Source organism: Eggerthella sp. BIOML-A1, assembly GCF_009875595.1.
GTDB lineage: Bacteria > Actinomycetota > Coriobacteriia > Coriobacteriales > Eggerthellaceae > Eggerthella > Eggerthella lenta.
On record NZ_WWRZ01000006.1, the window covers coordinates 1 to 57,671 of the forward strand.

At 66.1% G+C, this 57,671-nt stretch carries 48 protein-coding genes (1 of these 48 running past the window's edge); 39 read left to right on the forward strand and 9 right to left on the reverse strand.

Going from position 1 to position 57,671, the window contains the following annotated elements; genetic code table 11:
• The 3 genes from GT590_RS07935 to GT590_RS07945 form a co-directional block, all read left to right on the forward strand.
• Positions 1-1,224: glucosaminidase domain-containing protein (locus tag GT590_RS07935; RefSeq protein ID WP_192925322.1), on the forward strand; the 1,224-nt coding region annotated here is incomplete at its 5' end.
• Between the two features lie 194 nt (positions 1,225-1,418).
• On the forward strand, positions 1,419-3,194 hold the full coding sequence (locus tag GT590_RS07940) for an NTP transferase domain-containing protein (RefSeq protein WP_009304109.1): 1,776 nt from the start codon (positions 1,419-1,421) through the stop codon (positions 3,192-3,194).
• A 10-nt stretch (positions 3,195-3,204) separates the two neighbouring features.
• On the forward strand, positions 3,205-4,170 hold the full coding sequence (locus GT590_RS07945; protein WP_009608788.1) for a DMT family transporter: 966 nt from the start codon (positions 3,205-3,207) through the stop codon (positions 4,168-4,170).
• A gap of 45 nt (positions 4,171-4,215) precedes the next feature.
• On the opposite strand, the gene GT590_RS07950 is transcribed toward GT590_RS07945, so the two are convergent.
• The 5 genes from GT590_RS07950 to GT590_RS07970 all read right to left on the reverse strand — a co-directional run bounded on the left by GT590_RS07950 (position 4,216) and on the right by GT590_RS07970 (position 8,515).
• Positions 4,216-4,575 carry an Hpt domain-containing protein gene (locus GT590_RS07950; RefSeq protein ID WP_009304111.1) on the reverse strand — a complete coding sequence of 120 codons (360 nt, stop codon included), beginning with the start codon at positions 4,573-4,575 and terminating at the stop codon, positions 4,216-4,218.
• Between the two features lie 113 nt (positions 4,576-4,688).
• Complete coding sequence (locus GT590_RS07955; RefSeq protein ID WP_009304112.1) at positions 4,689-5,291, reverse strand: sugar transferase; 603 nt, start codon at positions 5,289-5,291, stop codon at positions 4,689-4,691.
• Positions 5,291-6,517: a DegT/DnrJ/EryC1/StrS aminotransferase family protein gene (locus GT590_RS07960; protein ID WP_009304113.1), complete on the reverse strand. Its 1,227-nt coding sequence runs from the start codon at positions 6,515-6,517 to the stop codon at positions 5,291-5,293. The genes GT590_RS07955 and GT590_RS07960 overlap by 1 nt, the downstream gene beginning before the upstream one ends.
• A 117-nt stretch (positions 6,518-6,634) precedes the next feature.
• Positions 6,635-7,924, reverse strand: coding sequence for a glycosyltransferase family 4 protein (locus GT590_RS07965; RefSeq protein ID WP_009304114.1), 1,290 nt, complete (start codon positions 7,922-7,924; stop codon positions 6,635-6,637).
• A 96-nt stretch (positions 7,925-8,020) separates the two neighbouring features.
• A complete protein-coding gene (locus tag GT590_RS07970) occupies positions 8,021-8,515 on the reverse strand; it encodes a universal stress protein (protein WP_009304115.1) in 495 nt (164 codons plus the stop codon).
• A 169-nt stretch (positions 8,516-8,684) separates the two neighbouring features.
• Between GT590_RS07970 and GT590_RS07975 the strand changes: the two genes are divergently transcribed.
• From GT590_RS07975 to rsfS, 11 genes are all read left to right on the forward strand, one after another.
• On the forward strand, positions 8,685-10,028 hold the full coding sequence (locus GT590_RS07975) for a glutamine synthetase family protein (RefSeq protein ID WP_009304116.1): 1,344 nt from the start codon (positions 8,685-8,687) through the stop codon (positions 10,026-10,028).
• Positions 10,029-10,046: 18 nt separating this feature from the next.
• Entirely contained in the window at positions 10,047-10,721 is a 675-nt protein-coding gene (locus GT590_RS07980) for a response regulator transcription factor (protein ID WP_009304117.1), read from the forward strand.
• 314 nt (positions 10,722-11,035) lie between these two features.
• Complete coding sequence (polA, locus tag GT590_RS07985) at positions 11,036-13,663, forward strand: DNA polymerase I (RefSeq protein WP_009608783.1); 2,628 nt, start codon at positions 11,036-11,038, stop codon at positions 13,661-13,663.
• A gap of 261 nt (positions 13,664-13,924) precedes the next feature.
• Entirely contained in the window at positions 13,925-14,341 is a 417-nt protein-coding gene (rplU, locus tag GT590_RS07990; RefSeq protein WP_009304119.1) for a 50S ribosomal protein L21, read from the forward strand.
• Between the two features lie 18 nt (positions 14,342-14,359).
• A complete protein-coding gene (rpmA, locus tag GT590_RS07995) occupies positions 14,360-14,611 on the forward strand; it encodes a 50S ribosomal protein L27 (RefSeq protein ID WP_009304120.1) in 252 nt (83 codons plus the stop codon).
• Between the two features lie 152 nt (positions 14,612-14,763).
• Positions 14,764-16,158: a GTPase ObgE gene (gene obgE, locus GT590_RS08000; protein ID WP_009304121.1), complete on the forward strand. Its 1,395-nt coding sequence runs from the start codon at positions 14,764-14,766 to the stop codon at positions 16,156-16,158.
• Positions 16,158-17,306: a glutamate 5-kinase gene (gene proB / locus GT590_RS08005; RefSeq protein WP_009304122.1), complete on the forward strand. Its 1,149-nt coding sequence runs from the start codon at positions 16,158-16,160 to the stop codon at positions 17,304-17,306. Before obgE ends, proB begins: the two co-directional genes overlap by 1 nt.
• Positions 17,307-17,315: 9 nt before the next feature.
• Entirely contained in the window at positions 17,316-18,593 is a 1,278-nt protein-coding gene (locus tag GT590_RS08010) for a glutamate-5-semialdehyde dehydrogenase (protein WP_009608781.1), read from the forward strand.
• Positions 18,593-19,270, forward strand: coding sequence for a nicotinate-nucleotide adenylyltransferase (gene nadD / locus GT590_RS08015; RefSeq protein WP_009304127.1), 678 nt, complete (start codon positions 18,593-18,595; stop codon positions 19,268-19,270). Before GT590_RS08010 ends, nadD begins: the two co-directional genes overlap by 1 nt.
• Positions 19,267-19,890 carry a bis(5'-nucleosyl)-tetraphosphatase (symmetrical) YqeK gene (gene yqeK, locus GT590_RS08020; protein WP_009304128.1) on the forward strand — a complete coding sequence of 208 codons (624 nt, stop codon included), beginning with the start codon at positions 19,267-19,269 and terminating at the stop codon, positions 19,888-19,890. The genes nadD and yqeK overlap by 4 nt, the downstream gene beginning before the upstream one ends.
• Entirely contained in the window at positions 19,887-20,315 is a 429-nt protein-coding gene (gene rsfS / locus GT590_RS08025; RefSeq protein ID WP_009304129.1) for a ribosome silencing factor, read from the forward strand. Before yqeK ends, rsfS begins: the two co-directional genes overlap by 4 nt.
• A gap of 67 nt (positions 20,316-20,382) precedes the next feature.
• Here the strand turns inward: rsfS and GT590_RS08030 are convergent, their stop codons facing one another.
• A complete protein-coding gene (locus GT590_RS08030) occupies positions 20,383-21,636 on the reverse strand; it encodes a chloride channel protein (RefSeq protein WP_009304130.1) in 1,254 nt (417 codons plus the stop codon).
• A gap of 12 nt (positions 21,637-21,648) precedes the next feature.
• Positions 21,649-22,653, reverse strand: coding sequence for a P1 family peptidase (locus GT590_RS08035; protein WP_009304131.1), 1,005 nt, complete (start codon positions 22,651-22,653; stop codon positions 21,649-21,651).
• Between the two features lie 156 nt (positions 22,654-22,809).
• Here GT590_RS08035 and GT590_RS08040 point away from each other — a divergent pair, with 156 nt between their 5' ends.
• The 21 genes from GT590_RS08040 (at position 22,810) to GT590_RS14520 (ending at position 49,231) form a co-directional block, all read left to right on the forward strand.
• On the forward strand, positions 22,810-25,413 hold the full coding sequence (locus tag GT590_RS08040; RefSeq protein WP_009304132.1) for a BTAD domain-containing putative transcriptional regulator: 2,604 nt from the start codon (positions 22,810-22,812) through the stop codon (positions 25,411-25,413).
• A gap of 47 nt (positions 25,414-25,460) precedes the next feature.
• A complete protein-coding gene (locus GT590_RS08045) occupies positions 25,461-25,766 on the forward strand; it encodes a BrnT family toxin (RefSeq protein WP_009304133.1) in 306 nt (101 codons plus the stop codon).
• A complete protein-coding gene (locus tag GT590_RS08050; protein ID WP_009304134.1) occupies positions 25,741-25,998 on the forward strand; it encodes a CopG family antitoxin in 258 nt (85 codons plus the stop codon). The genes GT590_RS08045 and GT590_RS08050 overlap by 26 nt, the downstream gene beginning before the upstream one ends.
• A 195-nt stretch (positions 25,999-26,193) precedes the next feature.
• Positions 26,194-28,977 carry a preprotein translocase subunit SecA gene (gene secA, locus GT590_RS08055; protein ID WP_009304135.1) on the forward strand — a complete coding sequence of 928 codons (2,784 nt, stop codon included), beginning with the start codon at positions 26,194-26,196 and terminating at the stop codon, positions 28,975-28,977.
• Positions 28,978-28,983: 6 nt separating this feature from the next.
• Positions 28,984-30,078, forward strand: a complete 1,095-nt coding sequence (gene prfB, locus GT590_RS08060; RefSeq protein WP_009304136.1) for a peptide chain release factor 2 — start codon at positions 28,984-28,986, stop codon at positions 30,076-30,078.
• A gap of 172 nt (positions 30,079-30,250) precedes the next feature.
• A complete protein-coding gene (locus GT590_RS08065; RefSeq protein ID WP_009304137.1) occupies positions 30,251-31,090 on the forward strand; it encodes a transketolase in 840 nt (279 codons plus the stop codon).
• On the forward strand, positions 31,083-32,048 hold the full coding sequence (locus GT590_RS08070) for a transketolase family protein (RefSeq protein ID WP_009304138.1): 966 nt from the start codon (positions 31,083-31,085) through the stop codon (positions 32,046-32,048). The genes GT590_RS08065 and GT590_RS08070 overlap by 8 nt, the downstream gene beginning before the upstream one ends.
• Positions 32,049-32,229: 181 nt before the next feature.
• On the forward strand, positions 32,230-32,946 hold the full coding sequence (gene ftsE, locus GT590_RS08075; protein WP_342746825.1) for a cell division ATP-binding protein FtsE: 717 nt from the start codon (positions 32,230-32,232) through the stop codon (positions 32,944-32,946).
• Positions 32,939-33,844 carry a permease-like cell division protein FtsX gene (gene ftsX / locus GT590_RS08080; protein WP_009304140.1) on the forward strand — a complete coding sequence of 302 codons (906 nt, stop codon included), beginning with the start codon at positions 32,939-32,941 and terminating at the stop codon, positions 33,842-33,844. The genes ftsE and ftsX overlap by 8 nt, the downstream gene beginning before the upstream one ends.
• A gap of 14 nt (positions 33,845-33,858) precedes the next feature.
• Entirely contained in the window at positions 33,859-35,136 is a 1,278-nt protein-coding gene (locus GT590_RS08085; RefSeq protein WP_009304141.1) for a S41 family peptidase, read from the forward strand.
• A 2-nt stretch (positions 35,137-35,138) separates the two neighbouring features.
• Complete coding sequence (locus tag GT590_RS08090; RefSeq protein ID WP_009304142.1) at positions 35,139-37,244, forward strand: ribonuclease R family protein; 2,106 nt, start codon at positions 35,139-35,141, stop codon at positions 37,242-37,244.
• Positions 37,245-37,253: 9 nt separating this feature from the next.
• The gene (locus GT590_RS08095) at positions 37,254-38,069 is read left to right on the forward strand and encodes a hypothetical protein (protein WP_161170995.1); all 816 of its coding nucleotides are present in this window, start codon (positions 37,254-37,256) and stop codon (positions 38,067-38,069) included.
• Positions 38,070-38,123: 54 nt separating this feature from the next.
• Complete coding sequence (locus GT590_RS08100; RefSeq protein ID WP_009304144.1) at positions 38,124-38,594, forward strand: MarR family winged helix-turn-helix transcriptional regulator; 471 nt, start codon at positions 38,124-38,126, stop codon at positions 38,592-38,594.
• A gap of 302 nt (positions 38,595-38,896) precedes the next feature.
• On the forward strand, positions 38,897-39,115 hold the full coding sequence (locus tag GT590_RS08105; protein ID WP_009304145.1) for an acyl carrier protein: 219 nt from the start codon (positions 38,897-38,899) through the stop codon (positions 39,113-39,115).
• Between the two features lie 80 nt (positions 39,116-39,195).
• Positions 39,196-40,173, forward strand: a complete 978-nt coding sequence (locus GT590_RS08110; protein ID WP_009608782.1) for a nitronate monooxygenase — start codon at positions 39,196-39,198, stop codon at positions 40,171-40,173.
• A gap of 10 nt (positions 40,174-40,183) precedes the next feature.
• On the forward strand, positions 40,184-41,248 hold the full coding sequence (locus GT590_RS08115; protein ID WP_009608784.1) for an ACP S-malonyltransferase: 1,065 nt from the start codon (positions 40,184-40,186) through the stop codon (positions 41,246-41,248).
• 14 nt (positions 41,249-41,262) lie between these two features.
• A complete protein-coding gene (gene fabG / locus GT590_RS08120) occupies positions 41,263-42,027 on the forward strand; it encodes a 3-oxoacyl-[acyl-carrier-protein] reductase (protein WP_009304148.1) in 765 nt (254 codons plus the stop codon).
• On the forward strand, positions 42,024-43,313 hold the full coding sequence (gene fabF / locus GT590_RS08125) for a beta-ketoacyl-ACP synthase II (RefSeq protein WP_161170996.1): 1,290 nt from the start codon (positions 42,024-42,026) through the stop codon (positions 43,311-43,313). Before fabG ends, fabF begins: the two co-directional genes overlap by 4 nt.
• Before the next feature lie 18 nt (positions 43,314-43,331).
• Complete coding sequence (gene fabZ / locus GT590_RS08130) at positions 43,332-43,781, forward strand: 3-hydroxyacyl-ACP dehydratase FabZ (protein ID WP_009304150.1); 450 nt, start codon at positions 43,332-43,334, stop codon at positions 43,779-43,781.
• A 19-nt stretch (positions 43,782-43,800) separates the two neighbouring features.
• On the forward strand, positions 43,801-46,353 hold the full coding sequence (locus tag GT590_RS08135; RefSeq protein WP_161170997.1) for an acetyl-CoA carboxylase carboxyltransferase subunit alpha: 2,553 nt from the start codon (positions 43,801-43,803) through the stop codon (positions 46,351-46,353).
• A 175-nt stretch (positions 46,354-46,528) separates the two neighbouring features.
• On the forward strand, positions 46,529-49,231 hold the full coding sequence (locus GT590_RS14520) for an NTP transferase domain-containing protein (RefSeq protein ID WP_114513140.1): 2,703 nt from the start codon (positions 46,529-46,531) through the stop codon (positions 49,229-49,231).
• Between the two features lie 51 nt (positions 49,232-49,282).
• Here the strand turns inward: GT590_RS14520 and GT590_RS08145 are convergent, their stop codons facing one another.
• Positions 49,283-52,552 (reverse strand): DEAD/DEAH box helicase, encoded by a 3,270-nt coding sequence (locus GT590_RS08145; protein WP_021409363.1) that lies wholly within the window; start codon positions 52,550-52,552, stop codon positions 49,283-49,285.
• Positions 52,553-52,743: 191 nt separating this feature from the next.
• On the opposite strand from GT590_RS08145, the gene GT590_RS08150 reads away from it, so the two are divergent.
• Positions 52,744-53,937 carry an MFS transporter gene (locus GT590_RS08150; protein ID WP_021409366.1) on the forward strand — a complete coding sequence of 398 codons (1,194 nt, stop codon included), beginning with the start codon at positions 52,744-52,746 and terminating at the stop codon, positions 53,935-53,937.
• A gap of 57 nt (positions 53,938-53,994) precedes the next feature.
• Positions 53,995-55,059, forward strand: a complete 1,065-nt coding sequence (locus GT590_RS08155) for a GNAT family N-acetyltransferase (protein WP_021409375.1) — start codon at positions 53,995-53,997, stop codon at positions 55,057-55,059.
• Here GT590_RS08155 and GT590_RS08160 read toward each other — a convergent pair.
• Positions 55,056-55,640, reverse strand: coding sequence for an NUDIX hydrolase (locus tag GT590_RS08160; protein WP_021409368.1), 585 nt, complete (start codon positions 55,638-55,640; stop codon positions 55,056-55,058). The two genes, GT590_RS08155 and GT590_RS08160, sit on opposite strands and share 4 nt — an antisense overlap.
• Before the next feature lie 243 nt (positions 55,641-55,883).
• Between GT590_RS08160 and GT590_RS14525 the strand changes: the two genes are divergently transcribed.
• Positions 55,884-56,660 (forward strand): CRISPR-associated endonuclease Cas3'', encoded by a 777-nt coding sequence (locus GT590_RS14525; RefSeq protein ID WP_227110515.1) that lies wholly within the window; start codon positions 55,884-55,886, stop codon positions 56,658-56,660.
• Positions 56,548-57,671, forward strand: the 5' portion of a protein-coding gene (cas3, locus tag GT590_RS08165; protein ID WP_021409372.1) for a CRISPR-associated helicase Cas3'. The gene runs 412 nt beyond the window's last position; only the first 1,124 of its 1,536 coding nucleotides appear in the window; its start codon is at positions 56,548-56,550; its stop codon lies off the right edge, out of view. The genes GT590_RS14525 and cas3 overlap by 113 nt, the downstream gene beginning before the upstream one ends.

Below are 57,671 nucleotides of genomic sequence, written 5' to 3' on the forward strand. Positions count from 1 at the left end.
GCGATGCAGACCGGCTGGCTGAGCAAGGGCGGCTCCTGGTACTGGCTCGACCCCGAGAGCGGGAGGATGGCCACCGGCTGGGCGAAGGCGGCCGACGGCAAGTGGTACTACTTCGAAGGCTCCGGCGCCATGCGCTCCGGCGGCTGGATGAAGCAGGGATCTTCCTGGTACTACCTGTCCGGCTCCGGCGCGATGCAGACCGGCTGGCTGAGCAAGGGCGGCTCCTGGTACTGGCTCGACCCCGAGAGCGGGAGGATGGCCACCGGCTGGGCGAAGGCGGCCGACGGCAAGTGGTACTACTTCGAAGGCTCCGGCGCCATGCGCTCCGGCGGCTGGATGAAGCAGGGATCTTCCTGGTACTACCTGTCCGGCTCCGGCGCGATGCAGACCGGCTGGCTGAGCAAGGGCGGCTCCTGGTACTGGCTCGACCCCGAGAGCGGGAGGATGGCCACCGGCTGGGCGAAGGCGGCCGACGGCAAGTGGTACTACTTCGAAGGTTCCGGAGCCATGCGCTCCGGCGGCTGGATGAAGCAGGGTGGCACGTGGTACTACCTGAACGGATCGGGAGCCATGCACACCGGTTGGCTCGATTTGGACGGTAAGCGCTACTATCTTGGGGAGTCGGGAGCGATGGTCACGGGAAAGGCCACTATAGAAGGCGAGACCTACCGCTTCGATTCGTCGGGTGCGCTGCTGCCGTCCGACTCCATCATGGGCCCTTCGCTTGCGACGGTGGAGCAGATGGTGACGCTCTTCAACGCGCAGGGCGTTCCTTATCCTGTTGATAAGTACGCGTCGCGAGGGGCTGCCACCATCAAGGACTTTTGCCAGGTGCTGCTGGATCAGGCTCGATCCGAGGATGTCCGCGCCGAGGTGCTGTTCGCTCAGGCCATGGTGGAGACCGGATGGCTGCAGTTCGGCGGAGACGTGGACAGGAACGGCAAAGTGCAGTGCAATTTCGGAGGTCTGGGCGCAACGGGCAACGGCGTTGCTGGTGAAGAGTTCCCAGATGTGAAAACGGGCCTTCTGGCGCAAGCTCAGCACTTGAAAGGCTATGCTTCAACGGCACCGCTCAATCAGTCTTGTGTCGACACGCGATTCGGTCTTCTTGCCGGCAAGCGTGGCTCGGCACCCACGGTCGACAAGCTTTCCGGTACCTGGGCGGCTGACAAGACCTATGGCACGAAAGTCATGAACGTTGTAGACAAGCTTTTGGGTTATTGATTCGGCGGCGACGGGCATCTCCTGCAAAATTCGGCGCGCTCTCCGAGAACGGGGAGCGCGTTTTCTATGTGTTCATATTTTGTAGTAGAAAATTGTAAATGAACATACCGTTCAGATTCTTTAAAATGCAATAAAAAATGAACTTCGACGCACGATCGAGATCGTCTGAATCTGCCATGAAAGGATGCTCCGTTTTGATCACGAAGAACGAATTCGCGGTGCTCGCTGCGCTCGAACGCGAACCGGGGACGAGCCAGCGGGCGATCGCCGCTCGTAAGGCCATGTCGTTGGGTTCGGTGAACGCGGCCTACAAAGCGCTGGTCGACAAAGGGCTTGTCGTCGACGGCGCACTGTCCGACGCCGGGTTCGAGGCGCTCGCTCCTTTTAAGGTGGACAACGCTATCATCTTGGCAGCTGGCCTGTCGTCGCGGTTCGCCCCTATTTCCTACGAGAAGCCCAAAGGTCTGCTGCATGTTCGTGGAGAGATTCTGATCGAGCGTCAGATCCGCCAGCTTCAGGAGTCCGGCATCGACGACATCACTGTGGTGGCAGGGTACAAGAAGGAGTACTTCTTCTACCTTGAAGAGAAGCACGGCGTGTCCATCGTCGTGAACGAGGAATACGCCACGCGGAACAACCATTCCTCTCTCATGGTGGTGCGCGAGCGTCTGGGCAACACGTTCATATGCTCTTCCGACAACTACTTCGTCGAGAACCCCTTCGAGCCGTACGTGTGGAAGGCCTATTACGCTGCCCAATACCAAGAGGGCCCTACGAACGAATGGTGCATGCGTTTGGGTTCGGGCAACCGCATCGTTTCGGTCGATATCGGTGGCAGCGACTCTCTTATCATGCTCGGCCATGTTTACTTCGATAAAAACTTTTCTCGTGCCTTTTCCCGAATACTCGAGGAGGAGTACGATCTGCCGACGACGGCCGATAAGCTGTGGGAAGAGCTGTACGTCGACCATATCGCGGAGTTGGACATGGTTGCGCGCGAGTACCCCGTCGGAACGGTATTCGAGTTCGACACACTCGACGAGCTGCGCGAATTCGATCCGCGTTTCCTGGAAAACGTCGATTCCGAGGCTTTCGACAATATCGTTGCAGCGCTCGGGTGCGACAAAGACGATATTCGCGACGTGTATCCGCTGAAGCAGGGCCTCACCAATCTATCGTGCCATATCCGTGTGGGCGACTCCGAATACGTGTATCGCCATCCCGGCATCGGGACGGAGGGCATCATCGATCGCCGAGCCGAGGTGGTGGCTCAAGGCGTGGCGCGCGATCTGGGGCTTGATCGTACGTTCATCACCGAGGATCCCGAAAAAGGCTGGAAGCTGTCGCGCTTTATCCCCGATTGCCGCCAGCTCGATCCGCATGACCCTGAGCAGGTCAAGCGTGCAATGGAAATGGCTCGTCGCCTGCACGAATCCGGTGCGAAGGTGGAGCGCTCGTTCGATTTCTTCACCGAGGGCAAGCGTTACGAGCGTCTGCTGGAGCGCAAGTCCGGCCGCATTGAAGTGCCGGGTTATGCTGAGATGGCTGCACGGGCCGAGGAACTCAAGCGCTTCGTGGATGCAGACGATGCGCGCATCTGCCTGACCCATAACGACTTCTTCATGCTGAACTTCCTTATCGACGACCAGGACGACATGTCGCTCATCGATTGGGAGTATTCCGGCATGTCCGACTACGCAAGCGATTTCGGCACGTTCACGGTGTGCTGCCAGCTGAGCGAAGAGGAGGCATCGCGTGCCCTTGCGTATTATTTCGGGCGCGAGCCGTCTGCGGCGGAGCGCCGTCACAACTTCGCCTTCGTGGCGCTTGCGGGATGGTGCTGGTACGTGTGGTCGCTGCTCAAAGAGGCAGAAGGGGACATGGTTGGCGAGTGGCTGTACGTCTATTACCGTTACGCGAAGGATTATCTGGACAAGGTGCTGGACTGGTACCGTCAGGGAAGCGACTAAGGGGAGCGCCATGAAGGGTTTTGGAAGAATGAAGTTCGGTCTGACGAGCGGCTTGCTCTGGGGTCTTGACACGGTCGTCCTCGGAATCGGATTGTCGATGAGCCCTTTCATCGGCACTGCCGAGGCGATTGCGTTTGCAGCTATCGCGAGCGCCGCTTTGCATGACATCTTCTGCGCGATCTGGCTGTTGATCTACATGGGCGTGCGGGGTCGTCTGGGCGACACGTTAGCGGCGCTTAAAACGCGCAGCGGCAAGGCGGTCATTCTGGGGGCGCTTTTGGGCGGGCCTATCGGCATGACCGGCTACGTGATAGCCATCAACAATATCGGTGCCGGCTATACTGCCATCATCTCGTCGTTCTATCCTGCAGTTGGCGCCTTCCTCGCCTTCGTGTTCCTGAAGGAACGCATGGCGCCTAAGCAGTTCGTCGCATTGCTGGCGGCCCTTGCCGGTATCATCGTCATGGGCTATGTGTCTTCCGGCGAATCGGAGCTGGGCAATCCGATCCTCGGTTTGTTCGGTGCGCTGTTGTGCGTTTTGGGATGGGGGTCCGAAGCCGTCATCTGCGCTTGGGGTATGCGCGACGATGCCGTCGACAACGAGACGGCGCTTCAGATCCGCGAGACCACGTCGGCGCTCGTGTACGCGATCGCCGTATTGCCGCTATTCGGTGCCTGGGGTTTCACGGCCGCAGTTGTTCCCAGTCTCGCGACGGGCGTGGTAGGGCTGGCTGCTTTGGCTGGAACCGTGTCGTACCTGTTCTACTACAAGAGCATCTCGTCGCCTATCGGGGCGGCGAAGTCCATGGCTCTCAATATCAGCTATTCGGCCTGGGCCGTCCTGTTCGCGCTCGTGTTGCAGGGAACGATGCCGACGCCGATATCGATCGTCTGCTGCGTGGTCATCTTGGCGGGCACTGTATTGGCCGCAAGCGACTGGAACGAGCTGTTCGGCCGTGAGAAGGCGAAAGCGTAGGCGCCTCTGCCTCGATGCCTGCTAGCGCATCGAGGTCGAAAGTCCCTACTCTTCCAGGTTCGTCAGCGCTTCCAGCACGGCAACGTGGCTTTCGCGCAGGCCGGGCATGAGGGTGCGTGCGCTGTCGATATCGTTGGCGCGCAGTGCATCGGTGACTCGCGCGGCCAGGTCGTAAAGGCGCACGAACGACAAGTTGCCGGCGACGCCTTTGAGCGAATGGGCTTCGCGCTCGGCTGCGGCTGCGTCGCCGCTGGCCATCGCGGCTTCGAGCGCATCGACATGCGGGTCGTCCAGGTACTTCACGGCGATGCGGGCGAACAGGGACTCGTTGCCGCAGAATCGCTCCATCGCTTCGGCGTAATCGATGCCGTACCGTGCAAGCATTGCCGTCTGATCGTTCGTCATGGTCTCACTCTCCTGCGTGCTTTTTGTCGAGCGCCCCCATTGCGTGGCGCACGACCATGATAGAGGGTGAGGGACGTGCGCGTCGGGTCGGCAGGGGTCACGTTAGCCGAACGTTACTTCTCCGACCCGTCTTCCACGAACACGCCCTCCTGGTTGAATACGGCCGAGAACGTCTTGAAGAACACTTTAACGTCGAGCGGGAAGGACACGTTGCGCACGTAGTGCACGTCGAGCGCCAGACGGTCGTGCCAGGGCAGCGAGTTGCGTCCGTACACGGCGGCGTACCCGGTGATGCCGGGCTTCACGGTGAGTTTGAGGCCTTCCTCTCCCTCATAAAGCTCCGTTTCGCGGCGCAAGTCGGGGCGGGGCCCTACGACGCTCATGTCGCCTTTCAGTACGTTGAGGAACTGCGGCATCTCGTCGAGCGACGTCTTGCGCATGAAGGCACCAACCCGCGTCATGCGCGGGTCGTCGGCGCCGTTGTAGGTGGAGCCGTCCTCCATGATGAGGTCGGGCGCGTTCACCCGCATCGAGCGCAGCTTGTACATCTTGAAATCGCGCCCGTCTTTTCCGACGCGCGGCGCGTTGTAGAAGACGGGGCCCTTGTCCTCGAAGTGGATGAACGGTGCCAGCACCGCGATGATCAGCAGCACGAAGGGCAGCGCCACCAGCCCTACGACGATGTCGCACACGCGTTTTCCGAAACTCACGTACATCAGCGGACGCCTTCCGCCTCGAGTCCGTCCAGGGCGCGCTTGAACGATCCCGCCACGTAGTCCACGTCCTCGTCGGAGAGCAACGTGTGCAGCGGCAGCGTCACCTCGTTCTCGAACTGCGCAAGCGCGTTCGGGAAGTCGGCGATGGCGAAGCCGAGGTCGCGGTACGCGGTGAGAAGGGGCAGCGGCTTGTAGTGCACGTTCGTCGCCACGCCGTCGTTGGCCATCCGCTCGATGAGCGCGTTGCGGAACGCCGACGATTTGCCCGTGAGGCGCACGAGCATGAGATGCCCGCTCGACTCGAAGTCTTCGCCGTAATGCCTCAGCAGCTCGACATCGCATTCGCCCAGGTTGCGCTCGTAGCGCTCGACGATGGCGCGCCGACGGGCGAGCGAGGCGGGGTAGCGGCGCAGCTGCGCGAGGCCGAGGGCCGCCTGAATGTCGGTCATGTTGCACTTCCACCCGGGGAAGGCGATGTCGTACTCCCAGGCGCCCGCGCGGTTCTTCGCCAGCGCGTCCTTCGTCTGGCCGTGCAGCGACTGCAACATGAACCGGCGGTACAGCTCGTCGGAATCGAACGCGCCCGCGCGCCATGCAAGCGCGCCTCCTTCGGCCGTCGTCAGGTTTTTCACGGCGTGAAACGAGAAGGCGGTGAAGTCGGCCACCGACCCGGAGGGACGTCCCTGATATGTCGCGCCGAACGAGTGGGCGGCGTCGGCTAAGACGATGACGCGATCGAACGCGCTCTGCAGCTCCGTCGCGGGCTTCCAGCGGTCGCTCGCCGAATCGAGTGCGGCGAACAGACGGTCGTAGTCGACCATGCGTCCTGCGATGTCCACGGGGATGACGGCGCGCGTGCGCTCGGTGACGAGATCGGGCAGGGCGTCGTAATCCATCTCGTAGGAGCCGGGCGCCACGTCGCAGAGCACCGGAGTCGCACCCACATGGCAGATGACCGAGCAAGAGGCCGTGTACGTGTAGGCGCTCGTGATCACCTCGTCGCCCGGGCCGATGCCGAAAGCGCGCAGGGCGCATTCGAGCGCTGCGGTGGCCGACGCGAACGTGGCCGAGCGCTCGGCCTGTGCGAAGAGGGCGATCTCGCGCTCGAACTCCTTCGTCTTCGGGCCGGTGGTTATCCAGCCGCTTCTCAGCGCGTCGGCCACCTCGTCGAGCTCCGCCTGCGTGATGTCGGGCGGTGAGAACGAAATGCGTTTCTGCTCAGTCACGATTGCTCCTTGGTACCCTGTAAACGGCGTGCGACCTGCGTGATCGCACGCAATCGGCGTATGCAAGCTCCCTATTTTGACGCGCTCCGCCCGCTTTGGCGAGTCGTTCGACAGAAATCACAGCAACGTGCGCAGCAAATCCACGATCTCGCGGTACGCGCGGGGTTGGTCGAACTCCTTTTCGGCGACGGCACGCGCCTTCGAGCCCATGATCTTGCGCAGCGACGCGTGACCTGCGAGCTTCGCGATGGCGTCGGCCAGCGCCTGCGCGTCTTCCGCTTCGACGTTCGCTCCGAAGCCGTCGGCGGTCACCTTCGCGCGGAACTCGGGGCTCGAGCCTGTGTTGATCATGGGATTCCCGCTGGCCAGGTAGTCGCCGATTTTCGTGACGATGCTCTGCGCCGCCGATTTGACGAGCGAGTTCACCGTGATGTCCGATGCGCACAAGTACGCCGCCATCAGCTCGTAGGCCGTGTAGCCCAGAAAATCCACGGGGGCGTTCAGCTGCACGGCCAGCGCTTCGAGCTTCTCGCGATCGGGACCATCGCCCAGCACCTTCACGCGCACGGGGGGTAGCGCAGGCGGCAGTTCGTCGTCCTTCGATGCGGCGCGCACGAGGCGCCCGCGCTCGAGCAGCGCGGCGGCTTCGACGAGGGTCGCCACGTCATAGCTGGCGCCGAGCGTTCCGGCGTAGACGACCCACAGCTCGCCTTCCGGTTTGCGTACTGCGGGCGCGTTGATTCGGGCGCCCTCGTCGAACGCCGCCAAGTCGTTGCCCACGTACACGGTTGCCTTCGGGTAGGGCTTCGCGCGATCCTTCGCCGGACGCGCTGCGTATTCGTCAGAGGTTCCGACGGCAGCTGACAGCAGCTGATAGACGCGCTTAGCATCGCGCGAGAAGGGGTAGAAGGCCACGTCGCTGACCACGGGCACGTCCACCACCATGCGCATGGCCTCGGGCCATAGGTCGTTGATGTCGGCGACGAAGGGGATGCCCTGCTTGTCGGCCTCTTCGGCGCATACGCGCGCGACGTCGTTCGGCGGAATCTCCGCGTAGACGAGGTCGTAGGTGCCCGCCGTGCGCTCGAAATGCTCGCGCAAATTCTTCGCCGCCACGCGATGGCTGCGAATGCGCGTGAGATCGAGGTTCTTCGTGTAGCCGGGCTCGTCGATGAACACTACGTTGTAGGGAAGGTTTCGGTAGCATGCTTTCGACGTGTCGCGATGCGCCTTGTCCCAATGCTGGAACGATGACGTGATGAGGTCGACTTCGAAGCCCTCGCGCGCGAGCAGCTCCGACAGGAAGCGAAAGCGCGTGTAGCCGCGCGTCTCGTCGCCCAGCTTCACTCCCATCGTGACGACGGCGAGGCGCTTGGGCTTGCGGGTTTGGTATCGATTGATTTCCATAGCAAGCCAGTATACCAACTTATAGAGCCTTCATGCCCGACGGCCCGCGCGAAAACAGGCGCGAGCCGTCGGGACCGCGACAGCTTCCTTCCGTTGCTACCCTTCCTCGTCCTTCTTCGCCACGAGGACGGGGATCTCGGCGGAGCGCAGGACGCCGTAGCTGACGCTGCCCAGCATGCCGCGCAGCACGCCGAGGCCGCGCGAGCCCATGACGATGAGGTCGCAGCCGTGCTCCTTCGCGAAGTCGTTGATGCCGTCGACGGGCGACGGCGCGTTGACGGCGGCGATGTCCACGTCGTTGAGCATGCCGTCGAGCAGCCCTCCGATGGCCTGCTTCATGTCGTCCTTCTCGCGGTCGAGCGCCGCCTCGACGAGCTTCTTGTACAGGTCGGGCTGGATGACCAGCGGCGGCGCGCTCTCGTACGGGTTCGCGTCGAGACCTAGCGCAGGCGGGATGTCGGAGACGAACACGACCCCGATGACGTGCAGCTTGATGGCGGGATCCTCCTCCGCCAGGCCCTTGGCCAGGGTCAATGCATGCAATGCGTGGTCGGATTTGTCGAACGGCACGAGGATGTTGGTGAACTTCATGGTATACCTCCTGATCGTCGCTGATCGGATGGATAAAGTATAGCACGCGGCGCGCAGCGCGGCGAAGCGGCAAGGTTCTGGCGACGGACCGTCACCATCGTCCCTCTCGCGAAACGCAACCGAAACACCGGCGAGTATAATGGTGGTTCGAGAGAGAAAGGATCGTCCGATGACCGTGACCCCCGAGCAAGACTTCGTCCTGAAAACCATCAAGAGCCGCGACGTCCATTTCGTGCGCTTCTGGTTCACCGACGTGCTGGGGCGCATGAAGTCGTTCGCGGTCATCCCGAGCGAGCTGGAGGACGCCTTCGCCGACGGCATGGGCTTCGACGGCAGCTGCATCGAGGGCTTCTGCCGCACGCAGGAGTCCGACATGCTGGCGTTCCCCGATGCCTCCACGTTCCAGGTGCTGCCCTGGCGGCCGGAGTCCAACGCGGTGGCGCGCATGTTCTGCGGCCTGCGCACGCCCGACGGCACGCCGTTCGAGGGCGACCCGCGTCAGGTGCTGGCCCGCACGGTGGAGAAGGCGCAGGAGATGGGGTATGCGTTCAACGTCGGCCCCGAGCTGGAGTTCTACTACTTCAAGGACGCTGAGGGCACCGAGGTGCTCGACCGCGGCGGCTACTTCGACCTGACCAGCCTCGACTACGCTTCCGACCTGCGGCGCGACACCGTGCTCACGCTGGAGAAGATGGGCATCCCCGTGGAATACTCGCATCATGAGAACGGCCCGTCGCAGCATGAGATCGACCTGCGCTTCACCGACGCGCTGTCCATGGCCGACGCGGTGATGACGTACAAGCTGGTCGTCAAGGAGATCGCCATGAAGCACGGTGTGTACGCGTCGTTCATGCCCAAACCCATGGCGGGCGAGCCGGGCAGCGGCATGCACGTGCACCAGAGCCTTTACGACCTCGACGGCAACAACGCCTTCTACGATCCGGACGATCCCCAGGGCTACCGTCTGTCGAAAGTGGCCAAACGCTACCTGGCGGGCCTGCTCAAGTACGCGCCCGAGTTCTGCGCCATCACGAACCAGCACGTGAACTCGTACAAGCGCCTCATCGCCGGCGGCGAGGCGCCTATCTACCTGTCGTGGGCTCGCTCGAACCGCTCCACGCTCGTGCGCGTGCCGGGCTACCGACCTGCGAGCGAGGGCGCGTGCCGCCTCGAGCTGCGCAGCCCCGACCCCAGCGCGAACCCCTACCTTGCCTTCGCCGTCATGCTGGCGGCGGGCCTCGCGGGCATCGAAGAGGAGCTGGAGCTGCAGGAGCCCAACGAGGACCAGGATCTGTTCATGCTGTCGCGCCAGGATCTGCGCCAGCAGGGCATCGCCACGCTTCCCGAGAGCCTGGGCGAGGCGGTGGAGCTGTTCGCGGAATCCGAGCTGATGCGCGCCACGCTGGGCGATCACATCCATTCGTACCTTGTGGCCGCGAAACGCGCCGAGTGGAACGACTACCAGGGGTACGTGTCGCAATGGGAGCGCGACCGCTATCTCGCGGTGCTGTGACGTGCGAAAGGAGGGGGCATGCAGCGCAAGCAGGTGATATTCGTCGCCGACAGCCTCGACAACGCGCATAAGTTCCAGCAGGTGCTGTCGAGCCTGGACGTGGACGTGGCAGCGGGATCCTCCGCCCAGTTCAAGAAGCTGCTCGGGCGCCATCCCGCATGCGATCTCGTCGTATACGAGGCGCGTGGCGGCGCCTCGGAGGACGTGGCCGGCATCGAGGCGCTGCTGCTCGAGGACGGAACGGCATCGCTCCTGGTCATCGTGGGGGAGGGCCAGCTCGCGCGCTTTCGTCTGCCGGTGCAGGTGAAGAGCGACTTCGTGATGCGAAACGCCTCGCCCGAGGAGTGCGCGGCGCGCATCCGCCAGCTGCTGTGGCCCGGCAACGAGGCCGCCACGTCCGACTGCCTCGTCGTGGAGAACATGACGGTGAACCTGGCAACCTACCAGGTCACCGTGGCCGGCGAGCCGCTCGACCTCACCTACCTCGAGTACGCGCTGCTGGCCTTCCTCGTCACGCACCCCTCGCGCACGTACTCGCGCGACGCGCTGCTGCGCCGCGTGTGGGGCTTCGACTACTACGGCGGCTCGCGCACGGTGGACGTCCACGTCCGCCGTATCCGTGCGAAGCTGGGCCCCGAACTGGCTCAGCACCTGGAAACCGTCCGCGGCGTCGGCTACCTCTGGAGCGCATAGGTCGAGCAGTCCGCCACCCGCCCAAACCTCCCAACAAGAACCTCCTCCACCAAGGTAGCATGAGAGCGTTGCCGCCTCGCAGGTCGTCCCCGCCAGGCGCAGCCGCCTCGCAATATGGTGCTTTCAAGGAGATGCCGGCAGCTTCGGAGGCTGTGCGGTGCTCACCAAGCGAGTTCCGCACGAGCCGAAACGCCCTGTGGGCGTTTCGTGCGAGCAGGACTGCCGAGCGACTGAGCATCGCACAGCCCCCGAAGCGGACAACGCATATGCGCTATACTGAACCCCCGAAAACACCACCCGACGGAGGACAGCCCATGCCGAAGAAGATCGCCGTCATCGACGGCAACTCGCTTATGCACCGCGCCTACCATGCCGTGCCCCAAACCATGAACGCCCCCGACGGGCGCCCCACCAACGCCGTGTTCGGCTTCATCGCCATGCTTCTCAAGTTCATCGACATCGCAAGCCCCGACGCTCTCATCTGCGCGTTCGATGCGGGCCGCCCCGCGTTTCGCATGGAAGCGCTCGAGCAGTACAAGTCCCAGCGCCCTCCCATGGACGACGACCTCAAGGTGCAGTTCCCCATCATCGAGGAGCTGTTGGAGGCCATGAACGTGCCCGTGGTTCGCATCAAAGGCTGGGAGGGCGACGACGTGCTGGGCACCATCGCCGCGCGCGACGAGGAGCTGGGCTACGAGACGCTGCTGGTGACGGGCGACAAGGACGCCTACCAGCTGGCCACCGACATGACGCGCATCGTCACCACGAAGAAGGGCATCACCGACGTGGCCATCTACGGCCCGGCCGAGGTGCTCGAGCGTTACGGCGTGCGCCCCGACCAGTTCATCGACTTCCTCGGCCTCAAGGGCGACTCGTCCGACAACATCCCCGGCGTGCCCGGCATCGGCGACAAGACCGCGGCGAAGCTGCTGCAGACCTACGGCAGCCTGGAGGGCATCTACGAGCATGTGGACGACCTCAAGGGCAAGCAGAAAGAGAAGATCGTCGACAACAAGGACATGGCATTCTTGAGCCGCGACGTGGCCACCATCGTGCGCGACCTCGACTTCCCGCTCGACCTCGAAGCATGCTCGTTCCCCTCGTTCGATTCGGAAAAGGTGACCGAAGCGTTCAAGGGCGTGCAGTTCAACGCGCACCTCGGCCGCGTGCTCAAGCTCGTGGGCAAGGAGCTGGAGAAGAAGGCGGCTCCGCTTGCGGTGGAGCCGGTGGTCTCGGGGTCAGAGGCGCACGCACTCGTGGACGCGGCCGTCGCGCGCGGCGAGACGGTGGGCGTGGCGTTCATCGAGCCCGAGCAGGTGTCGCTGTTCAACGCGGGGCTCCATTGCGCGGTGAACACGAGCGAGGGCACGGCGCTGTTCGAGGACGACGAGGGCCGCGAGGCGTTCGCGCGCATCGTGCGCGCCGGCTCGTTCGCCGCCCTCGACGTCAAGCGCGAGGTACATCGCGTCTATCCCGCCGACACGGCCAAGATCGCGCTTGTGGAGGATGCCGAGCTCATGAGCATGCGCGCGTTCGACCTGGGACTGGCGGGCTACGTGCTGAACTCGTCGGTGTCCGAGTACTCCTACGACGCGCTGCTCGACGCCTACTGCGGCGGCGTGCTGCCCGAGGCCAAGGACGAGGCCGGCAGTGCGGCCGCGCAAGCCGCGGCGGCCCGCATGCTGGTGAAGCCGCTCACCGACGCGCTCGGGCGCGACGAGAGCAAGCGCGCCTACTTCGACATCGATCTGCCGCTCGTGGCGGTGCTCGCCATCGTCGAGCGAACGGGCGCCGCGGTGGATTGCGACCGTCTGGCCGAGCTGGGAGCGACGACGCAGGCCGAGCTCGATGAGCTGCGCGCGCGCATCATCGAGATCGCGGGGGAGGAGTTCAACCTCGACAGTCCCAAGCAGCTCGGGCACATCCTATTCGAGGTGCTGGGCCTGCGCACGCTCAAGAAGAACCAGCGCGGCTACTCCACCGACGCCGCCGTGCTCAAGGAGCTGTCGAACGACCACGAGATGCCGGCGCTCGTCCTGCGCTACCGCGAGCTCGCGAAGATCAAGTCCACCTACATCGACGCCCTGCCGCGCATGCGCGCCGACGACGGGCGCGTGCACACGTGCTTCAACGAGACCGTGACCACGACGGGCCGCCTCTCGTCGTCGGAGCCGAACCTGCAGAACATCCCCGTGCGCACCGAGTTCGGCCGCCAGATCCGCGAGTGCTTCGTGCCGCTGGAGAAGGGCCACAAGTTCCTGTCGGCCGACTATTCGCAGATCGAGCTGCGCCTGCTCGCTCACCTGTCGAACGACGAGCACCTCGTGGCCGCGTTCTGCTCCGGCGCCGACTTCCACGCCGCCACGGCCAGCCGCGTGTTCGGCCTGCCCGTGGAGGACGTGACGCCCGAGCTGCGCAGCCGCGCGAAGGCCGTGAACTTCGGCATCGTGTACGGCCAGCAGGCGTTCGGCCTGTCGCAGAGCCTGGGCATCCCGTTCGGCGAGGCCAAGGAGATGATCGAGCGCTACTTCGAGGCCTACCCCGGCGTGCGCGCCTACCTCGACCGCACCATCGCCGAAGCGAAGGAGAAGGGCTATGCCGAGACGATGTTCGGCCGCAAGCGCCATATCCCCGAGCTCAAGGCCGCGAACGCCACGCAGCGCGGCTTCGGCGAGCGCACGGCCATGAACCACCCCATGCAGGGCAGCGCGGCCGACATCATCAAGCTGGCCATGACCGAGGTGCAGCGCCGCATCATGGAGCGCGGCTTCGAGGCGAAGCTGCTGTTGCAGGTGCACGACGAGCTGGACTTCAGCGTGCCGGAAGGCGAGATCGAGGAGCTGTCGGCCATCGTGAAAGACGTGATGGAGCACATCGTGGATCTGCGCGTGCCTCTCGACGTCGACGTCTCCTATGCCGATAACTGGGCGGAAGCGCACTGAGGTTACGTCGACTCGGCGGCCGACGCTCAGAAGCCGCATCATTGGTCGCTGATTTTGCTGGACTTGTGATGTGTAAAAAAATCACACCACGCCGCCGCGTGTGGCTAGAGTATCTGCTATCATATAAACGTTGTGCTCTGTGGAGGCACAGCGTAGGAAGAGTGCGATGATACGCGTGGATCGTGCATAAGATCACATTGACTTGCTACGGTCACGCTGGTAAGCTATCGCCTTGCGTTTATTCATATCAAGGAGACACTCATGTACGCAATTGTAAAAACGGGCGGCAAGCAGTACAAGGTCGCACCCGGCGACAAGCTGAACATCGAGAAGCTTGACGCCGCCGTGGGCGACAAGGTCGAGCTGGAAGCCATCTGCGTCGTCGACGGCGCCAAGGTGGAAGCCGACCCCGCGAAAGCGGCCGCAACGAAGGTCACCGCCATCATCCTCGAGCAGTTCAAGGGTGAGAAGCAGCTGGTCTTCAAGTTCAAGAAGCGCAAGAACTACAAGAAGCTGCGCGGCCATCGCCAGCAGCTCACGCGCGTCCAGATCGAGTCCGTCGGCTCGGCCAAGGCTGAGAAGCCGGCCGTCAAGAAGGCTGCGAAGAAGGACGATGCCGAGAAGAAGCCGGCTCCTGCTAAGGCCGCCGACAAGCCCGCGTCCGAAGACGCCGAGTAAGCATAAGGAGGGAATACCATGGCACACAAGAAAGGTCTCGGTTCCAGCCGTAACGGCCGCGATTCCCGCGCACAGCGTCTCGGCGTGAAGATGTTCGCCGGCCAGGCTGTGAAGACGGGCAACGTCATCGTCCGCCAGCGCGGCACGCACATCCATCCGGGCGAGAACGTCGGTCGCGGCAAGGACGACACCCTGTTCGCCCTGTGCGACGGCAAGCTGGAGTTCACGAAGGGCGCCAAGCACAAGGTGCACGTGCGTCGCGAGGCGTAAGGTTCCGCCTGCCCACGACTGCGTGACGTTATCTGTTTTCGCATGCCCCCTGCTCGTCAGGGGGCATTTTTCATATACAATCCGAGTTGTCGTGTTCAAGCGAGCAACCCGTTGCGCCCCTCGAGGCGCGGATCGAAATAGAGGTACCACCCGTGTTCATCGATAAAGTACGCATCCATGTCAAAGGCGGCAACGGCGGTGCCGGCTGCATGTCATTTCGCCGCGAGGCTCATGTGCCGAAGGGCGGTCCGGACGGCGGCGATGGCGGTCACGGCGGCAACGTTGTGGTCGAGGCCGATGCCAGCCTGTCCTCGCTCATCGAATACCGCTTCAAACACCATTTCAAAGCCGAGCGCGGCACGCACGGCAAGGGCTCGCGCATGCACGGAGCCACCGGCGAGGACCTTGTGCTCAAGGTGCCGATGGGCACGGTCGTCCACGAGTATTTCGAAGAATCGAAGGAAGTGGGCGAGCTCATCGCCGACCTCACGCACGACGGCGAACGCGTCACCGTGGCCGAGGGCGGCATGGGCGGCCGCGGCAACATCCACTTCGTGACGCCGACCCGACGCGCGCCCGCGTTCGCCGAGCTGGGCGAGCCGTCGCAGGAGCGCTGGATCGAGCTGGAGATGAAGCTCATGGCCGACGCGGCCCTCGTGGGCATGCCGTCGGCGGGCAAGTCGTCGCTCATCGCTAAGATGAGCGCGGCGCGGCCGAAGATCGCCGACTACCCGTTCACCACGCTCGTGCCGAACCTCGGCGTGGCGCGTTCGGGGGACTACAGCTTCGTCGTGGCCGACATCCCCGGCCTCATCGAGGGCGCGCACGAAGGGCGCGGTCTGGGACACGAGTTCCTGCGCCACATCGAGCGCACGGCGCTCATCGTGCACGTGGTGGACCTGACGGGCGACTACGAGGGACGCGATCCGCTGGAGGATTACGATATCATCAACCGCGAGCTGGCGCTGTACGCCGACGAGCTGGCGGCGCGCCCGCGCATCGTGGTGGCGAACAAGATCGACGTGCCCGGCGCGGAGGAGGTTGCCGACCGGCTGGCCGAGCGCGTGCGCGAGGACTCGATCGCGGCAGCGGGCGGCGACGAGTTCGCCCCGAGCCCCGTCGATCCGAAGCTCTACCGCATCAGCGCGCTCACGGGCGAGGGCGTCGACGGCCTCAAGGCCGCCATCGCGACCAAGGTGCACGAGCTGCGCGAGGAGCTGCGCGCGCTTTCGGAGGCCGACGTGCAGTACGAGCACGTGTGGGAGCACAAGCGCGAGGAACGCGACAAGCAGTTCAAGGTCGTGCCGCTCGGCGGCGGGGTGTTCCGCGTCGAGGGCCCGCAGGTGGAGCGCATGGTGGTGCAGACCGACTGGGAGAACGAAGAAGCCATCGCGTTTTTGCAGCACCGCCTCAAGCGCCTCGGCGTGGAGAAGGCGCTTGAGAAGGCGGGCGCCGTGGACGGCGACGAGATCCGCATTGTCGGCCGAGCGTTCGAATTCGAGTCGGTTCGCACGGCGGAGGATCTGTTCAAGGAGCTCGACCTGTGATGAAGCCGGCTGGATGCGCGCATGCCGCCGATCATGGCAAGCGCCTCGTGATAAAAATCGGGTCGTCCACGCTCACCACGTCGGAGAGCAAGATCGACTACGCCTACCTCGCGGAGGTGACCGACCAGGTCGCGCGCGTGCGCGCCGCCGGTTGGCGCCCCATCGTCGTCACCTCGGCCGCTATCGCCTGCGGCCTCGAGCGCTTAAGCATCGAGAAGCGCCCGCACGACATGCCCAGCCTGCAGGCGGCCGCCTCGGTGGGGCAGAGCGCGCTTTCCACGGCGTACGCCGAGGCGTTCGCGCGCCACGGCATCGTGACGTCCACGGTGCTGCTGACGCGCCGCGACACGGCCGACCGCCGGGCGTACCTGCACGCGCGCGACACGTTCGACCGCCTGCTGGAGCTGGGGGTGGTGCCCATCGTGAACGAGAACGACACCATCTCGGTCGAGCAGATCCGCTTCGGCGACAACGATACGCTGGCAGCGCTCGTGGCATGCCTCGTGGAAGCCGACCTCATGGTCATCCTCTCGGACATCGAGGGGCTCTACGATGCCAACCCGCATCACCATCCCGACGCGAACCTCATCGGCCGCGTTGAGGCCATTGGCCCCGAGATCATGGCCGTGGCGGGCGAAGCCGGCACCACGGTGGGCTCGGGCGGCATGATCACGAAGATCAAGGCCGCGCGCGTGCTCATGGTGGCCGGCATCCCGCTCGTGGTGTGCGACGGTCATCGTGCGGAGGCCATCGTGGACGCGGCGGCGGGCGAGGACGTGGGCACACTGTTCGTGGCTGCGAAGAAGCCGCACGAGATCACGCCCAAGAAGCTGTGGATCGCGCTCGGCGATGCCGCGCGCGGCGCGCTCGCTGTGGACGACGGCGCGAAGGCGGCGCTCATCGAGCGCGGCAGCTCGCTTCTGTCGGTGGGCGTGCGCTCGGTGGAAGGGCGCTTCGAGGCGAACGACATCGTCGACATCAAGGATGCGACGGGGCATCTGTTCGCGCGCGGCAAGGTGGCGTTCGCTAGCGACGAGGCGGCGTTGGCCATCGGGCGCACCCGCGCGGAGCTGCAGGCGAACCGCCTGCTGGCAAGCTTGGCCGACAAGCCGCTCGTCCATCGCGACGAGTTGGTCGTCTTCGAATAGGGGGGAACCATGGAACGGGAAACGGTGCGGGACCAGGTGCGGCGCATCGCCGAGGAGGCGCGCGCGGCGAGCGGGGCGCTCGCGCAGACGAGCGCAGACGAGCGCAACGGCGCGCTGGCCTCCATGGCGGCGGCGTTGCGCTCGCATGCGGCCGCCATCGTCGAGGCGAACGGCTGCGACATGGACGCGGCGCGCAAGGCCGGCACGAAAGAAGGCCTCCTCGACCGCCTCATGCTCGACGAGGACCGCGTCGAAGCCATGGCGGCCGCGCTCGAGGACCTCGTCGCTCTTCCCGACCCGTTGGGGGCGGTGCAGCAAAAGCGCACGTTGGAAAGCGGCATCGAGCTTCAGCGCGTGAGCGTGCCTCTGGGGGTGGTGGCCGTCGTGTACGAGGCGCGCCCGAACGTGACGGCCGATGCGGCCGGCATCTGCCTGAAGTCGGGCAACGCGGCGGTGCTGCGCGGCGGCAGCATGGCGGCGGCCTCGAACGAGGTGATCGCACGCGTGCTGCACGAGGCGGCGGTGGAGGCGGGCATGCCCCGCGGCTGCATCGGCGCCGTCACATTGGCCGACCGCGCGGCGGCCGACGAGCTCATGCAGCTGCACGGCGTGGTGGACGTGCTCATACCGCGCGGCGGAGCGGGCCTCATCCGCCACTGCGTGGAGACGTCGAAGGTGCCGGTCATCGAGACGGGCACGGGCAACTGCCACGTGTACGTGCACGAGAGCGCCGACTACGATAAGGCGCGCGCCATCATCGTGAACGCGAAATGCCGCCGCCTCGGCGTGTGCAACGCCGCCGAGACGCTGCTCGTGGACGAGGCCGCCGCCGAGGGCTTCCTGCCCGCGGCGCTCGCCGAGCTGGCCGCGCGCGGCGTGACGCTGCACGCCGACGAGCGCGCGGCCGCCGTTGCCGCGGCCGGCGGCACGCCCACGGTGCCCGCCGGGGAAGCCGACTGGGAGACCGAGTACCTTGCGGCCGACCTGGCCGTGCGCGTGGTCGGCGGCGTCGACGAGGCCATCGGCCACGTGAACCGCTACGGCACCAAGCATTCCGAGGCGATCGTCGCCGAGGACGAGGCCGCTGTCGAGGCGTTCCTCGCGCGCGTCGACGCGGCCGCCGTGTACGCGAACGCGTCGACGGCGTTCACCGACGGAGCCGAGTTCGGTCTGGGCGCCGAGATCGGCATCTCGACGCAGAAGCTGCATGCGCGCGGCCCGTTCGCGCTCGATGCGCTCACCTCGTACAAGTACGTGCTGCGCGGATCCGGGCAGGTGCGCGCGTAGTGGGACGCATCTGCGATCATTTCGACGACCTGGGACGGGACGGCGGACGCGCGCGCCTCGGCATCATGGGCGGCACGTTCGACCCCATCCATATCGGGCACCTCGCGTGCGCCGAGCAAGCGCGCGAGGCCTACGACCTCGACGGCGTGGTGTTCGTGCCCGCCGGCAACCCCGTGTTCAAGAAGGACCGCCCCGTCACGCCGGCTGCCGAGCGTCTGGAGATGTGCCGCATCGCCACGCGCAGCAACCCGGCGTTCGACGTGAGCGCCATCGAGATCGAGCGCGGCGGCGACACCTACACCGTGGACACGCTACGCCAGCTGCGCGCGCATTACCCCGATAACGTGGAGCTGCGCTTCATTACGGGCGCCGATGCCGTGTACCATATCGTGCAGTGGCGCGAGAGCGCGGCCATCGCCGACCTCGCCCGCCTCATCGCGGTCACGCGCCCCGGCTACGCGCTGTCGGAGGAGCGGCGGGCGTTCATCGCCGAGCACGGCAACTTCGCCATCGACTACCTCGAGGTGACGGCGTTGGCCATCTCGTCCAGCGACCTGCGCCGACGCGTAGCGGCGGGGAAGTCGATCCGTTATTTGACGATGCAGGGCGTGCTCGACTATATTCAAGAGCGAGGCCTGTACCGAGCCGATCCCCATCACGAAGGAGGCGTGCGATGAGCGAGGACGTGCTTTCGGATGCGTTCTTCGATGCGCGCGAGCGCGATCTGAAGAAACGGTTGAAGCCCAAGCGGTTCGAGCATGCGCGAGGCGTGTCGAAGACGGCCGCGTCGTTGGCCGAGACGTACGGCGTCGACGTGCGCAAGGCGCGCTTGGCCGGCCTGCTGCACGATTGGGACAAGGAGTACGGCGACGACGAGATCCGCGAGCGCGCTCGCGCGCTGGGCGTGGACGTGGACCCGTACGTGCTGGACACGATGCCGCGTCTGCTGCACGGCCCCACGGCCGCGGCCGAGCTCGTGCGCGCGTACCCCGACCTGTCCGCCGACGTGGTCCAGGCCATCGCTCGGCACACGGCCGCGGCGGTGGGCATGAGCGATCTGGACATGATCATATACATCGCCGACGCCATCGAGCCCAGCCGCGACTTCGACGGCCTCGACGAGCTGCGCGCCGCCATCGGCGCGGTGCCGCTCGAAGAGCTCTTCATGATGACGTTCAACCATATCCTGCTGACGCTCGTGGAGCGCCGGCGACGCCTGCACCCGGCAACCGTCGAGGTGTGGAACCATTACGTGGCCCGATCGCGCGACGCGAAGGCCGAGAAAGGAACAGCGTGAGCACAACGACGACCGAGAAGACTTCGAGGGAATGCGCCCTCATCGCGGCCTGCGCGGCCGACGAGAAGAAGGCCACCGACATCATGGTGCAGGAGGTGCGCGACCTCATCGGCGTGACGGACTACTTCGTCATCGCCACGGCCTCCAACAACCGTCAGGTGGAGGCCATCATCGACGAGATCGAGGATGCGGTGCGCACGAAGGCGCAGATGAAGCCCCTGCATCGCGAGGGCACGCAGGACGGCACGTGGTCGCTTCTGGACTACGGCAGCTTCGTCGTGCACGTGTTCCAGCCCGAGACGCGCGAGTACTATCGCCTCGAGGCGCTGTGGAACGACGCGCCCGTCATCGACCTCGCCGCCGAAGCGGGCCTTACCGACATCGAGTACTCCGACCGCATCGCCAAGATGCTGGGCAAGGAGTAGCTTTCGCGCATCGCCGCTTTGATGCGTCCTGCGCCGCCGCCTTCCGCGGCGGCGTTTTTTTGTTTCGTCAACCTTCCGCTTGCTCGGCGCGCAAGGCTTTCGGCAGCGGGACGGCGGCGCCGAGGGCCGCGGCGGCCAGCATGACGACGATGCCCTTCACGGGGAAGCAGAGGAACAGCAGCAGCACGGTCATGAGCGGCTGGCGCATGACGCCTCCCACGAGCGCGGCCGTGCTTGCGCACAGGCAGAACACGGGGTCGGCGCCGGTGAGCATGGCCATGCCGTAGCCGATGGAGATGCCGGCGAAGATGACGGGGAAGAAGTGGCCGCCGCGCCAGCCGAAGCGGATGCACAAAGGCGTGACGAGCACCTTGCCGAAGCCCGTGGCCAAAAGCGCGAACGCCGTCATGGTGCCCCAGACCTCTCCCAGCTGCTCGGCCTGCGTCTCGCCGGCGAACATCGTGAACGGCAAGGCGATGCCCATGAGCGCCAGCACGAGCCCGGCGATGAGCGCCTTTGCCACGGGACGCTCTCCCATGCGTTCGGACAGGCGCTCGAACAGGCCGTCGAACGCACAGAACAGCCAACCGCCTGCCGCGCCCACCAGCGCGAGCGGCACGAGCCACAGAAGCTCGGTCGCTCCCACGTGGATGTCGGTGAAACGAGGCAGCGACAGCCCGCCGCCGAACAGCGCGCCCAGTCCGAGGAAAGCCGCCAGCGCACCAGCGATGGCGCACAGGTACACGACGATCTTCGACGACTTCGGCAGCGTGATGGCTGCCTGCGCGCCCTTCGCCTCGTCGCCGTCGTCGTACAGCGGCGCGGCGAACCCGAAGAGGGGCGCGGTGAAGATGGCCGACAGCGCCGCCATGGTGCCGACCGACGTGAGCTGCTGGAAGTCCGAGCCGAAGCGCTTCATGCGATCGCCCACCCACGTGCAGATGCCCGCGACCGCCCCGGTGAGGCCCGCCTCGGGGCCTACCGACCCGCCGAAGAACAGGGGCAGCAGCGCGGAAACGGACATGACGCCCAGCTTGTCGTAGTCGTAGCGGCCGTCGCGCTTCACCTTCGCCATCACCTGGTTCAAGTCTTCGGGATACGATCCGAACTTCTTGGCGAACAGCCCGATGACCAGGCCGCCCACCAGGCAGGCGGCCAAGGGGAAGTACGGGCCGAAATGCGCGGGCAGCCGGTCCCAGATGAACGTGATGCCCAGGTTCATGGCGAACAAGAGCAGCCACACGAACGCGCCGGCGATGGCGCCGGTCACGATCACCGAAGCGACGAACAGCGTTCGGTTGGCAAGCTGAGCCCCTTTCATGTCGCCCTCTTCCTAACAGGAGACGAGGTCGCGGGCGGCGGGCAACCCGTAGGCGCCCTCGGCCTGCTCGACCGCACGCACGACGGCTCCCTGCATGGCCTCGGTGGCAAGGATGGCGAACGTATCGTAGTCGGCTTCCACCTCGCCGGATGCGAACGTGAACACGGTGTCGCCGTCGCCGGAAGTGTGCACGGGCTTGATGGCGCGCGCGTAGGCGTCGTGGACGGTCGAAGAAGCCTTCGTCGCCTGCGCCTTCGTCAGACGCGCGTTCGTCAGCACGACGCCGATGGTGGTGTTGGCGCACGGACCTGCGGCGGGGTCGGCTTCCTGCTCCGCATGCGCGGCCGCCTGCTGCGCGAGGACGCCGAACGCCTCGAGGGGATCCATGACGCGCCCTTCTCCGTCGCGGCAGCCGGCGATCCAGGCACCGTCCGCGCTGCGCACGTTGCCGAGCGCGTTCACCGCCACGACGGCGCACGCCGTGAGCTCGCCCAGGCGCAATCCGCAGATTCCGAGCCCGGCTTTCATGGCGCGCTCGCCGCCGAGGAGCTTGCCCACCGATGCGCCGCATCCGGCGCCCACGTTGCCTTCGGCCAGCGGTTCCGCCGCCTCGCGCTCGAACGCCGCCCTCGCAGCAGCGCGCCCCATGGCGGCATCGGGATGGGCGTTCTGCCCGACCAGCAGATCGAACAGGCAGGCTCCCACGACGATGGGCACGCGGGCGCTCTCCACGGGAAAGCCGATGCCGCGTGCGGCCAGCTCGTCCATGACGCCGGTCGCGGCGGCCAGCCCGAAGGCGCTGCCGCCCGACAGGACCACGCCGTGCACGGCCTGGATCATGTTCTCGGGCTTGAGCAGATCGGTCTCTCGCGTGGCAGGACCGCCGCCGCGCACGTCGACGCCGCAGGTGGCCCCGTCAGGAGCTATGAAGACGGTGCAGCCGGTGCCCGCGCGGGCGTCCTCGGCGTGCGCGCAGAGGAATGCGGGCAAATCGGCGAGCGTTGCGGGTTGCAGCATGGCGTTCTCCCTAGCGACGGGGCGGATCGATTCGCTTATTGTACACCGCGGATCGCAGCGGAGTCGAACCGATGTCGGCTTGCGCGAAGCTGGTTTCGGTAGTAAGGTCGATTCCTCTCTCGCTACGCACTCCCCTCGAAGAAGGGAGTGGATCATATGCCGGAATTCCTCAAGAAGGCGTCGTGCCGAGGCCGTCGTCCGCTGCATCTCGTCCCGCGGCGCCAGATACCTCGCCCCAACCTCATCGCTAAGCTTTTGCGCGAGCGGCACGTCGCGCGGTTCATCGTCGCGCCCGACGGCTTCGGCAAGACGGGTCTTGCGATGGAATACGCCGATACGGTGTTCTCGTTCGAGCATGTGGTCTGGCTCGACGGCCGCAGCCCGTGCTTCTTGCGCGATCTCGATCGCGGCGTCATAGCGCGCACGCTTTTGGAGGGCGACCCGCAGCCGTTCCTCGTCGTCATAGACGATGTGCCGCTGCTCGATCCTGAGCGCGCCGAGCTGTTATCCGACGAGCTCGATCTGCTGCTCGACCGCGATTGCGAGGTGATGGTGGCCTGCATGCCATCGCGCGACGCCTTCGCGCGTCATCGCGACCGCATCAAGCTCACGGCCGTCGATCTGCTGCTCACCGATGAGGAAGTGGACCTGCTCCGCACACCGGGGGAGCGCTCGAGCGATCCCGCATCGACGATTGCGCCCGCGTGCCGCGTCGCCACGTTCGTATGGGGGTCGGACGAGGAGCGCGCGGGGTTCTTGTCCGCCGTGCTTGGCGAGGAGCTTCCGGCCGACCTGCTGCTGCCGCTGTTCGTGATGGCGTCGCTGGGGAAGGGGACGTTCGAGGACGTGGCGGCGTTCGGCCCGTTCGGCCCCGATCAGGACGCGCTGCTCGCCGAGCAGTACCCCTATCTCGGCATCGACTCCCGCAGCGGCCGGTTCGAGGCCGCGCCGTTCGAGGTCGAAGCCCTCGCCGGCGCGTTTGCGCGTAAGCTGGGCGCGTTGGCCGATCGGTCGTTGTTCTCCGATGCGAGCACGCTCGTCGTGCGCTTGGGCGATGCGCTCGCGATGCGCGGCGAGCACGAACGGGCCTGCGATTTCGTACGTTTGCTGGCGTCGCGCGCCCCGCGAGCGTCCTGGCTCGCGAAACACGGGGCGGCGTTGCTCGAAGCCGCTTGCCTCGTGCCGGCCTGCGAGGTGCACCGCTCCTTATCGGGCGAGACGGCGGGGAAGGGCGCTCTGCTCAGCGCCCACGAGGCGGTTCGCCGCGCGCTTCTGGGGGATCGACAAGCGGCCTGCGTTGCCGCGCGCAAGGCGGTGCGCGACAGGAACGCGCCGTCCTCCGTGCGGATGACGGGCGCGTTGGTGCTCGCGCAATGCGCGGAAGCGGACGAGCGGCGGCGCGCCGACAAGCTCGTCGTGTCGCTGCTCGCGGCCGCGGGCATCGCGGATGCGGCCGAAGCGCCCCGTGAGGCCGTCTGCGCGAAGGCGCCGGAAGATCGGGGATGGCTCGCTGCGGGATGCGTGCATGCGCAGCTGCGGAAAGCGGGCTGCCCCGAGGCTGCTCGGGTATGGCTCGATTGGCACGACGACGGCGCGCGCGGGAGCTTCCTCAAGCAGTCGGCCGCCGAAGTGCTGCGTCAAGCTGCGGCGTCGGGAGCCGGCGAGGCCCGATCGATCGAGCTCGACCGTTTGGGCGCCTTCGTGCGCAAGGAGGTGTCCCAGGCGAGCCGCGGCACGCTCGGGCTCGGCGACGCTTTGGCCGGCATCGCCTACGAGCGGGCCTGCGAGCGCGGGGCGATCGCCGTTCCCGCGCTCGACGCGCAGGCGGCCCTCGCCGTCAGGCGCATAGAGATGCGCCTGTTCTCCCAGCGCAACGCGTGCGAGCGGCTGGAGCTGGAGCGATTGGAACGCGAGCGCGTATTCGTCGCCACCCATCCCGACGCATACCGTGAAGAGGGTCGCGCGACTCGCCTGCCGAAGCTGCCGTCCTCCGTGCCCGCGCTCACCGTCAACCTGTTCGGGGGCCTCGACGTGCTGATGGGGGATGAGCGGGTGGATCCGTCGCTGTTCAGCCGCCAGAAGGTCAAGACGCTGCTCGCCCTGCTCGTGCTGCACAACGGCCGCGAGTTCTCGCGCGACAAGCTGGTGGGTCTTCTGTGGCCCGACAGCGAGATCATGCACGGGCGCAAGAACTTCTACGGCATTTGGGCGATGCTGCGCCGCGCGCTGACGCTGCCGTCGGGCGAGTGCCCCTATCTCATTCGCCAGCAGCAGGGGTTGAGACTTGACGCGAGCCTGCTGACGAGCGATGTGGCGCAGCTCGAGGACGTGTGCCGCACGCTGCTGTTCGAGCGGCCCGGATACGGCGGCTGGGCGCAGGTGTACTCGCAGGTCAACGATCGCTTCTCGGACGATCTTCTGCCCAGCGAGAACGGCAACGACGCCCTCGCGTCGCTGCGCGTGGACTACCGCAACCGCCTCGTGGACGCGCTGGTGGCCGCCTCGACGCGCCTCGTCGCTGCAGGCGAGGCCCAGGAGGGACTCTGGTTCGCCCGTGCGGCGCTCCAGCGCGACCGCTCGCGCGAAGACGCCTACATCTGCCTCATGCAGGCCCAGCTGGCCGCGGGGCAGCGTACGGCCGCTCTCGAGACCTACTTTGCCTGCCGCCGCTTCCTCACCGACGAGCTGGGTATCGACCCCTCCCTCGAAACGATGCGCCTCTATCGCAGCATCATCGAAACCGAAACCGATTTCGAGTGACGGACGGGGAACGGAATAACGAGCATAGATTGCGAAAAAGGTATATTATGGATATAATTACTATATCTTTAGGTTCAATACTGACGTTCGAATGCGATCCGAAGAAGAGCGTGGCGAACCTTCAGAAGCACGGTATCGACTTCGATGAGGCGCAGCAGCTTTGGGAGGGCATCTACATCAAGGCTCCTGCGCGGAAAAGAGGAGAGCGACGATATGCGGTGGTCGGCGTCCTGCGCGGAGTCCATTGGACGGCGATCGCGACCGATAGGGGCGACCGCATTCGAATCATCTCGGTAAGGCGAGCGACGGAACAAGAGAGGATTCGCTATGAGCAACGAAAAGATAACCTCTGAGAATCTCGAAGAGCTGTTCGACGAAGGCTGCGACGTGACCGGGTTCTTCGATTTCGATTCCGCGGTGGTGGTCGAGGGGAGAACCGAGACGAAGCGCGTCAACGTCGACATGCCCATCTGGATGGTGGAGGCGCTCGACAAGGAAGCGAAGCGCGTGGGCATCGGGCGGCAGGCCGTGATCAAGATGTGGCTCGCCGAACGTCTCGACGAGGAGGCGCGCCGCAGCGCTTGAGCCGGCGGGCTGCGGCATGCGCGGCGGATCGGCGGCGCTTGCGTTCCCGATCCGCCGCTGCGCCTCGCGCCGCGCCTTGCGTGCCCTGTGAATTTCCTTTGAGGTCAGGCGCGATATGCTAGAGTAGCAAGTGCTGTATTCAAGTGAACAGGCGCGCATCGCCGCGCTGCAAGCCACGAAAAGGATGGCGCATACATGGCAGGATTTCTTTCCAAGCTCCTGACGCTTGGCGAGGGCAAGCAGCTCAAGCACTACGAAGCCACCGCGGCCAAGATCAACGGCCTCGAATCCGAGATGCAGGCGCGCTCTGACCAGGAGCTTCGCGCGCTCACCGCCGCGTTCCGCGAACGCGCCCAGAACGGAGAGGATCTCAAGAGCCTTCTGCCCGAAGCGTTCGCCGCCGTGCGCGAGGCCTCGGTGCGCACGCTGGGGCTGCGTCACTTCGACGTGCAGCTCATCGGCGGCATGGCTTTGAACGACGGCCAGATCGCCGAGATGAAGACCGGCGAGGGCAAGACGCTCGTCTCCACGCTGGCCGGCTACCTGAACGCCCTGCCCGGCAACAACGTGCACGTGGTCACCGTCAACGACTACCTGGCCCGTCGCGACAGCGAGTGGATGGGGCAGGTGTACCGCTTCCTCGGCATGGAGGTGGGCCTCATCCAGAACGGCATGCGCCCCGACAAGAAGATACCCGCCTACAAGGCGGATGTCACTTACGGCACGAACAGCGAGTTCGGCTTCGACTACCTGCGCGACAACATGGTGACGCGCGCAGAGGCCCGCGTGCAGCGCGGCCACCACTTCGCCATCGTCGACGAGGTGGACTCCATCCTCATCGACGAAGCCCGCACGCCGCTCATCATCTCGGGAGCGGGCACGCAGGCGGCCGAGACGTACAATAAGTTCGCGCGCGTCATGGTCGGCCTCGTGCCCGAGGCCGACTTCGACATGGACGAGGCGAAGAAGACCATCAACGCCACCGAGAGCGGCCTGGAGAAGATCGAGGCCATGCTCGGCATCGACGACATCTACGCCGACCCGTCCGGCCAGCTGCCGAACCACTTGCAGCAGGCGCTCAAGGCCCAGTTCCTGTTCCACCGCGACGTGGACTACGTCGTGGTGAACGGCGAGGTGAAGATCGTCGACGAGTTCACCGGCCGCATCATGGAAGGCCGCCGCTACTCCGAGGGCCTGCACCAGGCGCTCGAGGCGAAAGAGCGCGTGCTCGTGCGCGAGGAGAACCAGACGCTGGCCACCATCACGCTGCAGAACTACTTCCGCCTGTACGAGAAGCTCTCCGGCATGACCGGCACGGCCATGACCGAGGACGCCGAGTTCCGCGAGATCTACAAGCTGCCGGTCGTGGCCATCCCGCCGAACCGCCCAGTCGCCCGAAAGGACGAGGACGACCTCATCTACCGCACGGTGGAGGCGAAGTTCAACGCCGTGGCCGACGACGTGGCCGAGCGCAACAAGGCGGGCCAGCCCTGCCTCATCGGCACCGTGTCCATCGAGAGCTCCGAGAAGTTGTCGCGCCTGCTGGACAAGCGCGGCATCAAGCACGAGACCTTGAACGCGAAGAACCACGAGCGCGAGGCACACATCATCGCGCAGGCGGGCCGCGTGGGCGCCGTGACCATCGCCACGAACATGGCCGGCCGAGGCACCGACATCCTGTTGGGCGGCAACCCCGACGTGCTGGCCGACGACGTGCTGCGCGAGCGCGGGCTCGATCCGGACGCCGAACCTTTGACCGAGGACGGCGAGCCGAACCCGGCCCTTCCCACCGACGAGCAGCGCGCGGACGCGCTGGCCGAGGCGAAGCGCGTGTGCGCCGAGGAGCACGACCAGGTCATCGCGGCCGGCGGCCTCACCGTCATCGGCACCGAGCGCCACGAGTCGCGCCGTATCGACAATCAGCTGCGCGGCCGTGCCGGCCGTCAGGGCGACCCCGGCGTGACGCAGTTCTACCTGTCGCTCGAAGACGACCTCATGCGCCTGTTCGGCGGCAACCGCATGGACTCCATCGCCCGCATGATGGAGAAGACCGACATGCCCGAGGACATGCCCATCCAGGCCGGCATGGTGTCGAAGGCCATCGAAGGCGCCCAGCGCCAGGTGGAGAGCATGCACTTCGCCGCCCGTAAGAACGTCCTCGAGTACGACGACGTCATGAACCTGCAGCGCGTGGCCATCTACAGTGAGCGCAACGCCATCCTCGACGGCAAAGACATGGACGAGCGCATCCCCGAGATCATCGGCGACGCGGTGGAAGCCGTCGTCGCGGAGAACTGCCCGGCCAAGGTGCCCAGCGACGACTGGGATGCCAAGGCCGTGGAGCTGTGGGCCGCCAACATGACGGGTCGCGACGACTTCAGCGTGGCCGAGGTCGACCACGACGACGACCCCGCCGTGCTGTCCGAAGCGTTGGAAGCGTACTTGGAGGACGTGTTCGCGAGCAAGTCCGAGCAGCTGGGCGAGCCGGTGATGAAGATGCTGGAGGGCCAGGTCATGCTGCGCATGATCGACACGCGCTGGATGGCGCACCTCCAGGAGATGGACTATCTCAAGGCCGGTATCGGCCTGCGCGCGTTCGGCCAGCGCGACCCGCTGGTGGAGTACAAGAACGAGGCGTACAACGCGTTCCAGAACCTGACTGCGGGCATGTACGAGGATTATCTGCGCACGCTGTTGCGGCTCCAGGTGGCTGTGAAGCAGGAGCAGCCGGCGTTGGCGGAGGACAAGAGCCCGCTCGACGGAAAGGTGAGCTACTCGTCTCCCGAGCAGGCTCTCGAGCAGACGGGCGTGGGCGCCGCGCGCAAGCAGGCGGCCGCGGCTCCGCCCAAGTCCGCGGCGGCGAAGCCCCAGACGTACACGAAGGACAAGGACGATCCCTTCGCCAACGTCGGGCGCAACGAGCCGTGCCCCTGCGGCTCGGGCCTCAAGTACAAGAAGTGTCACGGACGAGATCAATAAGGAATCATGGCTGATAGAGACGAAAAAGACTTGGAGAAGGTAGCCCAGCGCGTCGAGGCGGCGCACGGCTACCTGCACATCGACGAGCGCGCGGCGGAGCTGGCGAAGCTCGACGAGGAGATCGCGCAGCCCGGCTTCTGGGACGACGCCTCGCATGCCCAGAGCGTGTCGAAGCAGGCCAGCGTGCTGCGCGACACCATCGCAGAGTACGACGAGGCCGCAGCGTTGTTGGACGATGCGCGCGCCGCGTTCGACTTGGCATCGGAGGACGAGCTGTTCGCCGAGGAGGCCTCCGCGGCTCTCGACAAGCTCGACGAGCTGCTGGACGCGCTCGAGATCAGCTCGTGGTTCTCGGAGCGCTTCGACGGCGGCGACGCCATCCTGACGGTGAACCCCGGCTCCGGCGGCCTCGAGGCCCAGGACTGGACCGACATGCTCTACCGCATGTACGTGCGCTACGCCGAGAAGAAGGACTGGAAGGTCACCGTGCTCGACGTGGTCCCGGGCGAGGGCATCGGGCTGGACAAGGCCACCATCCAGATCGAAGGACGCAACGCCTTCGGCATGCTGAAAAGCGAGAGCGGCGTGCACCGCCTCGTGCGCATCAGCCCCACCGACGACAAGAAGCGCCGTCACACCACGTTCGCGGGCGTGGAGGTGCTGCCGGTGCTGCCCGACGACATCGAGGTGGATCTCAACCCCGCCGACGTGCGCGTGGACGTGTACCGCTCCAGCGGCCCCGGCGGCCAGTGCGTCAACACCACCGACTCGGCCGTGCGCCTTACGCACATCCCCACGAACATCGTGGTGACGTGCCAGAACGAGAAGTCCCAGCTGCAGAACAAGGAAGCGGCGTTCCGCGTGCTCAAGGCGAAGCTCTACGAGCGCGAGGAGCAGAAGCGCCAAGAGGAGCTGGCCGAGCTGCGCGGCGACCGCATGGACAACACCTTCGGCAGCCAGATCCGCAACTACGTGCTGTACCCCTACCAGATGGTGAAGGACGTGCGCAGCGGCATCGAGACCGGCAACGTCGACGCCGTGCTGGATGGGGAGTTGGATGAGTTCGTAATAGGCTACCACCGTTGGCGAGTATCTCAATGACGGTTGCTGGATGACGGCCGGCTGTGGCGGCGCATCTTGCCTTTCAGAACCCGCGCGGCTTCGCACACGGCCCATCAGGCCGCTTAGCTCAGCCGCGCGGAACCTTCAAGGCAACCTGCACCACCACAGCCAACCTGTTGTTTACATTGTTGAGTTCTAGAAAGGAACAGGCATGACCGAACTTGAACGGCGGGCGAACGAGATGCGCTCCGACATCGTGCGCATGATCGCGGAGGCGGGCAGCGGGCATCCCGGCGGGTCGCTGTCGTGCGCCGACATCCTTGCGGCGCTGTACTTCGGCGGAGTGCTCGATCATGATCCCGAGCGACCCGATTGGGAAGAGCGCGACCGCTTCATCCTGGCGAAGGGCCATGCGGCTCCGGCTTTGTACGCCGTGCTCGCCCAGGCGGGCTACTTCCCCCGCGAGGAGCTGCTCACGCTGCGCAAGCTGGGCACGCGACTGCAGGGCCATCCCGACTCGAACCTCGTGCCGGGCGTCGAGGTGTCCACGGGCTCGCTCGGCCAGGGCCTGTCCGTCGCGGCGGGCGCCGCGGCCGGTCTCAAGCTGGACGGCAAGCCGCAGAGCGTGTTCGCCTTGCTCGGCGACGGCGAATGCCAGGAAGGGCAGGTATGGGAGGCTGCCATGTTCGCGGCGCATCGCAACCTCGACAACCTGGTGGCCGTCGTGGACCGCAACTGCCTGCAGATCGACGGCGACACGGCCGATGTGTGCGATCCGGGCGATCTCGCAGCGAAGTTCCAGGCCTTCGGCTGGGATGCGCGCGAAGTGGACGGCCACGACATGGCCGCGCTCGTGGAGGCGCTCGCTGCGGCGAAGGCCGATCGCGCGGGCAAGCCCCATGCGCTGATCGCGCGCACGGTGAAGGGCAAGGGCGTGTCGTTCATGGAGAACCAGGCGGGTTGGCACGGCAAGGCGCCGAACGCCGAGCAGATGGAGACCGCGCTGGCCGAGCTGGCGGCGCCGAGCGGAGAGGAGTCCAGCCGTGGTTAAGCTGGCGAACGAAGAGCAGTCCCAGGTCAAACGTGCCACGCGCGCCGCATACGGCGCCACGTTGGCCGAGCTGGCGAACGAGGGTTTGCCTGTGGTGGCCGTGGACGCCGATCTGACGGGCTCCACCACCACGAAGAAGCTGGCCGACGCGGGCTTCGCCGACCGTCTGTTCAACTGCGGCATCGCCGAGCAGAACATGGTGGATGTGGCCGCCGGCCTCGCGGCCACCGGCCATATCGCCTACACCGGCTCGTTCGCCGTGTTCGGAACGGGTCGCGCCTACGACCAGATCCGCAACACCGTGTGCTACAGCAACCTCGACGTGAAGATCGCCCCCACGCACGCCGGCATCTCCGTCGGCCCCGACGGCGGCAGCCATCAGATGCTCGAGGACGTTTCGCTCATGCGCGGGCTTCCGAACATGCGCGTGCTCGTGCCGGCGGACTACGCCGCGGCTCGCGCGGCCATCCGACTGGCTGCTGAAACGCCAGGCCCTGTGTACGTGCGCATGGGCCGCGCATCGGTGCCGGCCGTCTATGCCGACGGGGTGGAGCTGGAGCTCGGGCGCGCCTACGTGCTGCGCGAAGGCTCGGACGCCACCATCGTCGCCTGCGGCGTCGAGGTGGAGCAGGCGCTGAAGGCTGCCCAGATGCTGGCCGCCGAGGGCGTCGAGGTCGAGGTCATCGACGCGTTCAGCGTGAAGCCCCTCGACGAGGACACCGTTCTCGCGTCGGTGGGGAAGACGGGGCGCGCCGTGGTCGCCGAGGAGCACAGCGTGTACGGCGGCCTCGGGTCGGCCGTGGCCGAGACGCTCGCGCGCTCGAATCCGGCTCCGGTCGAGTTCGTGGGCATGCGCGACCAGTTCGGCAAATCGGGCGAATTCGAGGAGCTGCTCGACTACTTCGACCTGGGTTCCAGGGCGATTGTCGAAGCTGTGAAGAAGGTCATGGCCCGATAGTGCTTCTGCTAGAATCAACCCGTCTCAGTACCCTACTATTCGAACGGAGCACTCTGTGACGAACGACATAAGCCAAGGGGTTCCCGCGCGTCCCGCACGACGCGGCGGCGCCCACGCGGCGCCCGCGCGGCAGACCACGTCGCAGCTTTCTGCGTCGCTGCCGGTGCTGGAAGTCGATGACATTCCCCAGCAAACAGGCACGCCGGTCATCACGTTCGACCATGTGACGAAGGTGTACCCGGCTCAGCCGAACAAGCCGGCGCTTAACGATATATCCCTGCAGATCTACGCGGGCGAGTTCATCTTCCTCGTGGGCCATTCCGGCTCCGGCAAGTCCACGTTCATCCGCATGCTCATCCGAGAGGTGAAGCCCTCGCAGGGCCACATCTACGTCGCGGACGAGGACCTGACCACCATGCGCAACTGGCGCGTGCCCTACCTGCGCCGCAACATCGGCTGCGTGTTCCAGGACTTCAAGCTGCTGCCGAACAAGACCGTGTTCGAGAACGTCGCGTTCGCGCTCGAGGTAATCGGCAAGAGCCGCCACGTCATCAAGACGCAGGTACCCGAGGTGCTGCGCCTCGTCGGTCTGCAGGACAAGCTCAACAAGCGCCCCGACCAGCTGTCCGGCGGCGAACAGCAGCGCGTGTCCATCGCGCGCGCCATCGTGAACCGCCCGCCGCTTCTGGTGTGTGACGAGCCTACCGGCAACCTCGACCCGCAGACGTCGCGCGGCATCATGGATCTGCTCGAGCGCATCAACCGCACGGGCACCACGGTGCTCGTGGCGACGCACGACCGCGAGATGGTGGACAACATGCGCCGACGCGTCATCGCGCTCGACCGCGGACACCTCACCCGCGACCAGGATCGGGGGGTGTACGGTTTCGATGTCTAGTTTCTTCTACTTTATCAAGGAGTCCCTCAAGGGCTTCACGCGCAACCTGTCGACGGCGCTGGGATCCATCGTGACCATCTTCCTGTCGCTGCTGATCATCGGCGTGTTCCTCGTCGGCGGCTTCGTCGTCGAGAAGCTCGTCTCGTCGGTGGAGAGCGAGGTGTCCATCACGGCCTACGTGTCCGACGATGCCTCCGATGCCGATATCCAGTCGGTCGAGAACTTCATCGAGGGGCTCGACGGCGTGGCATCGGTGGGCTTCACGAACAAGGAGCAGGCGCTCGAGAAGTTCCGCTCCTCCACGACGTCCGACATCATCGACACGCTGGACGGGCAGAACCCGCTGCCGCGCTCGATCGACGTCGAGCTGTCCGACCCGCAGCTGGTCGAGCAGGTGGCCGATGCGATCCGCGGCAACTCCACCTACCAGCAGATCATCGGGTACGACACGCCCGAGCAGTCGCTCAAGTACGGCCAGCAGACGGTCGACCGCCTGTTCACGCTCACGAACTACGTGCGCTACATCGGCATCGCGCTGGTGGCTCTGCTCATCTTCATCGCCATGGTGTTCATCAACAACACCATCCGCCTGGCCATTCTGGCGCGCCGCAAGGAAATCGCCATCATGCGCCTCGTGGGCGCGTCGAACGGCTTCATCCGCGGGCCCTTCCTCATGGAAGGCGCGCTGCACGCCATCATCGGCTCGCTTTTGGCGGTGGGCTGCCTTGAGCTTCTGCGCACGCTCGCGCTGCCGAAGCTGCAGAGCGCGCTCATGTTCCTCAACTTCGACCTGAGCCTGAACACCTTCCTGTTCATCTACGCCGTGCTGGTGGGCGCGGGCCTGCTCATCGGCCTGCTGGGTTCGGCGTTCGCCATGCGCCGCTACCTCAAGGTGTAACCGGTTGAACGGCCATGGCCAAGCATACTGACACTTCGCATGTTGCGGCGTCCGCCCGTCGAGCGCGGGCGCGCAACATGCGCCTTATCAAGGCCTGCATCGTCGTCATCGTCGTGAGCGTCGCTTTCGTCGCGGGCTTTACTGCGCGAGGCGACGCTTCTCTTCTCGAGTCGCTCGGCTTCACGTCGCTTGTGGTGGACGTCGACCGCAATCCGGGATCCACCACGTCGGGCGACACCTACGACTCCCTCGGGGCGCGCGTGGAGGAGGTCGAGGGCATCATCGACAACGACAGCTTGGACTCCTACGATTTGAACATGGCCACGACCAACGTGCTGAACGCGCTTTCGGACACGACGGAAGACGCGTATCTGCGCTATTACGATCCTGCGCGCTACGCCGCGCTCATGCAGGACAGCGCCGAGCAGTCGGCGGGCATCGGCGTGCTGTTCTCCGAATACAAAGGGCGCGCTTACGCGGCCGACGTGTTCGAGGGTTCGGCCGCCCAGATGGCCGACGTGCGCAGCGGCGATTTCGTGGTGGCCATCGACGGCGACCGCGGACACGAGTGGACCACGAACGAGGTGACCTCCGCGCTCAAGCGCGAGGAGGGCGAGAACGTCGTCATCACGTGGCGGCGCGCCAGCTCGCTCGACGACGAGGGCGGCGAGGAGTTCACTACGACGCTCGTGTGCTCGAACTACGCGGTGAAGAACGTGGAGACCGAGCTTTCCGACACGGTGGGCTACATCAAGCTCAAGCAGATCACGCAGAACGCGGCAGACCTCGTGAAGAACGCGGTCGCCGACCTCGAGTCGCAAGGCGCCACATCGTTCGTGCTCGATATCCGCGACAACCCCGGCGGTTTCCTCACGCAGTCGGTGGATATCGCCAGCCTGTTCGTGAAGAGCGGCACCATTGTGAAGATCCAGACGAAGGCCGAGGAGACGTCCAAGACCACCTCGCGCCCCTACGTGACGGAGAAGCCGCTGGTCTTGCTCGTGAACGGCAAGACCTCCGCTTCCGCCGAGGTGCTGGCCGCGTCGCTCAAGGACAACCAGCGCGCCACGCTCGTGGGATCCACGACGTTGGGCAAGGGCTCGGTGCAGGTGACGCGCGATTTGAGTTTCGGCGGAGCGCTGCGCTACACCGCCGCGTTCTACAAGAGCCCGCTCGGACACGACATCGAAGGCGTGGGCGTCACCCCCGACGTGATGGTGGGTTTGGCGGAGGGCGAGGATAACCAGAAGGCTCTCGCGCTCGAAACCGCCCAGTCCCTCGTGAAGGGCTAGCCGTGGGGCGGACGCGTTCCCATACGCGCCGGCATCCCCGTAGCAACCCGCGGGGCGTGCTGAGCGTGCGCGGAGGCGGCTTCGGCTTCGTGCAGACGGCGGAGGGCGAGTTCTTCGTTCCGGAATCCAAGATGGCGGGTGCGTTCGACGGCGATCTCGTGGAAGTGGCGCCGCTGCCCGTGCAGAGCGGCCGCAAGAAGCAGCCACATGAACGCAAAGCAGATCTTCGCGCAGGAGAGAAGCCGGCGGCGCGCGTGCTGCGGGTCGTCGACCGTGCGCACGACACGCTCGTGGGGCGCTACGAGGTGGCCGAACCTTTCGGCGTGGTCGTGCCCGAAGATGCGAACATCCCCTATGACATATTCACCATGCGTGCCGACCGGCCCGACATCGAAGACGGATCGCTCGTGCGCGTGCGCATCACGACGTTTCCTTCGCGCAACACGGCGGCCACCGGCGTTATCGAGGAGGTGCTCGGGCTCGCCGACGACGAGCACGCGGCCGTAGACGTGGTGATCGCCCGTCACAAGCTGGAGACGGTGTTCTCCGAAGGGGCGCTTTCGGAGGCGCGAAGCGCGGTGCTCGACGAGGACGGCGCGTTGGCGTCGGGGTACCGCGACTTGAGGGAGCGTTTCACGTTCACCATCGATCCGGCCGATGCGAGGGACTTCGACGATGCGGTCAGCCTGGAGCCCGTTTCGACCTGCGGGGTTGGAACCGGCATCCGCGTGGTGGACGAGCGCGGGCTCGGGGTGGCGCGTTGGCGGTTGGGCGTGCATATCGCCGACGTGGCGCACTACGTGCCGTGGAATTCCTCGCTCGACCTCGATGCGCGCAGGCGGGCGACCAGCGTGTACCTCGTCGACCGTGTGATTCCCATGCTGCCCGACGAGTTGTCGGGCGATCTGTGCTCGCTCAAGCCCGACGAAGTGCGTCGTACGATGACGGCCGACCTCTACCTCGACGATCGGGCGCGGCTCGTGGCCTACGATCTGTATCCGGCGCTCATCCGCTCGCATGCGCGCCTGTCGTACGAGGAAGCGCAGGCGCTGCTGGACCGTTGTCATCCTGAGCGGAGCGCCGAAGGCGCGGAGTCGAAGGATCTCGTGCGGCGCGACGGCGCTTGCGCGCCGGGCGACGGGCTTTCCGACCGCCTCGCCGCGCTGTCGCGCCTGGCGAAGCAGCGGTTCGCCTCCCGCGAGAGGGCGGGCGGCCTCGACTTCGACTCGGTCGAGGCGCGCGTGGTTCTCGATGAGGAGGGGAGTCCGACGGGTATCGACTTGCGCGTCAAGACCGACGCGACCTCGCTCATCGAAGAGGCCATGATCCTTGCGAACGAGACCGTCGCCAAGCACCTGCGCGATGCGAAGTTCCCCAGCCTGTACCGCGTCCACGAGCAGCCTTCGGCCGACAGCTTGGCGGCGCTCGTGCCCGTGTTCCAGGACTTCGCGTGGTTCCGCGACATCGATCAAGCCGACTTCATCGCGGGCGATGCGCACGTCGTCCAGCGCGTGCTGGAGGCGAGCGCGGAGCGTCCCGAGGGCGAGCTCGTGTCGACGCTCCTGCTGCGGTCGATGAAGCGGGCGGTGTACCGTCCCGACTGCGCTGCGCACTACGGCCTGGCCAGCGGGGCCTACACGCATTTCACGTCTCCCATCAGGCGCTATCCCGACCTTGTGGTGCATCGTATGCTCAAGGCCCTCATCGGCGGACGCCCGGAGAAGTTCGACCAGGAAAAATCGGCGCTGCCATGGATCGCCGAGCACTCCTCCGACATGGAGCGCATAGCCGAGAAGGCTGCGCGCGAGTCGCAGGAGGTCAAGCTCATCGAGTATCTCGAGCGGTTCGTGGGGCAGACGTTCTCGGCGACGGTGTCGGGGGTGGCGACGTACGGCGCGTACGTGCGCCTCGACAACACGGCCGAAGGTTTGATCCCGTGCAAGAACCTTGGTTCGGAGTACTTCGCGCTCGATCCTGTGCAGCATCGTCTGACCGGGCAGGACACGGGCGCGTCGTATCGCCTGGCGCAGCGGCTCGCCGTCGTGCTCGTCTCTGCCGATCCGCGTGCTCGGCGCTTGGACTTTCGTCCTGCCCGCGACGAGCGATAGGGCGCCGGCATGGGACGGGTGCGCGAGGTCTTCGCGGCCATGGGTCGCGAGATGCGCAAGAACAAAGGGTCGTTTGCGGTATACGTGGTGCTGCGCCTTATCGTGTTGGCATGCGCGGTCGGCTCGCTCGCCTTCGACAACTACGAGGCGTTCTTCCTGTGCCTGCTCATGCTCGTGCTGTTCCTGGTCCCCACGTTCATAGAGGTGAACTTCAGCATCTCCATCCCCGAGACGCTCGAGGTGGTCATCGCGCTGTTCATCTTCGCGGCCGAGATACTGGGGGAGCTGCTCCACTTCTACACCATCTTCCCGTTCTGGGATGCGCTGCTGCATACGTTCAACGGGTTTCTGGCTGCCGCTATAGGCCTTGCCCTCGTGTCCATCCTTAACCGCTCGGATCGCATCGCGTTCTCTCTGTCGCCGTTCTTCTGCGTGGTGGTGGCGTTCTGCTTTTCCATGACCATCGGCGTGCTGTGGGAGTTCTTCGAGTTCGGCATGGACGAGATGTTCGGACTCGACATGCAGAAGGACACGGTGATGACCGGCATCTCCAGCACGCTGCTCGATCCGTCGGGCTCGCAGCATCCGCAACGTATAGACCGTATCGAATCCGTCGAGGTCAACGGGCAGGAGCTAGGTGTCGGCGGATATCTGGACATCGGGCTGCGCGATACCATGGGAGACCTGTTCGTGAACTTCGTCGGAGCGCTTGCGTTCTCGGTCATCGGGTACCGCTACCTCAAAAGCAAGGGCGAGGGCCGGTTCGTGCGACGTTTCGTGCCCACCCCCGCACCGCCCGACGATGTCGAAACTTTGACTATCTAACTACATACGGTATGATGCGGCCGATGTGAAACGACGGACGAGGAGGCGGGGATCGTGGACGGTTCGAACGAGACGGCGAGCGCTTCTCAAAGACGGCGCGAGGAAATCGACGACCTGCTGTCCGGCACGTTCAACTCCATCCTGCGCATCGAGGAGCAGTCGCTGGACAACCGCCTGACGCACGGGCTCACCATAACCGAGGTCCACACCATCGTGGCTATCGGCCTGCACGAGCGCAATCCGATGAACGTGATAGCCGCGCGCCTGAACGTGACCTTGGCTACGCTGACCACGGCGGTGAACAAACTGGCGAACAAGGGCTTCGTGGAACGTACGCGCGCCGAGGACGATCGTCGCAAGGTGCTGGTCTCGCTCACCAAGAAAGGCAGGCAGGTGCTGCGCGCGCACAACCTGTTCCACCATCAGATGATCGACGAGGCGTTGGCCGATCTTACCGAGGAGGAGGAGCGCGTGTTCGCCGGGGCGCTCAAGAAGGTGAAGGGCTTCTTCGACGCGCAGGCGTGAGGAGTTTGCGACCTGCGGGGCAGGCGTGAGCGGTCACGCAGCTCTCCTCGCACACGCAGCGATTGCTCGTCGCACTGCATGACCGCTCACGCCCTGTTCGCGGTTGGGCTATTCGGCTGGATGCGTCGAGGGGGCCTGTCTTGGGTGCGCCTGGAACGGGGCGGTGGGAATAAGAGGAAGGGCGCAGAAATCGTGGAGGGCGCATGGCGGCTCTTGCAATCGGAGTCCCGTCACCATACCATTACTTCCGGAGAAATACTTTGACTATCAAACTAAATTGCATGAAGCGAAAGGAACGCACCATGGCTACCATCGACACCGTGAAGGAAGTCCTCGTCGAGAACCTCGATCTCGAGGCCGAGAAGATCACCGAGGAGGCCACGCTGGAGTCGCTCGGCATCGACTCGCTGGACATGGTCGAGCTCATCTGCGACCTCGAGGAGAAGTGCGACGTCGAGTTCGGCGAGCCCGAGGGAATCGAGACGGTGGGTCAGCTGGTCGCGCACATCGATTCGCTGTAACGCGCGTTGATCGGGCCCCGTACGGGGCCCGCTTGTATGACGGGGCCCGAACGGGGCCGTGGGTTCGAGGAAGAGAGAGCATGAGCATGAAGACGCGGGTAACGGAACTGCTGGGCATCGAGGTGCCCGTCGTGCAGGGCGCGATGGCGCGCATCGCGGATGCGAGCCTGGCCGGCGCGGTGAGCGAGGCCGGCGGCCTCGGCATCATCGCATGCGGCGGCGCGCCGCTCGACTGGGTCGAGGAGCAGGTGCGCATCGCCCGCTCGATTACCGACAAGCCCATCGGCGCGAACGTCATGCTCATGGATCCGAACGCGGGCGAGACGGCCGAACTTCTGGCGAAGCTGCGTGTTGACGTCATCACGACGGGCGCGGGTTCTCCCGCGAACTACATGCAGCTGTGGAAGGACGCCGGCATCAAGGTGGTGCCCGTGGTGGCCTCCAGCGCGCTGGCCGCGCGCATGGAGCGCCTCGGAGCCGACGCCGTGGTGGCCGAGGGCACCGAGGCCGGCGGCCATATCGGCGAGCTGACCACGATGGCGCTCATCCCCGCAGTATGCGACGCCGTGTCCATCCCCGTGATCGCCGCAGGCGGCATCGCCGACGGGCGCGGCATGGCCGCCGCCTTCGCGCTGGGCGCCGAGGGCGTGCAGGCGGGCACCCGCTTCCTCACGGTGGACGAGTGCACCATCGCCGACGCGTACAAAGAGCGCGTGATCGCCGCCAAGGACGCCGACACCATCGTCACAGGCCGCGGCAGCGGGCATCCCGTGCGCTGCCTCAAGAACAAGTTCGCCCGTACCGTGCGCAAGCTCGAAGGCGACGTCGCCGCCAACGGCGACGAGCTGGAGGCTATGTACGTGGGTTCCCTGCGCCGCGCCGTGGAGGGCGACGTGGACAACGGCACCATGATGGCGGGCCAGTCGGCCGCGCTCGTGCACGAGCGCGCCACGGCGGCCGAGGCTATCGCTCGGATGATCGAAGAAGCCGAGGCTCTGGGCGGTCTCGACTTGGAAGCACTGGCTGCGCTGAGCGCCCGGCGCGGGCGTGCGATCTAGGGGGCTCTTGATGGATGAGGAAAAAGGGCTTCGGAAGCCTGTGGGTGTGGAGCGAGGAGGGGCGGCGGCGTCCACCAAGCGAGTTCCGCAGCGAAGCGAGGACTGTTTGAGCGACTGGACGTTGCCGCCCCTCCTCGCGCGCGCGCCCGTCTTCATGTTCTCGGGGCAAGGGGCGCAGAAGCCCGGCATGGGCGCGGACCTGCTCGATATTCCCGAGGTGAAGGGAACGTTTTCCTGCGCGTCCGACGTGCTGGGGTACGACGTGGCCGATCTCGTGCTCAATGCCGATCCCGACGAGCTCAACGACACGCGCAACGCCCAGCCGGCGCTGTGCGTGCTGTCGGTGGGCATCGCCCGCGCGCTCATGGCGCGCGGCGTGCAGCCTGCGGCGGTGCTGGGCTTCTCGCTGGGGCAGGTGAGCGCGCTGGCCGTGTCGGGCATGCTGAGCGACGAGGCGACGTTCGCGCTGGTGAAAGCGCGCTCCGAGCTTATGGCCGAGGCCGCTGCGGCGCACCCCGGCGTCATGAGCGCGCTGCTGAAGGCCGACGAGGACGGCGTGGCTGCGCTCTGCGAGCAGTGCGCCGAGGGCGAGGTGCTGGTGCCCGCGAACTTCAACTGCCCGGGGCAGATCGTCATCGCCGGTGCGCCCGCGGCCGTCGAGCGCGCCGAGGCGGCATGGGCCGAGGCGGGGAAGCGCTCGTCGCGTTTGGCCACCTCGGGCGCGTTCCATAGCCCGCTCATGGCCGATGCGGCGGCGGGGCTCGCAGCTTACTTGGATAACGTCGAGTTCTCGGAGGCGCGCATCCCGCTCGTCTGCAACGTCACTGCCGCGCCGCTGTCCGCCGCCGACGCGCGCGAGAACCTCGTGCGCCACCTCACGAGCCCCGTGCGCTTCGATGCGAGCGTGGCTGCGTTGACCGCCGCAGGGGCGGACATGTTCGTCGAAGTCGGCTTCGGCGGCGTTCTGGCGAACCTCGTGAAACGCATCGACAAGACCGCGACGCGCGCCTGCGTGCAGGACCGCGCGAGCTTCGACGGCTGTCTGGCCGTCGCTTCCGCAACCGATTCCGAATAGGAGCTTCTACTCCCATGACCAACGAAACCGAAACTCCGCGTCGAAGCGCGGTCGTCACCGGCTCGAACCGCGGCATCGGCCGCGCGGTGGCCGAGGAGCTGGCGCGCGCGGGCTTCGACGTGTGCGTGAACTGCTCGAGCGAGCGCGGGCTGGACGAGGCGCGGGCGTTCGCCGCAGCCCTGGAGGCCGACTGCGGCGTGCGCGCCATCGCGGTGGCCGCCAACGTGGCGGACGCCGCCGAGGCCGCTGCGCTCGTCGACGCCGCCCAGGAAGCGTTCGGCCGCGTGGACGTGCTGGTGAACAACGCCGGCATCACGCGCGACGGGCTGCTGGCGCGCATGAAGGACGAGGACTTCGACGCGGTGATCGACGTGAACCTCAAGGGCACGTTCAACTGCTGCAAGGCCGCGGCGCAGCGCATGATGAAGCAGCGCTACGGGCGCATCGTCAACATGTCGAGCGTCGTGGGCGTGGCGGGCAACGCGGGCCAGGCGAACTATGCGGCCTCGAAGGCCGGCGTCATCGGGCTCACGAAGTCCATCGCCCGCGAGCTGGCGGCCCGCAACGTCACGGCCAACGCCGTGGCCCCGGGCTTCATCGCCACCGACATGACTGACGCGCTGTCCGAGAAGCAGCGCGAGGCCATCGTGGGGCGCATCGCGTCCAAGCGCCTCGGGGAGCCCGAGGACGTGGCGAAGCTCGTGCGCTTCTTGGCCAGCGAGGACGCGGGCTACATCACCGGACAGGTTGTCTGCATCGACGGAGGTATGTCGCTATGAGCGAGAACATTGCGAACGCGGCGAGCACGCGCCGCCCCGACGGCACGCACCGCGTGGTCATCACCGGCATGGGCGCGGTGTCGCCGGCCGGCGTGGGCGTGCAGGCGCTGTGGGACGCGGTCATGGGCCGCGCCTGCTGCATCGGCCCGGTCACGCGCTTCGACACGGCCGACTACGACGTGCACATCGCCGCCGAGGTGCGCGATTTCGACGCTGCCGAGCACGGCATCACGAAGAAGGAGGCGCGCCGGTTCGAGCGCTTCGTGCAGTACGCCATCGTCGCTTCCGACGAGGCGCTGGCGCAGTCGGGCCTGAACCTCGAGGCCGAGGACACCGCGCGCATCGCGTGCGTGTTCGGCACCGGCATCGGCGGCATCGACGAGCTGCAAAGCGGCTTCTTCACCTTGGCCGAGAAGGGTCCGAAGCGCGTGAGCCCGCTGTTCATCCCCACGATGATCGGCAACATCGCGGCGGGCAACCTCTCCATCCGCTACGGGCTGCGCGGCGAATGCCTGAACGTGGTCACCGCCTGCGCCACCGGCGCGCACTCCATCGGCGCGGCCGTGCGCGACATCCGCCACGGCTACATCGACGCGGCGCTGGCCGGCGGCTCGGAAGAGTCCGTGTCGCCCATCTGCCTGGCCGGGTTCTCGAACCTCGGCGCGCTGTCGAAGGCCGAGGATCCGACGCAGGCCTCCCTGCCGTTCGACGTGCGCCGCGCGGGATTCGTGGCGGGCGAGGGCGCGGGCGCGGTGGTGTTGGAGTCGCTGGAGCATGCGCTCGAGCGCGGCGCCACGGTGCTGGCCGAGATCACGGGCTTCGGCTCCACGGGCGACGCCTACCATATGACGGCTCCCGAGCCCAGCGGCGAGGGCGTGGCGCGCGCGATGCGCCAGGCGCTGGAGGAGGGCGGCTTCACGCCGGTCGACCTGGGGCATCTGAACGCCCACGGCACCGGCACGCCGGCGAACGACGCCACCGAGTCCAAGGCGCTGCTGGCGCTGTGCGGCGAAGAGGCGGGAAGCCGGATCCCGGTGACGTCGGTGAAGGGCACGACGGGCCACACGCTGGGCGCCGCGGGCGCTATCGAGGCCATCGTCACGGCTTTGTCCGTGATGAACGACTGCGTGCCGCCCACGGCCGGCTTCGCCGAGGCCGATCCGGAATGCCCGGTCAGCGTCGTCATCGAGGCGAAGACGGGCTATCCTCAGAAGGTGGCGCTGTCGAACTCGCTCGGATTCGGCGGCCATAACGCGAGCTTGGCCGTTTCGCCGTATCGCGCATAGGTTGGGAGGAGCCGAACCATGGACATCGAATACCCTTGCGGCAAGGACGTCGTCGAGGCGGTGCTGCCGCATCGCGACCCGTTCTGCTGGGTGAGCCGCATCGTCGCGTGTGAGCCGGGCGTGGAGGTGACGGCCGAGCTCGACGTCGACCCGGAGCTGGCGCTGTTCGCGGGGCATTTCCCGGGGCATCCCGTTTTGCCGGGCGTCATCATCATGGAGGCGCTCGCGCAGGCGGCATCGTTCTGCATCCTCGTCGAGCGCGGAGCCGAGGGCTCCATCGGGTTCCTCACCGGCATCGACGGCGCGAAGTTCCGCCGCCAGGTGGAGCCGGGCGAGACGCTCACGCTGAAAGGGCGCATCGTGAAGTCCTCGTCGCGTCTGTGCGTCGCAGAGGTGGAGGCGAGCGTCGACGGCGCGGTGTGCGCGTCGGCGACGCAGAAGTACGTGCTGGCGAAAGCGGAAGCTTAAAAGAGCGAGAGGCCGTTCGATGAAGAGTGCCAAGCAGAACTACATCACCATCGGATCCGACGGAACGGTGCTGCCCCAGGGCAAGCCGCGCAAGGCGGCCGAGCCTATCGGCGAATCGGCCGACGTGGCCTACCGCCTTGCGCGCATGGCCGAGGAGGCCGCCGCTTCGCTTCCCATAGCGCCGAACGCGCACGATGCTGCCGACGCGGCCGACTACACCGCCGTGCCGCGGGCGTTGGCCACCGCCGCCCCGCGCACGCCGAAAGGCGCCGGGGGGATCGATGCGGGCTCCAAGCCCGTCGCGCTCGTCATGGCGCGCCCGAAAACCGCGAAGCGCCTGATGCAGGCCGTGGGCGATGCGGGTTTCGCCGCCTGCGCAGTGTACACGCAGGATCATCGGGGCGATAGCCACATCAAGCTCGCCCAAAGCGCGGTGAGCCTGGGCGAGAAGTACTCCGACGCGCTGTTCTGCAACGGCCATGCCGTGCTGACGGCCATCGACTCCTGCGGGGCTTCGGTGGTTCTGCTGTGCGACGAGGCGCTGCCGCTGGCCGAGGTGGACAGCTTTCTCGCTCGCACGGCGGCTCGCGGCGTGCGGGTGTTCCGCCCGCTCAGCAATGACGCGCCGCTTCTGGGCTGGGTGCTGTGCACTACCGACAAACCCGCTATCGACGGCGATTCGTGGCGCGCGTGCCCGCACTGCGGCCTCAAGTTCGACGGCCCCAGCCTGGCCGCCGGCCATTACGTGTGCCCCGCTTGCGGCGGTTACCTGCGCATGTCGTCGAGCGAGCGCATCGACGACTTGCTGGATGCGGACAGCTTCGTGGAATGGAACCGCACGGTTCCCGAAACCGACCCGCTCGAGTTCCCCGGCTACCTGGGCAAGCTCGAGGCTCAGCGCGAGAAGACGGGTCTGGAGGAGGGCGTGCGCACCGGCGTCGGACGTATCGCGGGCTTGCGCGTGGCCATCGGCATCATGGAGTCGCAGTTCTTCATGGGCTCGATGGGCTCGGTCGTGGGCGAGAAGGTGGCGCGGCTCGTGGAGCGCGCGACCGACGAGCGTCTGCCCGTGGTGGTGTTCACCGCGTCGGGCGGCGCGCGCATGCAGGAGGGTCTCGTGTCGCTCATGCAGATGGCGAAGGTGTCGTGCGCGCTGGAGCGCCATGCTGCGGCGAAGCTCCCCTACATCTCGGTGCTCACCGATCCCACGACGGGCGGCGTGACCGCGTCGTTCGCCATGCAGGGCGACGTGATCCTGGCCGAGCCGCGCGCGCTGATCGGCTTCGCGGGCCAGCGCGTCATCAAGGACACCATCAAGCAGGAGCTGCCCGAAGGCTTCCAGACGGCCGAGTTCGCGCTGGATCACGGGCTGATCGACGCCATCGTGGAGCGCGGCGAGCTGCGCAGCGTGCTGGCTCACTTGCTGGCGTTGCACCTTGCCACGGCATCGGCTGTGCGCGGCGAGCAGGAGCACGAGCCGGGCGATCGCGATATCCTCGTCAGCTACGAGGCGGTGCGCGAGAACCTGGCCAGCGGCACCGATACGTACAACACGGTGACGTACGGCGATTTGACCGTGGGCGGCGGCTTGCCTTTCGCCGGAGGGGTGGACTCGGCGCGCGCCAAGCTGCGCGGGCGCATGGCGGCCGTCACCGAGCGCTTCGACCGCCGCGGCTCCTCCATGCGCAAGCGTTTGGAGAAGGCGCTCAGCACGGGCGGTTTCGATGCGGAGGCCGGCGTGTCTTTGGAGGACGCGTCCGCTGCGGCGCGCGAGGCCACTGCGCCCACGTCGAACCGCGCATGGGAGAGCGTTCAGTTGGCGCGCAACGTGCATCGTCCCACGGCGCTCGCCTACATCGACTCGTTCGTGGACGGGTTCATCGAGCTGCACGGCGATCGCATGTTCGGCGACGACGGCGCCGTGGTGTGCGGCCTCGGCTGGATCGGGGGTCGCGCGGTGACGGTGATCGCGCAAGAGAAAGGACGCGACCTCAAAGAGCGCATCGCGCGCAACTTCGGCTGCCCGCAGCCGGAGGGCTACCGCAAATCTTTGCGCCTCATGCGTCAGGCCGAGAAGTTCGGCCGCCCCGTGGTGTGCCTCGTGGACACGCAAGGCGCGTTCTGCGGCATGGAGGCCGAGGAGCGCGGGCAGGGCAACGCCATCGCCGACAACCTGCTGGCGCTCGCGGGCCTGCGCGTGCCCGTGGTGAGCGTGCTGTTGGGCGAGGGCGGCTCGGGCGGCGCGCTGGCGCTGGCGCTGGCCGATCGCGTGGCCATGCAGGAGCACGCGGTGTACTCGGTGCTGTCGCCGGAGGGCTTCGCGTCCATCCTGTGGAAGGATCGCACGCGCGCCGCCGAGGCGGCCGCCGTCATGAAGATGAGCGCCGCGGAAGCATGCGAGATGGGCATCGTGGACGCCGTGCTGACCGAGGGCGCCCGTCCCGCGCACGAGAACCCGGACCAGGCGGCCGAGAACGTGCGCGCCTACCTGTGCGCCGCCCTCGACGAGCTGTGCGACGTACCGACCGAGGAGCTGCTGCGCGCCCGCCGCGAGCGCTTCGCGAAGTTCTAGGATCTCCAGCCCGATCCGAGTCGCAGAGCCGTTCATTTCGTTCGAGCGCCCGGGGACGCGCATGCGTTCCCGTATGGCGCTCGAACGGTTTTCAACGTTTCCTGTCACCATCGCGTTCATCAATTGTTAAACTATCGTAAAGTTTGAACCGCTCATGACAGGAATCGGTGGAACAATGCAAGTGACCAGCAACGAGTTCGCCCTCTTGGCGGCTCTCGCGTCGGGCGCGCCGTCGAGCCGGCGAGCGCTCGCGGCGAGAACCGGGTTGTCTTCAGGTTCGGTCGGCCGGACGCTCAAGGCGGTCGAAGACGCGGGCCTCGTGCGCGACGGCGCCCTCACGCAGACCGGGTTCGACGCGCTCGAGCCGTACCGGGTGAGAAACGCGGTCGTCATGGCCGCAGGGCTCTCGTCGAGGTGCGCGCCCATCTCCTACGAGAAGCCCAAGGGCCTGCTGCGCGTGCGGGGCGAGCGCCTCATCGAGCGGCAGATCCGCCAGCTGCGCGAGGCGGGCATCGAGGACGTCACGGTGGTCGTGGGGTACAAGAAGGAGGAGTTCTTCTACCTCGAGGACGCGTTCGGCGTGGACATCGTGGTCAACGAGGACTTCGCCGTGCGCAACAACCATGCCACGCTGTTCCAGGTGCGCGATTTGCTCGGGGCGACGTACGTGTGCTCGTCCGACAACTACTTCACCGAGAACCCCTTCGAGCCCTACGCGTACGAATCGTACTGCGCGGCCGTGTACATCCACGGCGAAACGGACGAGTACTGCCTGGGGACGCGCGGCAAGGAGCGGCGCATCGTCTCCGCCGCGCTCGGCGGCAGGGACTCGTGGGCGCTGATGGGCCACGCGTACTGGACGCCTTCATTCGCCGAGGCGTTCATGAGCATCCTGGAAGCCGAGTACGACAAGCCCGAGACCGCGCCGAAGCTGTGGGAAGAGGTGTTCTTCTCCCACGCGGACGAGCTCAAGATGGTGATGCGCCCCTATCCGGCGGACGTCGTCCACGAGTTCGACTCGCTCGACCAGCTGCAGAGCTTCGACCCGGAATTCATCGACAACGTGGGTTCGGGCGTGCTCGACAACATCTGCTCGACGCTGGGCTGCTTGCGCGGCGACATCGTCGACGTGCGCCCCCTCCAGCAGGGCCTGACCAACCTCTCGTTCTACTTCTCGTGCGGCGGGGAGGGCTACGTCTACCGTCATCCGGGCGCGGGCACCGACGACATCATCAACCGCCAAGCCGAGACGTTCGCCCTCAAGGCCGCGTCCGACCTGGGCCTCGACGAAACGTACGTCTACGAGGACCCGCGGCAAGGTTGGAAGATCGCGCGGTTCGTGCCCGGGTGCTCGGAATTCGACTACGCCGACGCCGCGCAGGTGGAGCGCGCTCTCAAAATGGCGCGGCGCCTGCATACGAGCGGCGTCGTGTCGCCCTGGTCGTTCGACTTCTACGACGAGTCGAAGAAGATCGAGGGCCTGCTGCGCGAGGCGGGCTGGGAGTTCCCCTCCGACTACGACGCGCTGGCCGCCGCCGTCGCCGACCTGGTGGGCCCGCTGCGGGCGGGCGCGGGCGAGCCGGTGCTGTGCCACAACGACTTCTACGGCCCGAACATCCTCGTGCATGGCGACGAGATGAGCCTGATCGATTGGGAGTACGCCGCGATGGGCGACTACGGCTGCGACTTCGGCAACTTCGTGGCGCAGGGGTCGGGCTACACCGTCGAGGAGGCCATCGCGGCGATCCCCCGCTACTTCGGGCGCATGCCCACGCCGGAAGAGGAGTTCCACCTCCTGGCGTGCACGGCGCTGGTGGGCTGGTACTGGTACGTGTGGGCCCTGTACAAGGAGTGCAAGGGCGCGCCGACGGGCGAGTGGCTGTACGTGTGGTACAAGGCGGCCAAGGAGTTCGGGGCGTACGCGAACGGCCTGCTCGGCCGCCCGGGTGCTCCTGCCGGACCCGCTGCGGCGGGCGGGGCGCCCTCGCTCTCCTACGACGAGTTCACGGTTCTGGCCGGCTTGGAGGCCGCAGCGCGCGGCGCGGTTCACCCCGAAGCGATCGATCCGGACGCTCGGACGGTCGCGCTGGCCGCCTTGGAGGAGCGCGGCCTGGTGCGCGAAGGCGCGTTGACCGACGCGGGCGCGAGCGCGCTCGAGCCGTACCGCGTCGAGCGCGCCGTGCTGCTGGCGGCGGGCTTCGGCAGCCGCTTGCTCCCGGTGACCGTGAACACGCCTAAGCCGCTCGCGCGCGTGCACGGGGTGCGCATCATCGACCGTCTCATCGACGCGGTGCAGGCCGCGGGGATCAAGGAAGTGTACGTGGTGCGCGGCTATCTGTCCGAAGAGTTCGACCAGCTGCTGCGCAAGTACCCCGACTTGGTCTTCATCGAGAACCCGCTCTACGCGAAGACCAACAACATCAGCTCGGCAGCCGCCGCTTGCCGCTGCTTCTCGAACGCCTACGTGTTCGAAAGCGACCTGTTCCTGCAGAACCCTTCGCTGGTGAGCGCCTACCAGTACCGGTCGAACTACCTGGCCATCCCCGTCGAGCGCACCGACGACTGGTGCTTCGATGCCGACGAGGAGGGTCGCATCGTCCATATCGGCAAGGGCAAGGAAGCTCCCTGCTGGCAGATGGTGGGCGTGTCGTACTGGACGGCGGAGGACGGCAAGCGGCTGGCGCGCGACATACCTGCCGTGTTCGCCCAGGAGGACGGCAAGCAGATATTCTGGGACGACGTCGCGCTCGATCGGCTGCCGGACGCCTACGACGTGCGCGTGCGGCCTTGCAGCGAGGACGACATCGTGGAGATCGACGACTTCGAGGACTTGCAGCGCATCGATCCGGCGTATGTGGTCATGAGGAAAGGCACATAGGATGAAGGCGCGCCTGGCCGGGCCGGCCGAGCGCACGGTTCGCGCTCGGCCTCATCCGTCCAGCAAATCGAGCAGCTCCTCCTGGCTCAGGCTCGCCAGCGATACGCCGCCGGCGCCGATCACCTGGTCGGCGAGGTCGGTCTTCGCATCCTGCAAATGCAGGATGCGCTCTTCGACGGTGTCCTTCGCGATGACCTTGTGGACGCTCACCACCTGCGTCTGGCCGATGCGGTGCGCGCGGTCGGTGGCCTGGTTCTGCGCGGCGGCGTTCCACCAGGGGTCGGCGTGCACCACCACCGACGCGCCGGTGAGGTTGAGTCCGGTGCCGCCCGCTTTGAGCGATACGAGGAACACGGGCGTGTCGTCGTCGTTGAACGCGTTCACCAGATCGAGCCGGCGCTTCTTCGGCGTGGCTCCCGTGATGGTGAAGTAGGGCACGCCGCGCGCGTCCAGCACTTCGGCGATCAGCGAAAGGAAGCTTGTGAACTGGGAGAACACAAGCGTCTTCTCGCCGGCGTCCATGGCCGATTCCACGATCTCTGCGATGGCGTCCAGCTTTGCCGCGTGCCCGGCGTAGTTCTCGTACAGAAGGCGCGGGTCGCAGCACAGCTGGCGAAGCTTCGTCAGCTCGGCGAGCACCTCCACTTTGCGCTCGTGGAACCGCTTGTTGTTGCGGTTGTTCTTCTGCAGGGTCAGCGCGTCGCGCAGCTGCTGCTCGTGGGCGGCGTACAGGCGCTGCTGCTCGGCCTCCATGGGGACGTACACCACCGATTCCAGCTTGTCGGGCAGGTCTTGCAGCACGTCGGCCTTCAAGCGGCGCAGCATGAACGGTGCCACGAGGGAGCGTAGACGGCGCGCGGCGTCCTCGTCGCCTCCGGTGATGTCCAGCTCGAAGTGCTCGCGGAAGCGCATGTAGGATCCTAGAAGCCCGGGCATGAGGAAGTCGAAGATGCTCCACAGCTCGCTCAGACGGTTCTCCATCGGCGTTCCGGTCAGCGCGAAGCGGTGGCGCGCCCGCACGCGCTTCGCGGCGCGCGCCGTCTTGGTGGCGTGGTTCTTCACGTACTGCGCCTCGTCGAGCGCGCAGCAGTAGAATTCGCGCCGGGCGAAGTCCTCCGCGTCGATGCGCAGCAGGTCGTAGGAGGTGATCAGCACATCGCAGCAGCGCCCGTTTCGGGCAAGCTCGCTTTCGCGCGCGTGGCGGTCGCAGGCTTCGGAGCGGATGCGCATCCGCTCGCGCTTGGCGCCCGCCGCGGCGCGCACGTCGAGGCCGGGCGCGAAACGCTCGAACTCGGCCATCCAGTTGTACACGAGGGAGGCGGGGCACACGATGAGGCTTGGCCCGACGGCGCGCGCCTCGCTCTGGCGTGCCAGCAGAAACGCGATGAGCTGCACCGACTTGCCCAGGCCCATCTCGTCGGCCAGGATGCCGCCGAGATCGCGGTCGGCGAGCGCGCTCATCCAGCGCAGCCCTTCCGCCTGGTAGGGGCGCAGCGTGGCGGCCAGCTGATCGGGCACCGGGCACGGCTCGCCGGCCGATGCCCGGAAGCTTTCCAGGTAGCGCATGAACGAGCGGTTGCGCTCTGCGCCCTCGAACTGCTCGTCGAGGTAGAACGCGTGCTGGGCGGGAAGCTCCACCGTGCCTGCGGCCAGCTGTTTGGGCGTGAAGCCGAAGTCCTCCGCAAGGTGGTCGAGCTGGGCGAGGTCGTACTCCGCCAGATCGAGGTACGCGCCGCTCTTCAGACGGTGGAAGCGCTTGCGCCGCCGGTAGCTCGTCAGCAGCGCCGCCACCTCGGCCGGGGGCAGGTCGTCGGCGGACACGGCGAGGTTGATGAGGTAGCCCGCCAGCGAGATGCCCACCGAGATGTGCGGCTTCTTGTCTACGAGCAGCCGGTCGAACGCGGGCGTGGTGAACGCCTGGCCCAGCGCCTGGAACTGGGCAAGGCCGCCGAACACGAGGTCGGCCACCGCCGTCTCGTCGCTCAGCATGATGGCCGGGGGAGCTTCTAACGTGTCGAAATGCTGCTCGACCAGCCGCCTCGCGCGACCCTCCAGCCTCTCGTCGCGCAGGGGGCCCTCCTCGTCGCGAGCGGGGGAGTCGAGCAGCGGGTAGCGGCGTTCGCCGTACACGGCTTGCGCGTCGCAGGTGACGTCGCGGTCGGTTTTGTCGAAGTAGAACTCCAGCTTGCACGGCACGGGGCGGAACAGATCGATCTCGGTCGGCGTTTCCACATGGAGGCGCTTCTCGATGGCGGGCAGCACGGTGGCGCAGAACAGGGGCATGTCGGCGAGGCTGACGAACAGGCGGGCATCGTCGTTCTCGCACACGGTGCGCAGGAAGCCCGCCGTGCGCGCGAAGTCGGCCGAGCAGCGGAAGAACGTCTCGCCCTGCCACAGGTACATGCGGTCGCCCTGCGCCACGAAAGCCAGCTCGTCGGCTTCGATGGCGTAGCCGCCGTCGTCGGTGCGCCGCACCGAGACCTCGACATCGGGGTCGGCGCTGACGACGTGCGCGCGGGTGAGGGAGCGCGTTCCGCAGTCGGTGCCTTCGACGGTGAAGGGGCGGCCGTCCAGCAGATCCAACAGCTCGATGAGCTCGTAGTCCGACAGGTCGAGGTCGCGTCCGATCTCATCGCGTCCGCGGTAGCGCCAAAACGCGCTGCCGGTGGCCTGCTCGCGCAGCGCCACGGCTCGGTCGAGGAACCGGGCGATAGGGCGCGCCGACTCGGCGAGCATCGCCGGGACGTGCGTGAACGCGAGCTTCTTGCCGTAAGAGAACCGCTCGCCGCGCCGCATGCGGTCGACGAAGTCCGAGATGCTCTTCATGACGTAGGAGCCCTGGGAGCCGACGACCTTGAAGCGCGCCGACCACGACTGATAGCCGTACACGACGGTTGCTTCCAAGTCGATGCCGCCCTGTTCCTCGGCTTCGTCAGCGGCTTTGCTGCGCTCCATGAGCTCGAGCAGGCATGAAGACGTGGTCGGCGCGCGATGGGCTCGGTAGCCCATGAACTTCTCAGGCGCGTCCAGATACGTCAACGCCAGAGCCGCGCAGTGCTTGCACATGCCGTCATACTCGCGGTAGGCGGGGCAGGTGCAGGCGTAGTCGACCAGGTCGCCTTCGTCCTCGTCGAAGGTGACGGAGGTGCGGTAACGGTCGTTCCAGCCGCTGCTGCTGGCAACGAACGCGGACAGCGTGGTCTCGGGAGGGTTGTAGCGGACCTGCTTTGTGAGGATGTTGCGGTCGGAGGCTGCGATGGACCGTGCCCGTTGCAACGTGCGCGCATGGCAGTGCCTGCTGATGTCGTCTTCGGATAGCATGCGGTGCGGCGGCCCTCCCTCGAAAGCATTGCAGAACATCCGTACCATGGTACCAGAAATCCAGAACCGTGCGCGCCGCGTTGGGCGAACGCGGGTGTTCCCTGCGTCCGTTCGGAATGCTATGCTGTCCGCAATCGCTCCTCGCAGGGAAGAGCGCGGGTGTAATTCGCGGTGAACGAACGGATGGTGCCATGCTCGCGCATGCAGTCGACGCGTCGGAATCCTCGCAGCCTCGGCAAGGGGTGCGAGGCCTCGTCATCGCTACGTTCGCCTTCGTCACCGTGTTCGCCGCCTCGGCTGTGCCCATCCCCTTGTACTCCGAGTACAAGGGGACGATCGGGCTCACCGACGCCGACATCTCCGCCACCATGTTCATGTACCTGTTCGGCGTCGTGCTGACGCTGTTCTTGTCGGGATCGCTGTCCGATGCGGCGGGACGGCGCCCCTTGGCGGCGGCGTCGCTGCTGCTTGCCATGCTCGGTTGTTTCCTGTTCTTGAGAGCGGCCGATCCGACGATCGTGCTGGTTGCGCGAGCGGTGCAGGGCGTGTCGTGCGGCTTGGCCATGAGCGCCGTTTCGGCGCTGGTCGTCGATTCCGCCGTGGGGCGCTACGAGGGGTTCGGGCTGGCGGTGGCCGGTTGCGGCGCGCTGCTGGGCGTGATGGCGGGTTCGCTGGCCGTGGGGTTCTTGTCCTTGGTCACCCAACAGCACGCGCTGATCTATTGGATCATGATCGCGTTGCTGGCGCTGGGCGCGATCCTCATTCCCGCGGCTCCCGAAACGGTCGTCAGCCGCGTGCCGCTGCGAACCGCCTGCAAGCCGGTGATCGGCGTGGATGCGAAGCTGCGCGGTGTGCTGCCCATCGCCGCGTGCGCCTACGTCGCGTCGTGGGGCGTGGGCACGTTCTTCCAATCGTTCAGCTCGCCGGTGGCGGCGGAATGCTTCGGTTCGAGCGACCCGTTCATGGCATCGGCTATCCTCGCGCTGTCGATGGCGCCCAGCGCGTTGGGGGCGCCGCTTGAGGCGCGCATGCCGTCGGGCGTGTCGTTGCGTGTTTCGATGGCGGCGCTCCTCGTGTTCACGTGCGCGATGTGCGTAGCGATGGCGGCCGGGGCTTTGGGCGCTTTCCTCGTGCTGGTGGCGTTGTTCGGCCTGTCCACGGGCATGTGCCTGTCGGGCAGCCTGCGCCTCTTGTTCGCGCGGGCCGACATGCGCAGCACGGCGACGGTGGTGTCGACCATCAATCTCATCGGCTACACGGGATCGGCGGTTCTTAGCGGGATGATGGGCGCGCTCGTGGGCGCGACGACGCTCGTGGGCGTGCTTGCGGCGCTGGCCATGTTCGCGGCCGTCGCCACGGTTCTAGTGTTCGCGCGCACGCGCTAACGCAGCGGAGTCGCGGGCTTTGCTATACTGGGTTTTTCGACGAAACGAGGACGAGCGATGCCGATAGCCGTGAGCGCATGCCTGCTGGGGGAGCCGTGCCGCTACGATGGGAAGTCGCGTCCCTGCGAGGACGTGCTGAAGCTGCACGACGCTTGCGAGATGGTTCCCGTGTGCCCCGAGGTGCTGGGCGGGCTGCCTGTGCCGCATGCCCCCTGCGAGATCGCCGCCGCCGAGCGCGCGCTGCGCGTGACGGACGCGGACGGGGTCGACGTCACGGACGCGTTTTTGGCCGGAGCCGCCAAGACGGTGGAGCTGGCGAAGGAGCAGGGGTGCAAGCTGGCCGTGCTCAAGGCGAAGAGCCCTTCGTGCGGATGCGGCCTCGTGTACGACGGCGCGTTCGCCGGCGAGCTCGTGCCCGGTTACGGCGTGGCGGCGCGCGCCTTGCGCGAGGCGGGCGTGCGGGTGCTCGACGAGGTGTGGTTCGCGGCTTGTGTTCGGGCCGGCGAGGCGCGGCATCCCGGTTGTCCGCCGGCGATTCTGGCGGAGACGTCGGGGGAGTGCCCTGCGCTCGAGACCGAGCGCCTCGTGCTGCGCCCGCTCGTTTCCGACGATATCGACGACGTGTACGCCTACTGCAGCGATCCCGCCGTCGGGCCCGATGCCGGATGGGCCCCGCACCGCACGCGCGAGGACTCGCGCATGTTCGTGGAGGTGATCGCGAGCGAGCCTCATGTGTTCGGCATCTTCGAGAAGACGGGCGCGGGGACGGGAGCCACGGGGCCGTGCATCGGGTCGATCGGCCTCATCCGCGATCCGCAGCGGCGCAACGTCGACTGCCTCATGCTGGGCTATGCGCTCGCGCGCACGGCATGGGGGCGGGGCTGCATGACCGAGGCGGCGGACGAGGTGCTGCGCTACGGCTTCGAGGAGCTGGGGCTTGGCCTGATCACGTGCGCGCACTACACGTTCAACGATCGTTCGCGCCGCGTGATCGAGAAGGCGGGCTTCGTCCACGAGGGCACCATCCACGGCGCCGAAGCAACCCCCGACGGCCTCATGCAGGACTTCGAATCGTACTATCTTCCCCGCGAGCTTTGGGATGAGGCGAAGGGACGGGGCTAACGTCTCATTTCGAGGTCGACCGCGGCCAGCTTGTCGACGAGCTTGCGGTAGATCCGGTCGCGCATCCACGGTTCCGTCGATGCGGCCAGCGCCTCGTCGAGGTCCATCCAGCGCACGCCGCTGTTCTCGTCGGGCTTGACGCGCAGCGGGTTGTCGGGCGACGCGACGGCCAGATACGTCACGTTGAGGTGTACATGCGAGCTGACGTAGCGCCCGCGTTTCTCGTGCCCGTCCACGGTGAGCACCTCGAGCGAGAAGATGTTCCCCGGCCCGCACGGCACGATGCGCGCGTCGGCGACTCCGGTCTCCTCCTCCAATTCGCGCAGCGCCACCCGCTCCAGGTCACGCTCTCCGTCGGCGTGCCCGCCGATCCAGCTCCACGATCCGTACGTGTTGTGGAACACCATGAGCGTCTGGGTGACGGTCGGATCGACCGTCCAGATCGAGCACGTCATATGCGCGAGCGAGTCGCGGTCGAACACGTGCGGGTCGGCTTCCAACTGCTGGAGGATAACCTCGCGATCGGATGCCTCCTGCTGGTTGAAGGGTTGGTAGGAGCGTATGTCGGTGGTGAGGGACATGGGGAGTATTGTACAACTCGGTTGTTCTTCGAGCATGCTTCATGCACCTGTTTTTTGGATTAGACATTCTTTCAATGATAAACGAAAACGCTTTTCTGCAAGTCCCGCTTGGGGGACATGCGAAAACAATTTTCAGAGTATCATCGAGAGCTATAAAAATGATTAGAAAGCTTATGCATGTCAAGATGAGTTATATTTTATAGCTGAACGGCGCGCGATTGCGCCAACTGACGGGAGGTATTCATGTACGTATCCCATGTTGCCGAAGACGGGCGCATCGAAGAGGTGGCCGACCACCTGCGGGAGGTGGCCGAGATGGCGGCCGAGTTCGCGCGGCCGTTCGGGGCCGAATCGTGGGCCTATGCCGCAGGAATGGCGCACGACATCGGCAAGTATTCCACGGAATTCCAGAACCGCATCCTACGCGACGGGCGTAAAGTCGACCACTCCACGGCGGGGGCTGCTCTGCTTGATCAGTTGGGTTTGAAATTGCTCGCTTACTGCGTTGCCGGCCATCATGCAGGGCTTCCCGACGGGGGCACTACGGCAGATGTCGAAGACTGTCCGACTCTGCGCGGTCGACTGCTGCGGGCACAACACGGTAGCATCCCCGATTGCGCCGCCTATGCGCGCGAAGTCGAGCTTAACGTTCCGAAAGGCCCTTCCGTTCTGCCTGTTTCTCGCGATCGGGAGGACGGAGCCTATTCGCTTTCGTTTTTGACGCGCATGGTATTCTCCTGTTTGGTGGATGCGGACTTCCTTTGCACCGAGAGATTCATGCAGGGTGAAGGACGCGATCCTCTTTCGGAGCAATCCCTTGTCGATCTCCTGGGTTGCCTGAAAGAAGAGGTAGCTCGCTTCTACCCGCCGACGAGCGCGCTCAACGAAACGCGCTGCCAGGTGCTGGATGCATGCATCAGAGCTGCTTCGAACCACCCCCGGTTTCTTCTCGCTAACAGTTCCCACCGGAGGTGGAAAAACGTACGCGTCGCTGCTATTCGCGCTCGAGCATGCGGTTAAGCGCGATGCGCGTCGCGTGGTCTACGCCGTGCCCTATACGTCGATCATCGAGCAGAACGCCCGCGTCTTTCGCGATGTGCTGGGAGAGCGCAGTGTTTTGGAGCATCACGCGAACTTCGATTTCGATTTCGACGAAGAGGTGGAATCGTACAAGTCAGGCGACGCGAAGAAAGCGCTTCGCCGAGCGTCCGAGAATTGGGACGCGCCCATCGTGGTGACGACGAACGTACAGTTCTTCGAGTCGCTCTACGCTAACCGGACATCGCGCTGCCGCAAGCTGCACAATATCGCGAACAGCGTGATCGTGCTTGACGAGGCGCAGATGGTTCCCACCAAGCAGCTGCTTCCTTGTCTGCGCGCGCTTATAGAGCTCGTGGCGAACTACGGTTGTTCGGTGGTACTGTGCACGGCGACGCAGCCGGCCTTCAACGGGATGCTTGGACGAAAGGGGTTCGCCGTGCGCGAGATCGCACCTGCGCCGTCGGAATTGTTCAAAAAGCTTAAACGCGTCTCGTATCGTTTCGACGGCGTGCTCGGTGATGACGATCTTGCAGCACGTTTGGCAGATCGCGACCAGTCGCTTTGCATCGTGAACAGCCGCAAGCAGGCGAGGCGGCTGCATGAGCTGCTCGACGGGGAAGGCTCGTACCATCTGACAACCCTCATGCACCCTGTACATCGTGAGCGCGTGCTGAACGAGATCCGGCAACGTCTGCGCGAGGGCCGGACTTGCCGGGTTGTGGCGACGAGCCTGATAGAAGCGGGCGTCGACGTCGATTTCCCTGTGGTCTACCGCGCGCTCGCTGGTGTGGACAGCATGGTGCAAGCGGCTGGGCGATGCAATCGAGAAGGCCGGCAGTCAGCCGAGGAAAGCATCGTGCACGTGTTCGAGCCCGCCGACGACTACGCTCTGCCTTCCGATGTCGCGCAGAAAGTGGCGATAGCACGAAGCGTCATAAGCGAGATGGAGGGGGCGGCATGCGAGTCGTGCGATATCGGGGCTCTCGAGGC

Coding starts and splice junctions, on each gene's coding strand:
- GT590_RS08155 (WP_021409375.1), top strand. CDS start 53,995: ATGCCGATAGCCGTGAGCGCATGCCTGCTGGGGGAGCCGTGCCGCTAC.
- GT590_RS08010 (WP_009608781.1), top strand. CDS start 17,316: ATGGAACGGGAAACGGTGCGGGACCAGGTGCGGCGCATCGCCGAGGAG.
- GT590_RS07965 (WP_009304114.1), bottom strand. CDS start 7,924: ATGGAAATCAATCGATACCAAACCCGCAAGCCCAAGCGCCTCGCCGTC.
- prfB (WP_009304136.1), top strand. CDS start 28,984: ATGGCTGATAGAGACGAAAAAGACTTGGAGAAGGTAGCCCAGCGCGTC.
- GT590_RS08110 (WP_009608782.1), top strand. CDS start 39,196: ATGAGCATGAAGACGCGGGTAACGGAACTGCTGGGCATCGAGGTGCCC.
- GT590_RS08145 (WP_021409363.1), bottom strand. CDS start 52,552: ATGCTATCCGAAGACGACATCAGCAGGCACTGCCATGCGCGCACGTTG.
- ftsX (WP_009304140.1), top strand. CDS start 32,939: ATGTCTAGTTTCTTCTACTTTATCAAGGAGTCCCTCAAGGGCTTCACG.
- rplU (WP_009304119.1), top strand. CDS start 13,925: ATGTACGCAATTGTAAAAACGGGCGGCAAGCAGTACAAGGTCGCACCC.
- GT590_RS08105 (WP_009304145.1), top strand. CDS start 38,897: ATGGCTACCATCGACACCGTGAAGGAAGTCCTCGTCGAGAACCTCGAT.
- secA (WP_009304135.1), top strand. CDS start 26,194: ATGGCAGGATTTCTTTCCAAGCTCCTGACGCTTGGCGAGGGCAAGCAG.
- GT590_RS14525 (WP_227110515.1), top strand. CDS start 55,884: ATGTACGTATCCCATGTTGCCGAAGACGGGCGCATCGAAGAGGTGGCC.
- yqeK (WP_009304128.1), top strand. CDS start 19,267: ATGAGCGAGGACGTGCTTTCGGATGCGTTCTTCGATGCGCGCGAGCGC.
- GT590_RS07945 (WP_009608788.1), top strand. CDS start 3,205: ATGAAGGGTTTTGGAAGAATGAAGTTCGGTCTGACGAGCGGCTTGCTC.
- GT590_RS08150 (WP_021409366.1), top strand. CDS start 52,744: ATGCTCGCGCATGCAGTCGACGCGTCGGAATCCTCGCAGCCTCGGCAA.
- GT590_RS08050 (WP_009304134.1), top strand. CDS start 25,741: ATGAGCAACGAAAAGATAACCTCTGAGAATCTCGAAGAGCTGTTCGAC.
- polA (WP_009608783.1), top strand. CDS start 11,036: ATGCCGAAGAAGATCGCCGTCATCGACGGCAACTCGCTTATGCACCGC.
- fabF (WP_161170996.1), top strand. CDS start 42,024: ATGAGCGAGAACATTGCGAACGCGGCGAGCACGCGCCGCCCCGACGGC.
- fabG (WP_009304148.1), top strand. CDS start 41,263: ATGACCAACGAAACCGAAACTCCGCGTCGAAGCGCGGTCGTCACCGGC.
- GT590_RS08065 (WP_009304137.1), top strand. CDS start 30,251: ATGACCGAACTTGAACGGCGGGCGAACGAGATGCGCTCCGACATCGTG.
- GT590_RS08035 (WP_009304131.1), bottom strand. CDS start 22,653: ATGCTGCAACCCGCAACGCTCGCCGATTTGCCCGCATTCCTCTGCGCG.
- GT590_RS08095 (WP_161170995.1), top strand. CDS start 37,254: ATGGGACGGGTGCGCGAGGTCTTCGCGGCCATGGGTCGCGAGATGCGC.
- GT590_RS07970 (WP_009304115.1), bottom strand. CDS start 8,515: ATGAAGTTCACCAACATCCTCGTGCCGTTCGACAAATCCGACCACGCA.
- proB (WP_009304122.1), top strand. CDS start 16,158: ATGAAGCCGGCTGGATGCGCGCATGCCGCCGATCATGGCAAGCGCCTC.
- GT590_RS07975 (WP_009304116.1), top strand. CDS start 8,685: ATGACCGTGACCCCCGAGCAAGACTTCGTCCTGAAAACCATCAAGAGC.
- rpmA (WP_009304120.1), top strand. CDS start 14,360: ATGGCACACAAGAAAGGTCTCGGTTCCAGCCGTAACGGCCGCGATTCC.
- GT590_RS08160 (WP_021409368.1), bottom strand. CDS start 55,640: ATGTCCCTCACCACCGACATACGCTCCTACCAACCCTTCAACCAGCAG.
- GT590_RS08085 (WP_009304141.1), top strand. CDS start 33,859: ATGGCCAAGCATACTGACACTTCGCATGTTGCGGCGTCCGCCCGTCGA.
- fabZ (WP_009304150.1), top strand. CDS start 43,332: ATGGACATCGAATACCCTTGCGGCAAGGACGTCGTCGAGGCGGTGCTG.
- GT590_RS08045 (WP_009304133.1), top strand. CDS start 25,461: ATGGATATAATTACTATATCTTTAGGTTCAATACTGACGTTCGAATGC.
- GT590_RS14520 (WP_114513140.1), top strand. CDS start 46,529: ATGCAAGTGACCAGCAACGAGTTCGCCCTCTTGGCGGCTCTCGCGTCG.
- GT590_RS07955 (WP_009304112.1), bottom strand. CDS start 5,291: ATGTACGTGAGTTTCGGAAAACGCGTGTGCGACATCGTCGTAGGGCTG.
- GT590_RS08040 (WP_009304132.1), top strand. CDS start 22,810: ATGCCGGAATTCCTCAAGAAGGCGTCGTGCCGAGGCCGTCGTCCGCTG.
- GT590_RS07950 (WP_009304111.1), bottom strand. CDS start 4,575: ATGACGAACGATCAGACGGCAATGCTTGCACGGTACGGCATCGATTAC.
- GT590_RS08115 (WP_009608784.1), top strand. CDS start 40,184: ATGGATGAGGAAAAAGGGCTTCGGAAGCCTGTGGGTGTGGAGCGAGGA.
- GT590_RS08135 (WP_161170997.1), top strand. CDS start 43,801: ATGAAGAGTGCCAAGCAGAACTACATCACCATCGGATCCGACGGAACG.
- GT590_RS08030 (WP_009304130.1), bottom strand. CDS start 21,636: ATGAAAGGGGCTCAGCTTGCCAACCGAACGCTGTTCGTCGCTTCGGTG.
- GT590_RS07980 (WP_009304117.1), top strand. CDS start 10,047: ATGCAGCGCAAGCAGGTGATATTCGTCGCCGACAGCCTCGACAACGCG.